The following is a 56,093-nucleotide window of genomic DNA, read 5'->3' as shown; positions in this document are numbered from 1 at the left end:
GATGAGGTGCGGCTGCTGGCCTGGAGTCTGACCCCGGTCAACCACGCCGACGGCCGCAGCGTGGGTGCGCTGATGGTGCTGCGCGATGTCACCGAGCAGCGCGCCTTCGATCGGGTGCGCAACGAATTCGTCCTGCGCGCCTCCCACGAATTGCGCACCCCGGTCACCGGGATGCACATGGCCTTCGGGCTGTTGCGCGAACGCCTCAAGGTGGCACCGGAATCCCGCGAGGCCTTTCTGCTGCAGACGGTGGACGAGGAAACCCATCGCCTGGTGCAGCTGATCAACGACCTGCTGGACTATTCGCGCCACCAGAGCGGTCTGCAGCGTCCGGAAAAGCTGCCGAGCGAGATCGGCGACCTGCTGGAAGAAGCCCGCGCCCGCCATGTCGACGAAGCCCGCGAGCGCGATGTCGAGCTGGCCGTCGAGTTGCTGCACACGCCGCTGCCACGGGTCAGCCTGGATCCCAAGCAGCTGGCCCGGGTGTTCGACAACCTGCTGAGCAATGCCCTGCGCCATACCCCGGCCGGCGGCCGTATCGTCATCCAGGCCATGCGCCAGAACGAGCAGCTGCTGATGGCGGTGCAGGACAATGGCGAGGGCATCGCCTATGCCCAGCAGGGCCGGGTGTTCGAACCCTTCGTGCAGATCGGCAGCCAGAAGGGCGGCGCCGGCCTGGGCCTGGCCCTGTGCAAGGAAATCATCCGCCAGCACGGCGGCCGCATCGGCGTCGTCTCCCGCCCCGGCCAGGGCACCCAGATCTTCATGACCTTGCCGACCTGAGTCATCCCGGGCTGCTCTTACGGGCAGCACCGCGCTAGTCGACCCCGCTCCTGCCGGGATGAATGCAGTCAACCGCCTGCTCGGACAGCCCCCTCTCCCTCGGGGAGAGGGTTGGGGTGAGGGCGCCCTTCGCCACGGTGTCCCATTGGAAAAGGCTACGGGGCTGATCCCGCCAAATCGCGGCCATGCCGGTGCGCCGTAGCGACCGCTCCTACAGGAGCCGGACATCCTGTAGGAGCGGCCCATGGCCGCGATCAGCGGAACACCGGAATCCTACCGCAGCGTCCGCGCCAGCGCCTGGCGCCAGCCGGCATAGAGTTCGGGCACGGCGTTGGCGCGGGGTTCGTAGCGGCGACGTGGCCGTTCGAGATCGGCCAGGGCCGCGGCGTCCTGCCACCAGCCCAGGGCGTGGCCGGCCAGGTGGGCGGCGCCCAGGGCCGAGACCTCCGGCGACAGGCTGCAGATCACCGGGCGCTGCAGGAGATCGGCCTGGAATTGCAGCAGCCATTCGTTGCGCGTGGCGCCGCCGTCCACCCAGAGTTCGTCCAGGGCCGTCGGGCTGTCTTGCTGCATGGCGTCGAAGACATCGCGAATCTGGTAGGCGATGGCCTCCAGCGCCGCACGCATCAGGTGCGCCCGTCCGCAATTCTCGCTGAGACCGCAGAACAGCCCACGCGCCTCGGCCCGCCAGTGCGGCGCACCCAGGCCGCCCAGCGCCGGGACGAAGTAGACGCCGCCGTTGTCCGGCAGCGCCGCGGCTTCGGCGGCCAGGGCCTCCAGCTCTCCGGCGCCGCCCAGCAGGCGCGCCGTCCAGCCCACGGCGGCGCCGGTGTGGACGATGTTGCCTTCCAGGGCAAAGGTCGGCGTATCTCCCAGGCGCCAGGCCAGGGTGGTGGCCAGGCCATGGGCGGAGACCACGGGTTCAGCAATGGGCGTCATCAGTGAGGAACCGGTGCCCAGGGTGGCCTTGACCTTACCCGGGACGAAACCGCCCTGGCCGAACAGCGCCGCATGGGAATCGCCGATCATCGCCAGGATCGGCAGGCCGGCCGGCAGCGGACCCTGGGCGCGGGTCTCGCCGAAACAGCCGGCACTGGGACGGATCTCTGGCAGGGCCGCCCGGGGAATGCCGAACAGACTCAGCAGCTGCGGATCCCAGTCACCGCCGCGCAGATCGAGCAACTGGGTACGGGCGGCGTTGGCCGCGTCGATGAGAAAGCTCGTGCCACCGCTGAGTTGCCAGAGCAGCCAGCTGTCCACGGTGCCCAGGCAGATCTCGCCAGCGGCGGCGCGGGCCGTGCCGTCGGGAATCTGGTCGAGCAGCCAGCGCCATTTGCCGGCGGAAAACATCGGATCCAGCGCCAGGCCGCTGCGCTCGCGGATCAGCTCGCCGTGGCCGGCGGCGTGCAAGGCTTCGCACTGCGGCTGGGATCTCTTGCACTGCCAGCTCACCAGGGGGCCGAGCAACTGGCCGCTGCCGCGCTCCCAGGCCAGGGCGGATTCGCGCTGGTTGCTGATGGCGATGGCCGCCAGGGGGGCGTCCGTCTGTGCCAGGCAGTCGCCGATGGCGCCCTGCAGGGCCTGCCAGATGGCCAGGGGATCCTGCTCGGCATAGCCCGCCTGGGGATGCTGGACGGTGAGCGGCCGGGAACCGCGGGCCACGACCCGACCGGCGCGATCCACCAGGATCGCCTTGGCATTGGTGGTGCCCTCGTCGAGGGCGAGGATCAGCGGTTCGTCGGCCATGGCGGCTCCTTGTTCTTATCGGTTCACTACGCCAGAGCTCAGCGCAGGCGCTGCACCGCGGCGACGATGCCGGCAGCATCGATGCCGTGCTTGGCGCGGGTCGGCCCACGACCACCGGCGGCAGCATACTCGCCGTCGGCGATGCCCAGGCGGATCAGCGGCACGCCCAGCGCGGACTCGGCCATCACCTCGGCGACCAGGCTGCCCACCCCGCCATTGGCGTTGTGCTCTTCCACCGTGACCACCCCACCGCGGGCGGCGCAGAGGGCTTCGAGCAAGACCTCGCGCTGCAGCGGCCGGATCGACGACAGGTTGATCACCTGGGCGCTGATGCCCTGCTCGGCCAACAAGCGTGCGGCGTCCACCGCCTCGTGGACCACCGAACCCAGGGCCACCAGGCTGACGTCGTGCCCCTGGCGCAGCACGTCGACCTGACCGGGGACGAAGCGATAGTCGGGCCCGTGCAGATCGGGCAGCGCCTTGCCGTCCAGGCGGATATAGACCGGACCGTCATGGGCCAGGGCGTGTTCGACGATCTGCCGGCACTCGGCGCCATCGGCCGGGGCATAGATTTCCACGTGGCCGAAGCCGCGCATCACGGCGATGTCGTCGAGGCTGTGGTGGGTGCTGGCCAGGGGACCGTAGCTGGCCCCGGCGTTGAGGCCGAACATCTTGACGTTGGACCTGTTGTAGCAGACGTCCACCTTGACCTGTTCGTTGGCGCGGGAGATCAGGAAGGGCGCGGCGTTGCAGGTCACCGCCACCTTGCCGGCCAGGCCCAGGCCGGCGGCCACCCCGACCAGGGTCTGTTCGGCTATGCCGACGTTGACCAGGCGCTCCGGGAAGCGTTTGACGAAGGGGCCGATCTTGGCCGTGGAGGTGGAATCGCTCACCACCGGCACCAGGTCGACGCCGGCGTCCACCGCGGCGATGAAGGCCTCGACCATGACGCTGGCGAGATGGGCTTCGCCCGGGGTCTGGGTATCAGTGGCCATGGTCGAGCTCCTCCAGTGCAGCGGCGATCTCGTCGCCCTTGGGCACCCGGTGGTGCCATTCGGGTTTACCTTCGATGAAGGAAACCCCCTTGCCTTTGACGGTATTGGCGATCAGCACCTGGGGCTGGCCGCGGTGTTCACGCAGGGCTTCCAGGGTCTCCACCAGCTGGGCCACGTCGTTGCCGTCGCACTCGACCACATGGAAGCCGAAGGCGCGCCACTTCTCGGCCAGGGGCTCCAGCGGCAGGATCTCGGCGGTGGGGCCGGCCAGTTGCAGGCGGTTGTGGTCGACGATCACCGTGAGGTTGTCCAGCCGGTACTTGGCGGCGGTCAGCGCCGACTCCCAGTTGGAGCCCTCGCCCAGTTCGCCGTCACCGGTCAGCACATAGACGCGGCGCGGACTGCCATCGCGTTGCGCGGCCAGGGCGATCCCGGTGGCCACGGGCAGGCCGTGGCCGAGGGCGCCGGTGTTGAGTTCGATGCCGGGGGTCTTCTGCCGTACCGGATGGCCCGGCAGGTGGGAGTCGAAGTGCTGGTAGGTGTCGAGCCATTCCGGCGGAAAGTAGCCGGCTTCGGCCAGGCAGCAGTAGAGGCCGCCGACGCCGTGGCCCTTGCTCTGGATGTAGATGTCGCGCCGGGGATCGGCGAGGCGTTCCGGGGCGACGTCGAGCAGGCGGAAGTAGAGGGTGGCGAGGATGTCGGTCTCCGACAGATCCGCCCCGGTGTGGCCGCCGGCAGGCGAGCCGGCATTGAGCTGGATGACGCGCCGGCGGATCAGCCGGGCCTTTTCGCGAATCTGCGCGACGTCGTACTGGAACGGATTCATCAGGCGACCCCCTCGGGTATCCGAAGCTGCAGTGGAGCAGACGCCTGCCGAGGTTTCAGTGGGCGTCTTATGAATATTTATTCGTCACTGAAAATATATTTATCATTTAGACCTCAATCCGGAAGGCCGTCAATAGCCATGAAGGGCCGTCGGCGACCGGGTGAGCGGATAGAATGCGCGGCAGGATGCGGGATTGCCGAGGCCATCGCGTTCGGCATGCGGCGATGAAAAGGCGCTTGACTTCCATCCGGAACAGGCGGAGTCTGAATTAAAAATCAGGCACGCATAAATATTCAGGCGAGCCGAACACAAGAACAATAACCTCAGGAGAAGTGCGTGGACGCCAAAGCCCCGACCGCCTCGCCACCCGCCAAGCCCCTCGCCCGCCTGGCCCTGCGCCTGCCGCGCAACGTCGGCGGTCCGCTGATCGGCCTGGCGCTGCTGATCGCCGTGTTCTCCTTTGCCTCGGAGTATTTCTTCTCCGTGCGCAACGCCCTCAACATCCTCGACCAGGTGACCGTGCTCGGCATCCTGGCCATCGGCATGACCCTGGTCATCGTCATCGGCGGCATCGACCTGTCGGTGGGCTCGGTACTGGCCTTTTCCATGATGCTGCTAGGCTGGCTCTATCAGGACATCGGCTGGCCGCTGGGCCTGGCGATTCCCGCCGCCATCCTCGGCGGCCTGGTCTGCGGCCTGGTCTCGGGCCTGCTCATCGCCCGCGCCCGCCTGCCCGCCTTCATCGCCACCCTGACCATGATGTCGGTGGCCCGCGGCCTGGCCAACATCCTCACCGACGGTCGCCAGATCGTCGGCTTTCCCGACTGGTTCACCAGCCTGGCCACGGTGCGGCACTTCGGCTTCCTCTCGGTCACCGTCGGGCTGTTTTTGCTGATGCTGCTGGTGGCCTGGGTGTTCCTGCGCTTTCGCGCCGGTGGCCGCAACCTCTATGCCATGGGCGGCAGCGCCGAGGTGGCGCGGTTGTCGGGCATCAAGGTGCGCACCATCACCATCTGGATCTATGCCCTGAGCGGCGCCCTGGCGGGTCTGGCCGCGGTGGCCATGGCGGCGCGGCTGGATTCGTCCCAGCCCAGCGCCGGCCTGTCCATGGAGCTGGATGCCATCGCCGCGGTGGTGATCGGCGGCGCCAGCCTCAGCGGCGGCGTCGGCAGCGTCGGTGGCACCCTGGTGGGGGTGCTGATCATCGGCGTGCTGCGTAACGGCCTGAATCTGCTGGGGGTCTCGCCCTTCGTGCAGCAGGTGATCATCGGCATCGTCATCGCCCTGGCCGTCACCCTGGACACCCTGCGCCGCCGTAACGGGCAGCGCTAGGTCAGATCGGCTTCGTCTCGTCACCGCAGTACAACAATAACAACGGAGTGCCATCCATGCTGACCCCCAAGAAGCTGTTGCTCAGTACCCTGTTCGCCGCCATCACCTGCACCGGCGCCCTCAATGCCCAGGCCAAGGAACTCACCGTGGGCCTGGCCGTGGCCAACCTGCAGGCCGACTTCTTCAACCAGATCAAGCAGGCCGTCGAGGCCGAGGGCAAGGCCAAGGGCATCAAGGTGATCACCGTGGACGCCCAGGGCAATTCGGCGACCCAGGTCAACCAGATCCAGGACCTGATCACCCGCCAGGTCGACGCCCTGATCTACATCCCGGCCGGCGCCACCGCCGCCGGTGTCCCGGTCAAGGCGGCCAAGGCCGCCGGCATCCCGGTGGTGGCGGTGGACCGCAACGCCCCCGACGCCCCGGGTGACACCTTCATCGCCAGCGACAGCGTCGCCGCCGCCCGCACCCTGGCCGAATACGTCGGCAAGGTCACCAACGGCAAGGGCCGCGTCGCCATCCTCCAGGGTCAGATCGGCACCACCCCGGAAAACGATCGCGCCAAGGGCTTCGCCGAAGGCCTGGCCAAGTTTCCCGAGCTGAAGGTGGTCGCCCAGCAGCCCGCCGAGTGGGCCCAGGACAAGGGCTTCGCCGTGGCCCAGGACATGCTCCAGCGCGATCCCAACATCAGCGTCTTCTTCGGCCGTGCCGACGCCATGGCCCTGGGCGCGGCCCAGGCGGTCAAGGTGGCCAACCTCGACCATCCGGTGACCATCGTCGGCTTCGACGGCGACGTGGCCGGCCTCAAGGCCGTGGCCGCCGGCACCCTGTCCGCCACCATGACCCAGCAGACCCGCAAGATGGGGCGCATGGCCCTGGAATCGGCGGTGGCGCTCAAGGAGGGCAAGCAGGTGCCCAAGGAGCAGCTGCAGGAGGCGATCCTGACCACCAAGGATAACGTCGCCCCCTTCATCGAGAACCACCCGTAACGGTGCGTCTGGCCAGCGGCGGGTAACGGCCGTCGCCAGCCCATGCCCCAGGTGCCTCCCACGGGAGGCACCGTTTCAGCTCCCCCCTTTCGGAGGCTCCATGTCCGCCGTCATGCCCCTGGAACAGCCCGCGGCCCTCAGCCTGAGAAACATCGGCAAGAAATACGCCGGCATCGAGGTGCTTAGCGGCGTGGACGTCGACATCCAGCCCGGCGAGGTCCTGGCCCTGCTCGGCGAGAACGGCGCCGGCAAGTCCACCCTGTCGTCGATCATCGCCGGCCTGGTGCCGCCCGAAGCCGGCGGGCGCATGACCTGGCTGGGTCGCGACTATGCCCCGGACTCCCCCGGCGCCGCCCTGGCCGCCGGCATCGGCCTGATCCACCAGGAGATCCGCCTGCTGCCGGAACTGACCATCGCCGAGAACATGTTCGTCGGTCGCCTGCCCATGCGCGGTGGCCGCATCGATCGCGCCTTCATGGAAACCGAGGCCCAGCGCCAGCTGGATCGCCTGGGCCTGAAGGTACCCGCCACGCGCACCGTGGCCGGTCTCAGCGTGGCCGCCCAGCAACTGGTGGAGATCGCCAAGGCGCTGACCCTCAAGGCGCGCCTGCTGATCCTCGACGAACCCACCGCGGCCCTGGGTGGCGAAGAGACCGAGTTGCTGTTCGCCCAGGTCGAGCGACTCAAGGCCGAGGGCGTCTCCTTCATCTACATCAGCCATCGCCTGGAAGAGATCGCCCGCATCGCCGACCGGGTGCTGGTCTTGCGCGACGGCCGCCAGATCGCCCTGCACGCCACCGCCCAGGTGCCGGTGCGGCAACTGGTGGAAGAGATGGTCGGCCGCAGCGTGGAGCGCATCTTCCCGGCCATGGCCGCGCCCGCTGCCCGCGAGGTGCTGCGGGTGAAGGGCCTGAGCTGCCGCGAGATGCCACTCAAACACATCGATTTCAGCGTGCGCGCGGGCGAAGTCTTTGGCGTGGCCGGAGTGGTCGGTGCCGGGCGTACCGAGCTGGTCCGCGCCATCGCCGGCGCGGCCGAGCAGGTCACCGGCGAGCTGGTGCTGGAAGGCCAGGCCTGTCGCTTCGCCAGTCCCTACGACGCCATCCATGCCGGCATCGTGCTGGTGCCCGAGGATCGCAAGCAGCAGGGCGTGGTGGTCGATCACGCCATCGAGGAAAACCTCATCTATGGCAACACCGACCTGCTCGCCGGTGGCGGCTGGGTCTCGCCCGGCGGCCTGCGCGCCTTCGCCCGCAAGGCGGTGGCGCGGCTCGGCGTCAAGGGCCAGCCGGAGCAGGCCATCGCCGCCCTGTCCGGCGGCAACCAGCAGAAGGTGATCATCGCCAAGTGGCTGGCGCGCAATCCCAAGGTCTTCATCCTCGACGAGCCCACCCGCGGCATCGACGTCGGCGCCCGCGCCGCCATCTACCAGGTGATCGCCGAACTGGCGGCCACCGGCATGGCGGTGATCGTGGTCAGCTCGGACCTCGACGAGGTCCTCGGCCTGTCGCATCGGGTCATGGTGATGAGCCGTGGCCAGCAGATGGGCATTCTCGAACGTGAACAGGCCACTCCGGTGGCCGTGATGGAACTGGCGACCGCCTGACTAGGAGTTTTCCCATGCGTCTCTTCGATCTCGGCGGCCAGACCGCCTTCGTTACCGGTGCCGGCAGTGGCATCGGCCAGGCCATCGCCGTCGGACTGGCCGAGGCCGGCGCCCAGGTGGCCTGCTTCGACTTGCCCGGCAGCCGCGACCTCGCCGGTACCGTCGCGCGGATCCAGGCCCACGGCCGCCGCGCCCTGGCCCTGGAAGGCTCGGTGACCAGCGCCGCCGACCTGGAAGCCGCCGTGGCCCGTACCGAGGCCGAACTCGGCCCCCTGAGTCTCGCGGTCAACAGCGCCGGCATCGCCAACGCTCAGCCGGCCGAGGAGCTGGAACTGGAGCGCTGGCAGCGCATGCTCGACATCAACCTCACCGGGGTGATGCTCAGTTGCCAGGCCCAGGCGCGGGTCATGCTGCCGCGCGGCAAGGGCGCCATCGTCAACATCGCCTCCATGTCCGGCAGCATCGTCAACCGCGGCCTCCTGCAGGCCCACTACAACACCTCCAAGGCCGGGGTCATCCACCTGACCAAGAGCCTGGCGATGGAGTGGGCCGAGCGCGGCATCCGCGTCAACTGCATCAGCCCCGGCTACACCGCCACGCCGATGAACACCCGTCCCGAGGTGGCCGACCAGGTCAAGATCTTCGAGCAGACCACCCCGCTGGGCCGCATGGCCGAGGTGGAGGAAATGGTCGGTCCGGCGATCTTCCTCTGCAGCCCGGCCGCATCCTTTTGCACCGGGGTGGATCTCATCGTCGATGGCGGCTTCGTCTGCTGGTAACAACCCGCTGGCGATCACGCACGCCGGGTCGCCAACCGCTCTAGGAGGTTTCACGTGGAACGTCGCTTCGCAGGTCAAACCGTGGTCATCACCGGCGGTTGCCGGGGCATCGGCGAGGGTATCGCCGAGCGCTTCGGGCGTGAGGGCGCCAACCTGGTGCTGGTCTCCAACGCCGAGCGGGTGCACGACACCGCCGCACGGCTGGCCGCCGAGACCGGGGCCGAGGTGCTGCCACTGGTGGTGGACATCACCGACGAGGCGGCGGTGGCCGACCTCTATGCCCGGGCCGAGGCGCGCTTCGGCCGGGTCGACGTCTCGGTGCAGAACGCCGGGATCATCACCATCGATGCGTTCGACCGCATGCCGCGCGAGGACTTCGACCGCATCCTGCAGGTCAACACCACCGGCGTCTGGCTGTGCTGCCGCGAGGCGGCCAGGCGCATGGTCGCCGCCGGGCGTGGCGGACGCCTGATCAACACCAGCTCCGGCCAGGGGCGCCAGGGCTTCATCTACACGCCCCACTATGCGGCGAGCAAGATGGGCGTCATCGGCATCACCCAGAGCCTGGCCCATGAACTGGCGCGCCACGGCATCACGGTCAACGCCTTCTGCCCCGGCATCATCGAAAGCGAGATGTGGGACTACAACGACCGCGTCTGGGGCGAGATCCTTTCCACCCCGGAAAAGCGCTATGGCCAGGGCGAACTGATGCAGGAATGGGTCGGCAACATCCCCATGAAGCGCGCCGGCACCCCGGCCGATGTCGCCGGCCTGGTGGCCTTCCTCGCCTCGGCGGACGCCGTCTACATCACCGGCCAGGCGATCAATGTGGACGGTGGCCTGATCATGTCCTGATCGACCCCCGGGGACGCCAGGCCGCAAAAGCCTTGGCGTCCAGCGGGAGGCTGAGGGAAAATAGCGGGAAAATGCGCCTTTCTAACAGCCAAGTGCCTGCTTTTTGAGGGTTCGTCACGGCCGCCCCGGCCCGGCAGCCCTGGGTGCAACCTAGCCGCCGGTACCGGAAATCTGGATGAGTAATCTCGAAGAACAACGCCTGCTGACCAAGATCGCCTCCCTCTACTACGAAGAAGGGCTCAAGCAGTCGCAGATCTCCGAACAGCTCGACCTGTCGCAATCCTTCGTCAGCCGTGCCCTGAGCCGAGCGCTCAAGGAAGGCATCGTGCGCATCTCGGTGCAGCGCCCGCGCAACTTCCACCTGGAGCTGGAGCGTCAGCTGCAACAGCGCTACGGCATCCGCCAGGCGATCGTGGTGGAGCCCACCGGTGACGACGAAGAGGCTATCAAGCAGGCCATCGGCTCGGCCGCCGCCCACTACCTGGAAACCAGCGTCACCGAAAAGGACCACATCGGCATCTCCTCCTGGAGCTCCACCATCCGCGCCATGGTCGGCCACATGCACCGCGGCAGCAGTCGTCAAGGCGCGACCGAGGTGGTGCAGCTGCTCGGCGGGGTCGGCAACAAGGGTGCCTTCGAAGCCACCCTGCTGACCCAGCAACTGGCCAATCTGCTGGGTTGCCCGGCCTATCTGCTGCCGTCCCAGAGCATCGAGCAGTCGCCGGAAAGTCGCCAGCGCATCCTGCAGCTGGACGAGGTGCGCGAGGTCACCGAACGCTTCGCCCGGCTCACCGTGGCCCTGGTTGGCATCGGCGAGCTGGAGCCGTCGCAGCTCCTGCGCAACAGCGGCAACTATCACGGCGAGGCCATGCTGGAAGTGCTCGCCGCCCGCGGCGCGGTGGGCGACATCTGCCTGAGGTACTTCGACGCCCAAGGCCGACCGGTACTGGACGACAGTGAAGAGACCGTGGTCGCGGTGGACCTGCCGCAACTGCTGAAAATCGACCGCGTGGTGGGTCTGGCCGGGGGCCTGCGCAAGGTCAATGCCATCCGCGGCGCGCTGCAGGGCGGTTATCTGGATGTCCTGGTGGTCGATCTGCGCACTGCCCTGGCGCTGGTCCCCTGATCCACGCAAGCGGCTGCCAGAACCGGGCCGGAAAACGCGATTTGCTGCCAAACGGCCCACCCGGCACGGAAATCTTTGGCAACATTCGGCAAGGACTGATCCGTAAGCTGTAGGACGACTGTTCTCTGGATAGCGTCCCATGCCCTCAGCGTCTTCGGCTTCGGCCACTGCCCTGCCCACCTCCCAGCGGGCCGCCGCCCTCTCGGCGCGTCTCGATCGCCTGCCGGCCACCCGCAGCCTGTGGCGCCTGGTGGCCCTGCTGTCCATCGGCGGTTTCTTCGAACTCTACGACCTGTTCCAGACCGCCTACATCAGCCCCGGGCTCCTGCGCGATGGCGTCTTCCAGACCGGCGCGGCCGGGGTGTTCGGGGTCTCCGATCAGGCCGCCTTCGCCGCGGCCACCTTTCTCGGCCTGTTCGTCGGCGCCAGCCTGCTCAGCCCCATCGCCGACCGCTTCGGCCGCCGGGCGATCTTTACCTGGGCACTGGTCGGCTACACCCTGGCGACCCTGGCCATGGGTCTGCAGACCACCGCCCTGGGGCTGATCGCCCTGCGCTTCGTGGTGGGCATCGGCCTGGGCCTGGAGCTGGTGACCATCGACGCCTATCTGTCGGAGCTGGTGCCCAAGGCCATGCGCACCTCGGCCTTCGCCTTTGCCTTCGCCCTCCAGTTCCTCTCGGTGCCGGCGGTGGCGCTGCTGTCCTGGTGGCTGGTGCCCCAGGCGCCGCTGGGCATTTCCGGCTGGCGCTGGGTGGTGCTGTCCAGTGCCGTCTTCGCCCTGTTCATCTGGTGGCTGCGCCAGCGCCTGCCCGAATCGCCGCGCTGGCTGGCGCAGCAGGGCCGGCTGGACGAAGCCGAACAGGGCGTGGAGCGCCTGGAAGCCGCCTGCCAGGCCGACAGCGGCCAGCCGCTGCCGCCACCCGCGGCGATCGTCGAAGAACGCGCCGTGAGCGCGCGCTTCGCGGCGCTGTGGCAACCGCCCTATCGGCGGCGGGTGATCATGCTGATCGTCTTCAACCTGTTCCAGGCCATCGGCTTCTTCGGCTTCGGCAACTGGCTGCCGGCATTGCTCTCCGGCCAGGGCGTGAGCCTGACCCACAGCCTGGGCTATGCCTTCGTCATCACCCTCGCCTATCCGCTGGGACCGCTGCTGTTCGTGCGCATCGCCAACCGCTTCGAGAACAAGTGGCAGATCGTCGGCTCCGCCCTGGGGACGGTGGGCTTCGGCAGCCTGTTCGCCCTGCAGCAGGGCGCCCTCGGCCTGATCCTCTGTGGCGTCGGCATCACCTTCTGCAACGCCTGGCTGACCTTTGCCTTCCACTCCTACCAGGCGGAGCTGTTCCCCACCGCCATCCGCGCCCGGGCGGTGGGTTTCTGCTATTCCTTCAGCCGGCTGTCGACGGTGTTCAGCAGCCTGCTGATCGGCACCCTGCTGGAGCGCCTGGGTACCCCGGGCGTGCTGGCCTTCATCGTCGCCAGCATGCTGATCGTGGTGCTGACCATCGGCCTGTTCGGCCCGCGCACCCGCAACCGGGCGCTGGAAGACATCGCCCGCTGAGGCAGGCCCGCGGTCAGAGGCGGAATTGCCGGACCGCGCCGTTCAGGTCGCCGGCCAGGCGCGCCAGGTCGGTGCTGGCGGCGGCGGTCTGCTCGGCCCCGGCGGCGTTCTGGGTGGAGAGGTCGCGGATGCTGGTGAGGTTGCGATCCACCTCGCGCGCCACCTGGGCCTGCTCCTCGGTGGCCGCGGAAATGCTCAGGTTGCGCTCGTTGATCTGCACGATGTGGCGAGCGATCTCGGCCAGCGCCTCGCCGGCGGCGGCGGCCACCGTCAGGCAGGCACCAGCCTGCTGATTGCTGGTGGCCATGGCGTCCACCGCCTTGCCGGCGCCGCCCTGGATGGCACCGATCATGTCTTCGATCTCGCCAGTGGACTGCTGGGTACGGGCCGCCAGGGCGCGCACCTCGTCGGCCACCACGGCAAAGCCACGCCCGGCATCCCCGGCGCGCGCCGCTTCGATGGCGGCGTTGAGCGCCAGCAGATTGGTCTGCTCGGCGATGCCGCGGATCACGTCGAGCACCCCGCTGATGCGCTGCACCTGGCCCGCCAGGCCGTCGATCTCGCCGCTGCTGGAGGCCACCGCGCTGTGCAGGGCATGAATGGTGGCGAGGGTTTCCTCGACCCGGCGCTGACCGAGATCGGCCGAGGTGCGCGAGTCCTGGGCGGCAGCGCTGGCGGCCGCGGCATTGCGCGCCACCTCCTCCACCGCGGCGGTCATCTGATTGACGGCGGTGGCCGCCTGGGCCAGCTCGTCGTTTTGCCGCTGGATGCCGCGCAGGCCGGTCTCGGTGACCGTCGACAGCTCTTCGGAGGTGGACGCCAGGGTGGTGGACGACAGGGTCAGCCGCTCCAGGGTAGCGCGCAGGTTGTCCTGCATCCGCGCCATCGCAGCCAGCAACCGGCCGGGTTCGTCGCGCCCGTCGGGCTCGATCGTCCGGCTGAGATCGTTGGCAGCAATGCGCTCGGCCACCGCCAGGGCCTTTTCCAGCGGCCCGGTGAGGCTGCGGGTGAAGCGCCAGGCCAGCAGCAGGGTACCGGCCAGGGCCGCCACCATCACCGCCACGGTGATGGCGATGGCGTTGTGGTAGCTGGCCATGGAGGCGGCGGCCAGGCGCGTGACCTTGCCATCGACCACCCCGGCGAGTTCGTTGACGGTGGCGCTCAGGGCATTGCCGCTGTGGGCCATCTCGCCGTCCTGCCCGGCCAGCTTGAGCAACTCGGCGTCGTTCTGGTCGTCCAGCGCCTTGAGATAGCGATTCTGGTTGTTCAGGTAGGTGGCTAGCTGGCCGGTCATCCGGGTGTAGACCTCCCGCCCGGAGTCGGTGAGCAACAGGCCGTCGAACTGGCGCACATGCTGTTCCAGGCTGGCCTTGGCCGCGTCGATGGCCTTGTGCACCGCCTGGGTCTCGGCGTTGGAACTGGCCAGCATCAACCCCTGGTTCTGCATGCGCAGACTCAGCAGATCGGCGCGGATCTCGCCGATGGTCTGGACGCTGGGGATGACGTTGCCGACGATCTGCTCCTCGCTCTCCTTGATAACCCGATTCTGGCCCAGGGAAAACAACCCCAGGCCGATCACCAGCAGGGCGAAGAAACCAAAGGCGACCAGGGCCCGCGGGGCGATGTTGAGGGAGCGTAGCTTCACCGGGAAGACCTCGAAAAATGATTAGCCCCCTCATGATCGGCCAAACGGCGCCAGGCTTTAGGGTTCGCCAGCGCCGGATGGACGAAATGCCGCCTAAACCTCCTCCGCCTCGTTTAACCGCGTCTGCGCCAGACGTTTCGCCCCGGCCACGTCGGCCTTGCCGGTCCCCAGTTTCGGCAGGCTGTCCACCGCCAGCCAGGCCGAGGGCAGCAGCAGTCCACCCACCCCCTGGGCCAGCAGGGTCTTCTCCACCGCCGCGGCGTCCAGGGTGCCGGTATGCAGCACCACGATGCGCTCGCCCTTTCGGGCATCCGGCAGATTGACCGCCTGCAGCTCGATCTCCGGATCGGCCACCGCCCTGGCCAGGGCCTGCTCCACGGCGCCCAGGCTGACCATCTCGCCGCCGATCTTGGCGAAGCGCGAATAGCGGTCGACGATGGTGAGAAAGCCGTCCTCGTCCAGCCGACCCTGGTCGCCGGTCACATACCAGCGCTCGCCGTCGATCTCGCGGATGGCCTTGGCGGTGCGCTCGGGATCGTTCAGGTAGCCCTGCATCAGCTGCGGCCCGCCGATCAGCACCATGCCGGCCTCGCCGGTGGGCAATTCGGCAAAGGTCTGGGGGTCGACGATCTTGAAGCCGGTCCCCGGCAGCGGCATGCCCACGGTGCCGAGCTTGCCGCCGCGCTGCACCTGCAGGTAGCTGACGTCCAGGGCATCGGGCAGGTTGACCGAGGCCACCGGGGCGGTCTCGGTGGCGCCGTAGCCTTCGTAGATGTCCTGGTTGAACTTGAGCTTGAAGGCCTCGCGCACCGCCGGATCCAGGCGTTCGGCGCCGGCCACCACGATGCGCAGACTCTCCAGCATCAGCGGATGCACCTTGGTGTTGCGCACGAACAGCCGCAGGAAGGTCGAGGTGCCGCAGAGCACCGTGGCGCGATGGGTCGCCACCGCCTTGGCGATGCCGGCCACGTCGGTAGGATCGGCCTGGCAGACCACCGGCACCCCCTCGATCAGCGGCAGGAACTGGGTCACCGTAAGACCGAAGGCGTGGAACAGCGGCAGCGAGGCCATGAAGACGTCGTCGTCCTGGGTATTGAGCACGTCCGAGGTCTGCTTGAGATTGGCCATCAGGTTGCGATGACTGAGCATCACCCCCTTGGGCGTGCCCTCGCTGCCACTGGAGAAGAGGATGGCGGCGGTGGCCTCGGGATCGTGGGCGCGACTCACCAGCACCTGCAGCATGGCGGTCGGCAGCAGCCAGACCGCCAGCCAGTTGGCCAGCAACTCGGCCTTGCCGATCCCGGCGCGCAATGCCTCCAGATCCACCACCTCGCGCCCGGCGAGCAACTCGTCCACCGGCAGGCCGCGCTGGCGCAGGCGGTCGAGAAAGCGCGTCGAGGTGTAGACGGTGCGGATACCGGCCTGGTCCAGGCCCGAGGCCAGGGCCTCGGGCGTGGCCGTGTAGTTGAGATTGACCAGCGTCTTGCCGGCCAGCAGCACCGCCATGTTGGCCAGCATGCCGCCGCTGCTGGTGGGCAGCAGCAGACCCAGATTGGCCTCGGGCCGCTTGCGCATCCGCCGCGCCAGGCAGGCGGCGCCGGTGAGCGCCTGGGCGGCCTTGAGCGGAGCGCCCAGGTCGTCTATCAGCGCCAGGCCATTGGGTCGGCGCTTGACGCTGGCCACCCAGGCATCGGCCAACGACGGCAGGCCCTGCATGTAGCGCTCCCAGGAGCGGATCGACAGCTCGAAGATCCGCCGCTTGAGCACATCGGCCGGGGTGTCCTTGGCCAGCGCCTTGCCAAAGGCCACCACCACCTCGCGGTGCAGCGGACTGTCGCGCAGTTCCTTGAGCTTGCTGGAGGAGCGCGAGAACTGGCTGCCCCAGAGGCCGCGCAGATAGAAGGGCACGATCTGCACCTCGGACCCGACCCGCTCGCAGGCCTTTTCGTAGCCGCGGCGGAATTCGCCGAGTTGCCCGGTGCGGCTGATCGCCCCTTCCGGAAACAGGCAGACCACCTCGCCCGCGCTGAGCAACGCCGCCACCTGCTCCAGCGCCGCCCCGGCACCGTTGCCCTGGGCGATGGGCAGGCAGCCCATGGCCTTGAGGAAGGGTTTCAGGTACCAGCGCTCATAGATGGAGCGCAGCATCACGAAGCGCACCGGGCGCGGACTGGCGATCTGCACCATGGCCCAGTCGACCCAGCTGATGTGATTGCCCAGCAGCAGCACCCCGCCCTGGGCCGGCAGGTTCTGCAACCCCTGCACCTGGATGCGGTAGTGGCGGGTGACCATCAGGCCGAGCAGAAAGCGCACCAGACTCTGCGGCAGCTTCCACACCGTGTAGGCGCCGCCGATCAGCGCCACCGCGGCGATCAGCAGCAGCAGCCAGCGACTGTCCAGGCCGAGCAGGGCGATCACCGCGGTGAGCACCAGAAAGCTCAGCATGGCGACGTTCTGTACCCAGTTGTTGGCCGCCAGCACCGTGCCGAGCTGGTCTTCCCGGGCATGGAACTGGATCAGCGCATTGAGCGGCACGATGAACAGCCCGCCCATCAGCCCGATGAAGACGAAGTTGAGCGCATGCACCAGCGCCGAACTGGGCGCCGGCAGCCACCACAGACCGAGGGCGATGCCCAGCGCGCCCACCGGGATCAGGCCGGTCTCGATACGCCCGCGCGAGGCCCGGCTGGCCAGCGCCGAGCCGAGGGCGATGCCGATCCCGGCGCAGGCCAGGATGCCCTGCAGCAGCAACACGTTGTCGATGCCCAGGTGATCCTTGGCATAGGCCGGAAAACTCGCCAGCAGCACCTGGCCCACCGACCAGAACACCGCGAGGCCGATGATCGACAGGCGGATCACCGGATTCTCGCCGATCACCGCCAGGTTCTGCCGGGCGCTCTGCAGCCGCACATAGGCATGCCAGTCGAAGGGTGCACGCGGCCTGGGCTCTTCCAGCAGCGGCAGGCGATAGAGCAGCGCCACCTCGGCCAGGCTGCAGAGCACCAGCAGCCAGCCCAGCGGGGCGATGTCCTGCAGGATGGCATGGGGCGTGGCCTGGTCCGCGCCCAGGTGCAGCTGGAAGAAGGCGGTGAAGACCACGGTGCCGGCGAGGATGGCGATGATGGAATTGGCCTGCACCAGGCCATTGCCCTCGGCCAGCCGCTGCTTGCCGAACAGCGCCTTGATGTAGCCGTACTTGGCCGGCGAATAGAAGGTCGCCTGGATGGCCAGCAGGAGCGTCATGGCAAAGGCCAGCTCGAACAGCCCGGCGTAGTAGGCCAGGGTGATGCCGAGGGTGATGGCCACCGCCGCCCAGCCGCCGAGGCGCAGCACCCGCACCTTGGCGAAGCGATCGGCGACATGGCCGGAGGGGCTGAACAGCAGGATGAAGGGCAGCAGCATCATGCCGTTGACCAGCGCGGTCAGCACCACCTGGGTGGAACCGTCATAGACCTTGAACACGGTGTTCTGGATGACGATCTTGTGGCCAAGATCGACGAAGGCGTTGAGAAAGACGGCGATCAGGTAGGGCCAGGCCCCCTTGATCCGGTGCAGCTTGTCCATGCGGAGTCTCTTTCGAGCAGGGGAGTCCGTAGCCTGAGTGAGACGCTCAGGCAGCGCAAGCAGCGCCATTGGTCAACAAATATGCGAATCAGGGCTATACAAGCTCGCGAAAGCGCGTATGGTGTAGGCACTGCTACTGCAATAGTTACTCGATACCTGCTTGATGTTGCTTCATTTTCATCTCCTGGCTCGTCTCACTCTCGCATTACAGTCCCGCTAGCGAATGTCTCGCTAACGTGGTTGTTCCCCCTACATCCTGGAGATACTCATGTCCAATCGTGAAAATGGCACCGTCAAGTGGTTCAACGATGAGAAAGGCTACGGCTTCATCACCCCGGAAAGCGGCGCCGACCTGTTCGTGCACTACCGCTCCATCGAAAGCGCCGGCTTCAAGAGCCTGAGCGAAGGCCAGAAGGTCACTTTCGTGGCTGTCAAAGGCCAGAAGGGTATGCAAGCTGACCAGGTTCAAGTCGTCTAACGACTGATCCGGTTGCAGAAAGGCCCCACTTCGGTGGGGCTTTTTCGTTTCTGGGATTCGGGTTTTGCGGGATTGCCCATCTGCGCCACAAAGACGCTGATTGCCCAAACCACCCAAAGCCTCAGGCGCGCCCAATGCCCCTTCCAGCAGGGCGAACGCAATCGTTGCGCAAGGGTCGAGCGGCATGGATGCCGCGAGAGTCGCGAGCGCCATGGAAGGCCCTTCGCGGCGGGCCCCTGGAGCGGCGATGGAGGGAGTGGACCCCGGCGCAGCCGGGGCCGGATGGAGGGGCAAGCGTTTTTGGTTACTTTTGTCCGGGGCGCGCAGCCGCGACTGGCAAAAATGACTCGCCCGATGGGGCGAAACAAGAGGTAGCCGCAAACCTCGATAATCAGCCAAACAGCCCTGGCATTGGCTTACCCCTTGTCGTACGCCCGCTCCAGCGCCTCATTGAGCGTCCGCACCACCTTCACCCGGGCGAACCTCTTGTCGTTGGCCTCCACCAGGGTCCAGGGCGCGATGGCGGTGCTGGTCTGGACCACCATGTCGTTGACCGCCTGGCTGTAGAGATCCCACTTGTCCCGGTTGCGCCAGTCGTCCTCGGTGATCTTGAAACGCTTGAAGGGCGTTTCCTCGCGGGCGCGAAAGCGTTCGAGCTGGGTGTCCTGGTCGATGGCCAGCCAGAACTTGGCCAGCACGATGCCGGCGTCGTGGAGCTGTTCCTCGAAGTCGTTGATCTCGCCATAGGCCCGCTGCCAATCGGCGACGGGCGTCAGCTCCTCGACCCGCTCCACCAGTACCCGGCCGTACCAGGAGCGGTCGAAGATGGTGAAGTTGGCCTGCCGCGGGATGTGCCGCCAGAAGCGCCAGAGATAGGGCTGGGCCAGCTCCTCGTCGCTGGGTGCGGCAACCGGGACGATGCGGTACTGGCGCGGATCCAGGGCGCCGGTGACCCGGCGGATGGCGCTGCCCTTGCCAGCGGCGTCGTTGCCCTCGAAGGCCGCTACCAGGGCATGGCGGCGATACTTCTTGTCGCGCAGCAGCCGCGCCAGGCGCGCCTGTTCGGCGAGCAGCTGGTCTTCGTAGTCGGCCTTGTCCAGGCGCTGGGTCAGATCCATGGCTTCCAGCACGCCACGACCATCCACCGGTGGCGGTACTACGGCGGCTGCCCGGCGCTGCTTGCGCGGCTTGTTGGCCAGGGCCCGCTGCAGCGCCTTGAGCAGCACGGTGCCGACGGTCAGGCTGCGAAAGCGCTCGTCGAAGCCGGGCACCACGTGCCAGGGGGCGTAATCGTGGTGGGTTCGCCGCACCACCCGTTCGCCCTCCTTGACGAAACGGTCGTAGACCTTGGCCTGGCGCCAGTCCAGCGGACTGAGCTTCCAGCCCAGGCGGGGATCGTTCTTGAGGTGCTTCAGGCGCTGCTTGAGCTGCGGCTTGGAGAGGTGGAACCAGAACTTGAGGATCAGCGCGCCTTCGTCGGCCAGCATGCGCTCGAAGCGTTCCGCCTGGCCAATGGCGGCATCCAGCTCGACGCGACTGAGTTCCTTGTTGACCCGGCCGTGCAGCATCTGGCTGTACCAGTTGCCAAAGAAGACGCCGGTCCGGCCCTTGCCCGGCAGGCGCTGCCAGTAGCGCCAGGCTGGGGGATGCTGGCGTTCCTCGGCGGTGGGCTGGAGAAAGGTCTCGACGCGGATCAGGCGTGGATCCATCCACTCGTTGAGCAGCTTGACCGTCTCGCCCTTGCCCGCCCCCTCGATGCCATTGATCAGCACGATCACCGGGAAACGGCCCTGCGCCTTGAGTTCGTACTGGGCGGCCAGCAGTGCCTCGCGCAGCTTGGGCAGCTTGGCGTCGTAGGTGGCCTCATCGAGCAGGTGTTCGTTTTCGGCGGCTTCGAACATCCGGATCTCCTTGCGCAGGTGGTCGGGCAACTATAGCCCTTCTGACCCGGCCTGCGGCAGGCGGTGCCCGGCGCCAGGCGGCATGAAGGAAATATGACGTTTAGATGAAATTTGGCATCTCCCGCTGTCGTGGAGGTCTTTCATACCGTTACGCTCCCGCGCAAGCGGGTGTGGCAGTCCACCCTATTGAGGAGAGTTCGATGGCCTTTCGTTTCGATGCACGGCAACCGGCTGACGAGGAAGTCCGCCGCGTGGTGACGGATCGTCTGGTGCAGGCTGAAGCGTCCCTGGCGAGCGGTACCCCCAAGGGCGTCCACGAGACGCGCAAGCGCCTCAAGGAATTGCGCGCCCTCCTGCGGCTGCTGCACGGCGCCCTGGGCAAGCGCGCCTTCGCCAGTCGCAATCGGCGTCTGCGCGACCTGGGCCGCGAGCTGTCGTCGTTGCGCGACAGCGCCGCCCTGGTGGAAAGCTGGGACAAGCTGGGCGAATCCGATCGCAAGAGATTCGCCTCACCGGCCATGAAGCGCGTGCGGCAGCGGCTGCAGGAGCGCGCCGACCAGCAGATCGCCGCGGCCAGCGGCCATCCCGAACTGCTCGAGGAACTGACCGCCATGCGCGAGGAGGTGGCCGGCTGGAAACTGTCCGGCAAGGGCTTCGCCCTCTTCGCCCGCGGCCTGGAAGACAACTACAAGGCCGGGCGCCAGGCGCTCAAGACCGCGCGCGACAAGCCCACCGACGATACCCTGCACGACTGGCGCAAGCGGGTGAAGGATCACTGGTATCACACCCAGCTGCTCGCCGCGGCCTGGCCGGCGGAATTCAAGACGCGGCAGAAGAGCCTCAAGCGCCTGTCGGAATACCTGGGCGACGATCACGACCTGGCGGTGATGCAGCAGCTGCTGGTGGACGAGCCGACCCTGTTCGGCGCCAGCAACACCCGCCTGGCGATCGGCGAAAGCCTGGCCCAGCAGCGCGAGCGGCTGCAGGCGAAGGCCTTTTCCCTGGGCCTGCGCCTCTATCTGGACAAGCCCACTGCCCTCGCCGAACGCTGGCGGGATCTCTGGCGGCTGGCCAGCCGCCCCTATGCCCCGCGCAAGACCAAGGGCCAGAGCGCCAAGGCCCCTGCCGGACTGCTGCCGCACCTGGTCGAGGAATCGTCAGTCTAACGTCTGGACCAGACGGGATTTGTCGCGCGTGCTGGTGGTCCAAGTCCGGGCACACCACCACGCCGAGGTCTCGCGATGAAATCCAAGCTGCTCGCTTCCCTGTTTGCCTGTTCCGTCCTGGCCAGCACCGCCGCCCTGGCCGATCAGCCCGGCGCCGACTGGATGCCCATGAACGACGTCAAGTCCAAGCTCATGGAGCAGGGCTACACCTCGATCACCAAGATCGAAGCCGATGACGGTCAGTGGGAAGGCGAAGGCATGAAGAAGGATGGTATGAAGTACGACTTCCATGCCGACGCCAAGACCGGCAAGATCACCAAGGAAAAGATGGACATGTGATCTCTCGGGGATCCGGCCACGCGCCCGGATCCCCACCGACACCTGCGCCTCTTCCTGCCCGCTCTCTGCCTGGTCGGCTCGTCCTGAGCCACCTTCTTGTCACCTAGGAACCCCCATGTACAGTACCGCTTTGGTCGAGCTGCTGCGCACCCACGAGCGGTCGCTGCTCGATGCCTGGATCGGCGCCCAGCGCGCGGCCGGCATGCGCATCGACCTGCTCGATGAAACCACCATCCTGGCCAACTCCGCCGAATTGCTGCGCCGCATCACCGTGGCCGCCGCCCAGGGCCTGGGCAATCTGCGCGAGCCGCACTGGCAGCCGGTGCGCGCGCTGCTGGAGCGCTTCTCCTTCGACCAGAGTCGCGCGGGCCTGACGCCCGCGCAGACGGCGACCTTTGTCTTCTCGCTCAAGGAACCGCTGTTCAACCTGATCCAGAACGAGTGCGACGATCCCCTCGCCGAGATCTGGGCCGCCACCCGGCTGATCGACGATCTCGGTCTGTACAGCATGGAAAGCTTCATGAGCGGTCGCGAGACGGTGATCCGCGAGCAGCAGGAAAGCATGCTGGAACTGTCCACCCCGGTGGTGGAGCTGTGGGACGGCATCCTGGCCATCCCGCTGATCGGCGCGCTGGACAGCAACCGCACCCAGGTGGTGATGGAGTCGCTGCTGGAAAAGATCGTCCAGACCGGGTCGGACATCGCCATCATCGACATCACCGGCGTACCCACGGTGGACACCATGGTCGCCCAGCACCTGCTCAAGACGGTGACCGCCGCCCGGCTGATGGGCGCCCAGTGCATCATCAGCGGCATCCGCCCGCAGATCGCCGCCACCATCGTCCACCTGGGCGTGGACCTGGGCGACGTCATCACCAAGGCGTCCCTGGCCGATGCCTTCCGCCTGGCCCTGCGCCAGCAGGGCGTGCGCCTGGCCGCCCCGGCCGCCAAGGGTTAGGGAGCGCCTCATGATCGAGCGGATTCCGATTCTCAAGCTTGGACCCTTCCTGCTGCTGAGCATCCAGGTGGACATGCACGACCAGCTGGCGCTGGACCTGCAGGAAGACCTCACCGAGCAGATCGTGCGGCACAAGGCCAAGGGCGTGCTCATCGACATCTCCGCGCTGGAAATCGTCGACTCCTTCATTGGCCGGATGCTCTCCCACATCGCCCAGGTCTCGCGCATCCTCGATGCCAAGGTGATCGTGGTCGGCATGCAGCCGGCGGTGGCCATCACCCTGGTGGAACTGGGGCTATCGCTGGAAGGCATCGCCACGGCGCTGAACATGGAAAAGGGCATGCGCCGGCTGGAAGCCATGGTCGCCGCGGACGAATCGCTGGAGGAGTCAGAGGGTGGCGAAGACACAGACGCTTCCACTCCGCCAGGAGACTGACATCGTGCTGATCCGTCAGCAGGTGCGCAAGGTCGCCGAAGCCATCCGCCTGGGCCTCATCTCCCAGACCAAGATCGTCACTGCGGCCAGCGAGATCGCGCGCAACGGCCTGGTCTACGGGCTGGGCGGCGAGTGCCTGATCGAGGAGACGCTGCGCGCCGGCAAGCCGGCGATCCGCCTGGTGATCCGCGATCACGGCCCGGGCATCGCCGATCTCGAGCGCGCCATGGTCGACGGCTACACCTCGGGCAAGGGCCTGGGCCTGGGCCTGTCCGGTTCGCGGCGGCTGGTGGACGACTTCCACATCGACAGCCAGCCCGGCCAGGGCACCACCGTCGAACTCTGGAAGTGGCGATGAACGACCAGCCGTGCAGCCTGGTGCTGCCGGTGAGCACCAGCGTCCATGTCGATGCCGCCCGGCGCGCCCTGGTCCGGCTGGCCGGCACCGTCACCGCCGACGAAACCCTGCTCGGGCGCCTGACCATCGTCGCCCAGGAGCTGGGCTACAACCTGGTCCGCCATGCCGGGCACGGCGAACTCCTGGCCACCCTGGGCGGCGAAGGGGTGCTCGATGTCCTGGCGGTGGATCGCGGCCCGGGCATGCACGACGTCGCCCGCTGCCTGAGCGATCACTACAGCACGGCCGCGACGCTGGGCGCCGGCCTGGGGGCGATTCGCCGGCAGGCCGATGTGTTCGACATCCATTCGCGACCGGGTCAGGGCACCGTGGTGCTGGCGCGCTTCCATCTGGCCGGGACGCCCGGCAGCCGGTTGCAGCATGGCGCCCTGTGCACGCCGCACCCCGAGGAGCAGCTCTGCGGCGACACCTGGGCGGTCAGCGGGCGCCGCCTGCTCGTCTGCGACGGCCTGGGCCATGGCCAGCAGGCCGCCACCGCCAGTCGCCGGGCGCGGGAACTGTTCCTGCGCCATGGCGCGCACCTGCCCCTGCAGCGGCTGATGGAGAATCTGCACCAGGCGCTCATGGAAACCCGCGGCGCCGCCCTGGCGCTGGCCGAGCTGGACCCGGATCAGGGCCAGGTGAGCTTTTGCGGCATCGGCAACATCGCCGGGCGCCTGCTGGGCAACACCACACGCAGCCTGGTGTCCAACAACGGCACCCTGGGCTACCGGATCGGGCGGATCCAGACCTATACCTACCCCTGGACGCCCGGCACCCTGCTGGTGCTGAACTCCGATGGCCTGACGTCCAAGGTGGGACTGGGCGAGCACTCCGGGCTCGGGGCGCGCCATCCGGCACTGATCGCCGCCCTCCTGCACCGCGACTTCCGGCGCTCCGCCGACGATGCCACCGTTCTGGTACTCAAGCATGTCTGACGTCTTGCCCCTGCTGACCCTCGCCCTGCACAGCGAGCAGGACATCGTGCACTGCCGCCAGGCCGCCAAGCGCCTGGCCGCGGCCATGGAGTGGCCGGCGCTGGAGCAGATCCGCCTGGCCACCGCGGTCTCCGAACTGGCGCGCAACATCCACCAGTACGCCGGCAGCGGTCACTTCGACTTCGCCCTGCTGCGTGGCGAAGACCTGCGCCTGAGCGGCCTGGAGGTGCGGGCGGTCGACCAGGGTCCGGGCATCGCCGAGATGGAGGCCATCCGCGCGGGCAGCTATCGCTCCAGCACCGGCATGGGCATCGGCCTGCGCGGCGCCCAGCGGCTGTTCGACGACTTCGACATCCAGACCTCCCCTGCCGGCACCTGCATCACCGCCCGCAAGTACCAGGCGCCGCGACCCTTTCCCGAGGCGGAGCAGCTCCAGGCGCTGACGGCCGAGCTGCAGGGCAGTCCGCCACCGGATCCCTACCAGCAGATCCGTCTGCAGAGCGAAGAGCTGCTGCTGACCAACACCGAGCTGCAGGTGCGCCAGTCGGAACTGGAGGTCACCAACAAGGAACTGGAAAACACCAACCAGGGCGTGGTGGCGCTCTATTCCGAACTGGAAAAGGCCACCCAGGAGCTCAAGGAGGCCAGCGAGGCGAAGACCCGTTTCTTCTCCAACATGACCCATGAATTCCGCACCCCGATCAACATCATCGAGAATGTCGCCAAGCTGCTCGCCAGCGGCGTGGACGGGGCGCTCAATGCCGAACAGCAGCGCCAGGTGCGCTTCATCAGCGACGCGGCGCTGGAACTGGCCAATCTGGTCGGCGAGTTGCTGGCGCTGGCCGAGGTGCAGTCCGGCCGCCTGACCATCGTGCCCCAGCCCTTTGCGCTGGGGCCTTTCATCGATCGCCTCGAACAGTTCGCCGCGGCCCTGGCGCCGCGCTATCCGCAGGTCAGCTTCAGCGTCGCCCCGCCGCCGGCCGGGGTGCTGCTGGATACCGACGAGAGTCGGCTGTTCCAGGTGCTGCGCAACCTGATTTCCAACGCCTTCAAGTACACCCCCCGGGGCCAGGTGCGCATCCAGGTGTTCCAGCCCGACGACGCCAGCCTGGAATTCCTGGTGGAAGACAGCGGCATCGGCATCGCCGCGGCGGATCAGCAGAAGATCTTCGAGGAATTCGAGCGCATCCGTTCGCCGCACCTGACCCATATCGAAGGCACCGGCCTGGGCCTGCCCCTGGCGCAGCGCCTGGCCGTGCTGCTGCGCGGCGAGCTGTCCCTCGACAGCGAAGTCGGCCGCGGCAGTCGCTTCACCCTGCGCCTGCCGCGCCACTACGCCAACCACCGGGCCGCCGAGCCGGAGCCCGATCTCAGCGGCCTCACCGTGCTGGTGATCGAGGACAACGAGGGCGATCGCTATCTGGTCCGGCGCACCCTCGAACGCCTCAATCCGGTCCTGCTGGAGGCGGACAGCGCCCGCAGCAGCCTGGACCGGCTCAATGCAGTGCGCCCGGACATCATCATCCTCGACCTCGACCTGCCCGACATCAATGGCGAGGACCTGCTCGCCAGCATGGACTGGAGCATGCACCGGCGGGTGCTGATCAACACCGCCCAGCCCCTCGACGAGGCGGGCCGCCAGCGCCTGCAGGACTACTGCCACGCCATCCTGTTCAAGCACGCCCCCGATCACGCCGAGCGGCTGCTGGCCGAGGTCTGCGCCCTGGCGCGGAGCCTGTCCGATGACTAGTGCCCCGCGCCGCATCGTCATCATCGACGACACCGAGGCCAATCGCTATGTGCTGCGCAAGATCCTCGGCAGCCAGAGCCACTACGAGGTGCTGGAAGCCGCCAGCGGTGCCAGTGGCCTGGCGCTGATCGACGAATCCGTCGAGCTGGTGATCATCGACGTCAATCTGCCGGACACCACCGGCTTCGAGCTGATCCAGGCCATCGAGCGCAAGTGCGGCTGGGGCCGGCTGCCGGCCATCATCAACATCTCGGCCACCTTCGTTTCCGGCAAGGACAAGGCCCAGGGTTTCAATACCGGCGCCCAGGCCTACCTGACCCACCCGATCAATCCGGAAGAGGTGCTGGCCACCGTCGGCGCCCTGCTCAAGGCCAGCTCGCGGGTCGGCCACATGGAGCAGCAGCGCAATTCGGCCATCGCCCGCAGCGAGAATCTGCAGGCGGAAAAGGTCATGCTCGAACGCTTCATGAGATCGCTCAACCACGACCTGCGCTCGCCGCTCACCGCCGCCACCATGGTGGTCAACCTGATGCAGCGCAATCCGGCGCGGCGTACCGACGATCTGCTGCAGACCCTGCACGACAACCTGCAGCGCATGAACCAGATGATCACCGACGTGCTGGACATCAGCCACATGAGCCTGGGCGGCGGCGTCCGCCTCAGCGGCGATCCGCTGGTGCTGGGTCCGTTGCTGAACGACGCCGCGGCCAACCTGCGCCTGCAGTTCGCCAATCATCTCGACCTGAGTCTGGAGACCCCGGCGCAGGAGGTGCTGTGGGACAGATACGCCTTCCTGCGCATCTTCGACAACCTGGTGCTCAACGCCGCCAAGCACGGCGAGGCGGGAACGCCGATCCGGGTCCGCCAGTGGCTGGCCGACGACCAGGTCATGCTGGAGTTGCGCAACCTCGGCCAGTTTCCCGACGAGGTCCTGGCCAACCTGGCCACGCCCTATTTCATCTCCACCCGCAGCGACAAGCGCGGCTGGGGCCTGGGCCTGCCCATCGTCAAGGCGCTCAGCGAAAGCTTCGGCGGCGAGGCGCGCTTCGCCAATGGCGCGGGCGAGGTGGTCATCACCCTGCACCTGCCGCTGCGGCTGGCCTAGCGACTTTCGGGGCAGCGCGCCGCGACTATCCTGGTGCCGGTAGCGTGGAAAACCGCACAGCGTTTTCCACTGGTGCAAGACAAGGACTTGGCGATGTGGACAAGGCTGCGCCATTGTCCACGCTACGGGGCTACGCTACGGCGGTAGGTTGGGGTCGAGCGCAGCGAAGCCCAATGCTGCCGAGGTTCAGGCCGCGCGGTTGGGCTTCGCTCGGGTTCAGCCCAACCGCCCTCCTCCTCAGAACTCGATCTGCACATCCCCTTGCGGGATGCTGCAGCAGGACAGGATGTAGCCTTCGGCTTCGTCTTCCTCGGTGATGCCGCCGTTGTGGTCCATGACCACCTCGCCGCTCTTCTTGAGCACCTTGCAGGTGCCGCAGATGCCCATGCCGCAGGCCTTGGGGATGTGCAGGCCGAGCTTGGCCGCGGCGCCGTGGATGGTTTCGCCGGGGCCGATGTTGACGCTCTTGCCACTCTCGGTGAAGGCGACGTTGCACTGGGCTTCCAGGGGAATCGGCGGCAGTTCGGCCGCGGCTTCGGCCTGCTCGGCCGCCTCCACCTTGGCTTCCGGCGGCGTCGCGCCGAAGGATTCCTCGTGGTAGTGGGTCATGTCGAAGTCCAGCTCGCGGAGCATGGCCTTGACGGCGTTCATGTAGGGCGTGGGGCCGCAGCAGAAGATCTCGCGCTCCCGGAAGTCTGGCGCCATCAGCTCCAGCATGCGGCGGTCGAAGTAGCCGCGATAGCCGGCCCAGGACTCGCCGTGCTCGGTGCGCTCGCACACCAGATTCAGGGCGAAGTTGTCGATCCGCGCCGCCATGTGCTCCAGCTCGCCCTGGTAGATGATGTCGCGCGGGGTGCGGGCGCTGTGCACGAAGACCATGTCGACGCTGGCGTTGGTGTCGTAGAACCAGCGCGCCATGGACATCACCGGGGTGATGCCGACGCCGCCGGAGAGGTAGAGCACCTTGTCGGCGGGATAGTCGATGGCGTTGAACAGGCCGACCGGCCCGTGCACGGCCAGGTTGTCGCCGACCTTCATGTTGTCGTGCAGCCAGTTGGACACCTGGCCGCCCGGCACGCGCTTGACGGTGATGGAGAAGCTGTAGGGCACCGAGGGCGAACTGGAGATGGTGTAGGAGCGCATCACCTGGCGGCCGTCGATCTCCAGCTCCAGGGTCACGAACTGACCCGGCTTGAAGAAGTACATCAGCGGGATTTCGGCCGTGAAGCAGAAGGTGCGCACGTCCCAGGTTTCCTGGATGACCTTGACGCAGCGCACGGGGTGGCGGCCATTGGTCCAGGTCTGGGTGGTTACGGGGTTGAGGAAGGTATTCATGACGCACCTCGACTGCCACTGGGGCTATTGGCGGCGATTCTGGGAGGGCCCCACGACCGCCACTTTCCCAATCGCGACATCCACATGCCGATGGCGACCGGCCCAGCAATGGCAAGGGCTGGGGCGTCGTGAACAGCGTCGGCCATGTCGCCCATGAGCAAGGCCCCCTCCCGGCTCCGGCCCCACACTCCGCCCCAAGCCGAACCTGAACAGCGCGCGACGGGCGACACCCGGGGTCATTCGGCGGCCCTGCCCCGTCGGCCAATAGCCTTGCAATACCGCGACCAACCACTTTTGCCACCCGCCGCGGTGGCCACGAGGATGTACGATGGACGTCAGCACCTTGAGTTTGGGCGACCCTCTCGATCCGGCCCGCAAGGCCACGGCCGAGATGCTGCGCACCCGCGAGCGCACCTACTCCCTGCCCCAGCCGTTCTACAACGACGAGCGCCTGTTCCAGATCGACATGCAGGAGATCTTCGGCAAGGAATGGCTGATCGCCGGCATGACCTGCGAGATCCCCACCAAGGGCAACTTCATCACCCTGCAGCTGGGTGACAACCCCATCCTGGTGGTCCGCGGTGCCGAGGGCAAGGTGCACGCCTTCCACAACGTCTGCCGTCACCGGGGTTCGCGCCTCTGCGTCAGCGACAAGGGCAAGGTCGCCAAGCTGGTCTGCCCCTACCACCAGTGGACCTACGAGCTGGATGGCCGCCTGCTGTTCGCCGGCACCGAGATGGGCGCCGACTTCAACATGGCCGACTTCAACCTCAAGCCGGTTCACGTCAAGACCGCTGGCGGCTACATCTTCATCTCCCTGGCCGACGAACCGCCGGCCATCGACGACTTCCTGCGTACGCTCGAGCACTACATGGAGCCGTACGACATGGAGAACACCAAGGTCGCGGTGCGCACCGATCTGGTCGAGCAGGCCAACTGGAAGCTGGTGCTGGAAAACAACCGCGAGTGCTACCACTGCAACGGCTCCCACCCCGAGTTGCTGAACACCCTGCTGGAGTGGGACGACGTCACCGATCCGCGCGCCTCCCAGGCATTCAAGGATCAGGTCGCCGCCTGCACCAGCCGCTGGGACGCCGACAACATCCCCTACGCCCATGCCAGCTTCGGCCTGCGCAACCGCATCGTGCGCATGCCGCTGCTCGCCGGCACCGTGTCCATGACCATGGACGGCAAGCCCGGCTGCAAGAAGCTCATGGGGCGCATCAAGGACCCGGACCTGGGCTCCATGCGCATCCTGCACCTGCCGCATTCCTGGAACCACTGCATGGGCGATCACATGATCGTCTTCACCGTCTGGCCGCTGGGTCCGACCGAGACCGTGGTGACCACCAAGTGGCTGGTGCACAAGGATGCCGTGGAAGGCGTCGACTACGATCCGGTCAATCTGCGCAAGGTCTGGGATGCCACCAACGACCAGGACCGCCGGCTGGCCGAGGAAAACCAGCGCGGCATCAATTCCAAGGCCTATCAGCCGGGTCCCTATTCCAAGACTTACGAATTCGGCGTGATCAACTTCATCGACTGGTACAGCGAGCGGCTGCTCAACAACCTCGGTGAAGAGGCGCCGGCGGCGCACCTGCGCCAGGTCAGCGGCGACTGACCAGGGTACCGGCACCCTCCTTCCGTGGAGTCGCAAGGACTCCACGGAAGCCTACAAACGTCTGACCTTTCTAACGCTGCGAGCTTTTGCCGCACCCGTCCTAGAGCCTTTTCGCCAAATCATCACCTAAAGTTGTGACCCTGTTCGCACTCCGAACCCTCCTCCTCCTAGCAGGCCGTCATGACTCTTCGCTCCCTGTCCATCGCTACCCGCAACCTGCTGTGTTTCGGCATCCTGGCGGTCCTCGTCGCGGCGCTCGGCCTCTTCGGCTGGTACCAGCTGTCGGAGATCCGCCAACTGGGACACCAGGTGGAGCAGCGCTACATCCCGACTCTGATCGCGGCCGACAATCTCAGCCTGCTGGTGGCCCGCACCCGCATCGAAACCTTGCGCCTGCTGGCCATGCCCGATGCCCAGACCCTGGCCAACACCCGCCAGAAGCTGGACGGTCTGAGCACCGAGGTGCAGGCCATCTTCGCCCGCTATCAGCACGAGCTGCTGTCGACGAAGAGCCGCACTGCGCTGGATGAATTGCGCCAGGTGCACCAGAGCTACATGCAGGGCGTGCAGCAGATCGCCGACCTGGCCGGTGCCGGTCAGCTCGACCAGGCCCGTAAAGTCGTGCAGCAGAGCATGGGCCCGCTGGGTACGCGGATGAACGCCTGCATAGAAACGCTCCGCCAGGCCGTCGAGCAGGACATCCACGCCGCCAGCGCGGATGCGGATGCAGCCTATGCACGCTCCAACAGCGTGACCTGGCTGGCCATCCTGGTGACCCTCACCCTTACCGGCCTGCTGGCCTGGCGCCTGACGCGCAGCGTGGCCAACCCCATCGCCCAGGCGGTAGCGGCGGCCCGTACCATCGCCGCGGGAGACCTGACCCAGGCGCTGGACAGCCGTGGCCACGACGAGGCGGCGCAGTTGCTGCAGGCCATGCAGCAGATGCAGGGTCAGTTGCGCGAGACCCTGGGGCATATCGGCGATTCGGCCAGCCAGCTGGCGTCCGCCGCCGAGGAGATGACCTCGGTCATGCAGGAAAGCGCCACCGGCCTGCAGCAGCAGAACAACGAGATCGAATCGGCGGCGACCGCCGTCACCGAAATGAGCCAGGCGATCGAGGAAGTCGCCGGCAACGCCTCCTCCACCTCCAATGATTCGCGTCAGGCCGCCGATACCGCCGTTCAGGGCCAGCGTCAGCTGGGCGAGACCCTCACGGCCATCGAGACCCTCACCGAGCAGGTCCTGGGTGCCAGTGCCCGGGCTCGCGAGCTGGAAACCCAGACCCGCAACATCAGCCAGGTGCTGGACGTGATCCGCTCGGTCGCGGAACAGACCAACCTGCTGGCCCTGAACGCCGCCATCGAGGCGGCGCGCGCGGGCGAGGCCGGTCGCGGCTTCGCCGTGGTGGCCGACGAGGTGCGCGCCCTGGCCCATCGCACCGGTGAGTCCACCCGCGAGATCGAGAGCATGATCGGCGACATCCAGCAGGGTACCGGCCAGACCGTCGATGCCTTGCTGACCAGCGCGGACCAGGCGCGCCAGACGCGCGAGCAGGCGCAATCGGCCAATGCCGCCCTGGCCGTCATCGCCCAGTCGGTCGCGGGCATCGACGAGCGCAACCTGGTGATCGCCAGCGCCGCCGAAGAACAGGCCCAGGTGGCGCGCGAAGTCGACCGCAATCTGGTACGCATCCGCGACGTGTCGGTGCAGACCGCGGCGGGTGCCGAGCAGACCCGCGCCTCCAGCCAGCAACTGGCGGCGCTGGCAGCGACCCTCAGCGGGCAGGTGCAGCGCTTCCAGTTCTAGCCCTGATCGCGGCTGACGACCGGCCAGTGCTGACCACCGGCCGCCCCTGGTCATACTTCCGTCAGATTTGGGACGAATGACCATCAAGTCACGGCGACCCTAGCCGTTAAAGGGGGCCTCACTCTTCACCGGGGCTGCCGCCGTGACCTTTCGTTCCTTCTCCCTCGCCATTCGCAGTGTGTTGTGTTTCGGCCTGCTGGCCATCCTCGTGGCCAGTCTGGGTCTGTTCGGACTGCTGCAACTGTCGCAGATCCGTACCCAGGGCCAGGTCATCGAGACCAACAACGTGCCCAGCATCGTCGAAGCCGACAACCTCGCTCTGCAACTGGCCCGCACCCGGGTCGAGGTGCTGCGTCTGCTGGCCATTCCGGATGCCGCCACCGTCGCCAACACGCGCAAGAAGATCGACAGCATCAATGCCGACATCGGCGCCGGTTTCGGTCGCTATGAAAAACTCGTCAGCAGCGATCGCGAACGCCAGGCCTTCGATGCCCTGCGCCAGATCCACGGCGACTATGTCCGCTACACCGCGCAACTGGCCGACCTGATCGGCGCCGGCAAGCTCGACGAAGCCCGCAGCCTGATCCAGACCAGCATGGCCCAGCTCGGCGTGCAGATGAACGAGCGCACCGAAGCCCTGCGCAAGATCAACCAGGAAGACATCAAGGCCGCCTCCCAGCACTCCGGCGAGACCTATGCCCAGGCCACCTCCATCACCTGGATCGTGATCGCCCTGGCCCTGGGTCTGACCGTGCTGCTGGCCTGGCGCCTGACCCTGAGCATGACCCGGCCCATCGCCGAGGCCGTCGCCGCCGCCCGGACCATCGCCAATGGCGATCTGACCCAGACCCTGGATACCCGCGGTCACGACGAAGCCGCCCAGCTGCTGCAGGCCATGCAGCAGATGCAGACCAATCTGCGCGACACCCTGGGCCACCTGGGCCACTCCGCTACCCAGCTGGCTTCGGCCGCCGAGGAGATGACCGCGGTCATGCAGGAGAGCGCCCACGGCCTGCAGCAGCAGAACAGCGAGATCGAGATGGCGGCCACCGCCGTCACCGAGATGAGCCAGGCGGTGGACGAGGTGGCTGGCAACGCCACCTCCACCTCGTCCGAATCGCGCCAGGCCGCCGATACCGCGCGTCAGGGCCAGCGGCAGCTGGGCGATACCCTGGGCGCCATCGAGGTGCTTACCGAAAACGTGCTGGGTGCCAGCGAGCAGGCCCGCCAGCTGGCCGAGCAGACCCGCAACATCAGCCAGGTGCTGGACGTGATCCGCTCGGTCGCCGAACAGACCAACCTGCTGGCGCTCAACGCCGCCATCGAAGCGGCGCGTGCCGGTGATGCCGGTCGTGGCTTCGCCGTGGTCGCCGACGAGGTCCGCGCCCTGGCCCATCGCACCGGCGAATCCACCCGCGAGATCGAAGGCATGATCGGCAGCATCCAGCAGGGCACTGGGCAGACCGTCGATGCGCTGCTGACCAGTGCCGACCAGGCCCGCCAGACCCGCGAGCAGGCGCAGTCGGCCAACGCCGCCCTGGCCGCCATCGCCCAGTCGGTGTCGGGCATCGACGAGCGCAACCTGGTGATCGCCAGCGCCGCCGAAGAGCAGGCCCAGGTGGCCCGCGAGGTGGATCGCAACCTGGTGCGCATCCGCGATCTGTCGGTGCAGACCGCCGCCGGTGCCGAGCAGACCCGCGCCGCCAGCCAGCAGCTCTCCGAACTGGCAGTGGAGCTCAACGGCCAGATCCGCCGCTTCCGCGTGTGACCTGACCGGCAGGGACGCCCCTGCCGGATCCCGTCGCGGTGGCAAAACCGGGAGGCGACCGCTACGCTGGCGCCTTCGCCCACCGCGCCTCTCTCGCATGAGCTATCGCTACGTCATCTTCGACTTCGACGGCACCCTGGCGGACAGCCTGCCCTTTCTGCTGAGCTGTCTCGGCGAGCTGGCGCAGACCCATGGCTTTCGCCAGCCAGCCGCCGACGAGTGGCCACGATTGCGCGCCTCCTCCCTGACCGGTCTGCTCGACAGCCTGGGCATCCCGCTCTGGCAGGTGCCCCGCATCGCCCGGCACTATCGCCGCCTGCTGGTCCAGCGTGGCGCTCAGGTCCTGCCCTTCGCCGAGATTCCCGCCACCCTCGACCGCTTGCAGGCCAGTGGTCTGCAGCTGGGCCTGGCGACCTCCAACTCCGCCGCGGCCGTGCACCAGGTGCTGCCCCAGGCCGGACGCCTGTTCACCGCTGGCGAATTCGACATCCCCCTGCTGGGCAAGACGCGGCGTCTGAAGCGCCTGCTCCACCGCCAGGGGATCACGCCGGCCGAGGCCCTCTATGTCGGTGACGAACTGCGCGATCTGCAGGCCGCTCGCCGCGCCGGACTGGGCTGCGCCGCCGTGGCCTGGGGCTATGGCTGCCCCACGACGCTGCGCGCGCAGCAACCCGATCTCTTCTTCGAACAACCGGCCGAGTTGCTGCGGCTGCTGCCCTCCCCCTGCTGAAGGAATGCCCATGAAGTCTCTGTTGCTGGTCGCTGGTCTCGGTCTGAGCGGTCTCTTGCAGGCCGCCGAACTGCAGGTACGGGTGGAGACGGTCGATGCCTCGGGGGGCCAGTTGCTGCTGGCGGTATTCGATAGCGAAGCGGCCTGGAAAGCGCACAAGACGCCCGTGGCCCAGGCCCATCTCACCGCGCAGGCGGGTACCCAGGAGCAGCGCTTCGATCTACCGCCCGGGCGCTATGCCGTGTCGGTCATCCACGACAGCAACGGCAACAGCTCGCTGGACACCAATTTCATCGGCATGCCCACCGAACAATACGGCTACAGCAACAATCCGCCACTGCGCATGCGCATGGCCACCTTCGAGGAATGCGCCTTCACCCTGCCGGCCGCAGGCCTGCGCCAGCAGGTGACGCTGCGCTAGGCCAATGCTGTCGTACACAGGCTTCCAAACAGAAAATCAACAGACTTATCCACAGGGCTTTTAGCGGCGATCGCTGAGTACGGCGCTGAACAGACGTGGATAACTCCTTGGGCTGGCAGCAGAAATCCCTTGACTCGGGAATAACCCGGAAAACTGGTCATTATTTGATCGATTCTCTGGAAGCCGCGCCAGCGCTGGCCTCTGGCACTAGACGAACAACCTATCCACAGCCCTATGCAGCTCTATTGTGGGTTGTGGAAAACACCTAAAAGAGGATTGATCATTTTTTGCACGATCCTCTACAGGCCTTGCCAGCCATGGCGTACAGGCCAGGTCCCACATCTTTTCCACAGGCACGCACACAGCAGATGTGGGAAAACCGGACCGCGGAGTGCGCCTTCGGCAGCCTGAGCGACCTAAACGAAATTGGCTATTTAATGAGCAATTTTGCCCGGACAACCGCCTGATCGGTTGCTGACAACTTGCCCAAGGCTTATCCACAGCCTTTACCTGTCGGGCAATGACGGCAAAGCAGTCCGGCGTTCGCAGCCTGACTCAGCGGATCAGGTCGTAGCGGATTCGATCAACAGGGCCAATACCTGCCCAACCCTTCTGGCACGCGGCCTTGCGCCGGTAGCGAACAGACTGCCCACAAGGTTATGCACAGCTTGCAGGCTGTCCGGGCATAAAAAAAGACCGCCTGATGCGGTCTTTTTCGAGGCTGGCGAGGGCCTAGCGCGCGGTACGCACGCTGTCCGACAGCTGCTTGCAGAGGCCGAGCACGCCGTCGATGGCAGCGCCCGAGGACTCGGCCTTGGCGATCTGATCGACGAAGGCCGAGCCCACCACCACACCATCGGCGATGCGAGCGATCACCCGCGCCTGCTCGGGGGTACGGATGCCGAAGCCGACGGCCAGGGGCAGGTCGGTGAAGCGGCGCAGGCGCGCCACGGCGGCCTCGACGTGTTCGGTGGTGGCCGAGCCGGCACCGGTGACGCCAGCGACGGACACGTAGTAGACGAAGCCGGAGCTGGTGTTGAGCACCCGCGGCAAGCGGGCGTCGTCGGTGGTCGGGGTGGTCAGGCGAATGAAGTCGATGCCGGCGGCCTGGGCTGGCAGCGCCAGCTCGGCGTCGTGCTCGGGTGGCAGATCGACCACGATCAGGCCATCCACGCCCGCTTCGGCGGCTTCCGCCAGGAAGCGCTCCACGCCATAGCGATGGATGGGGTTGTAGTAGCCCATCAGCACCAGCGGCGTCTCGCCTTCCCCACGCCGGAAGTCGCGCACCATCTCCAGGGTCTTGGCCAGATTCTGACCCGCCTGCAGGGCGCGCAGGGCAGCGGCCTGGATGGCCGGGCCGTCGGCCATGGGATCGGTGAAGGGCATGCCCAGCTCGATGACGTCGGCACCGGCCGCCGGCAGGCCCTTGAGGATGGCCAGGGCGGTGTCATAGTCCGGATCGCCGGCGGTGGTGTAGGTGACCAGGGCTGCGCGGCCCTCGGCCTTCAGCGCGGCGAAGCGGGTTTCCAGGCGGCTCATAGCTTGTCTCCCAGGTGACTCATCACGGTCTGCATGTCCTTGTCGCCGCGACCCGAGAGGCAGATGACCATCAGGTGGTCCTTGGGCAGGTGCGGCGCGCGCTTGAAGGCCTCGGCCAGGGCGTGAGCCGTTTCCAGCGCCGGGATGATGCCTTCCAGGCGGCAGGTCTGGTGGAAGGCCTTGAGCGCCTCGTCGTCGTTGATCGGCACGTATTCCACGCGCTTCACGTCGTGCAGGTGGGCGTGCTCCGGACCGATGCCGGGGTAGTCCAGGCCGGCGGAAATCGAGTGGGCGTCGATGATCTGGCCATCGTCGTCCTGCAGCAGGAAGGTGCGGTTGCCGTGCAGTACCCCGGGCATCCCGCCGTTGAGGCTGGAGGCGTGCTTGCTGGTGTCGACGCCGTGGCCGCCGGCTTCGACGCCGATGATGGCGACGTCAGTGTCATCGAGGAATTCGTGGAACAGGCCCATGGCGTTGGAGCCACCACCGACGCAGGCGATCAGGCTGTCGGGCAGGCGTCCTTCCTTCTCCAGGATTTGGGCGCGGGTCTCCCGACCGATCACGGCCTGGAAATCGCGGACCATGGCCGGATAGGGATGCGGACCGGCCACGGTACCGATCAGGTAGAAGGTGTCGGCGACATTGGTCACCCAGTCGCGCAGCGCCTCGTTCATGGCGTCCTTGAGGGTGCCGGTACCGGAGGTGACCGGAATTACCTCGGCGCCCAGCAGCTTCATGCGGAAGACGTTGGCCTGCTGGCGGTCGATGTCGGTGCTGCCCATGTAGATGACGCAGGGCAGGCCGAAACGCGCGGCCACGGTGGCGGTGGCCACGCCGTGCATGCCGGCGCCGGTCTCGGCGATGATGCGGGTCTTGCCCATGCGCTTGGCCAGCAGGATCTGGCCGATGCAGTTGTTGATCTTGTGCGCGCCGGTGTGATTCAGCTCTTCGCGCTTAAGATAGATCTTGGCGCCGCCGAAGTGCTCGGTCAGGCGCTCGGCGAAGTACAGCGGATTGGGCCGACCGACGTAGTCGCGCTGGAAGTAGGCCAGCTGCTCGAGAAACGCCGGATCCTCCATGGCGGTCTCGTATTCGCGCTGCAGATCGAGGATCAGCGGCATCAGGGTTTCGGCGACATAGCGGCCACCGAACTGGCCGAACATGCCTTGAGCGTCGGGGCCCTGGCGATAAGCGGTCTGGGTCATGGGATTCTCCTGCGAAGATGGATCTACCTTACCTGCTTGAGTGCCGCTGATAAATCGATAAGATCGCGATGACCCGTCAGGAAATCTCACAGATGAGCGATCCCCGCGACCTGCCTCCCCTGAATGCCCTGCGCGCCTTCGAAGCCACTGCTCGTCTAGGTGGCATGAGCCGCGCAGGGGACGAGCTGCACGTGACCCATGGCGCCGTAAGTCGCCAGATCCGTGCGCTGGAGGAACAACTGGGGGTGGCGCTGTTTCGCCGCGAAGGCCGTGGTCTGGCGTTGACCGAAGCCGGTCTGCGGCTGCGCGAGGTGAGTGGCGAGGTCTTCGAGCGCTTGCGTGAGGTGTGCGCCGAACTCAAGGCCGGCAGTCGCCAGGGGCCCTTCGTGCTGGGCTGCCCGGGCAGTCTGGTGGCGCGCTGGTTCATTCCGCGGCTGGATCGCCTCAATCGCGATCTGCCGGAGTTGCGCCTGCACCTTTCGACCCGTACCGACGACACCCCGCTGGCCGCCGCCGGCCTGGATGCCAGTCTGCTGTTCACCGAGACGGCGCCGCCACAGGACGTGATGCCCTATCACCTGGCGCCTGAGCGCATCGGTCCGGTGCTGAGCCCCTATTGCCCGGCCTATCTGAGATTGCGGGACGGCGACCTGCAGGCCTTGCTGGCGGAACGCCTGCTGCACACCCTGTCACGGCCCCAGGCCTGGCCACAGTGGTTCGCCACCCAGGGCCTTGAGGCACCGGAGCTGGAGTACGGGCAGGGCTTCGAGCACCTCTATTACCTGCTGGAGGCGGCGCTGTCGGGATTGGGCGTGGCGATCGCGCCGGAGCCACTGGTGGCGGCGGATCTGAAGGCGGGCCGGCTGGTGGCGCCCTGGGGTTTTGCGGCGACCGGTGCGGAGTTGGCGCTATGGGCGCCGGGTCGGCTGGCGGATGAACGGGTGGAGCGATTGGCGGCCTGGCTCAGAACCGAGCTGGCCGAGCGCTAGCGCCCGAGGCACCCCTTGAGGATGCCTCGAACCGCCACGATCAGTGGTCGCCGCGCAGCAGCGCCCAGCCGACCAGGACGGTCACGCCGGCGGCGATGCCGACGGTGGCCCAGGGATGTTCGCGCGCCACGCCGCTGGCGGCGCGACCGTACTGACGGGTCAGGCGACGCACGTCGTCATAGACCTCTTCCAGCGAATCGCCCGAATGGTGCAGGGCTTCGCGAGCGGTGCTTTTGAAGGAATTCAGACTGCTGCGGGATTCGCGTGCAGCGTTCTTCTTCAGCGATGCCAGCGAGTCGAGCAGGCTGTTGATTTCGTTCTCGATGCTGGCGATGGACGCCTGGTAATCGGTGTTACGGGCCATGACAACCTCCTGGGATGGACGGATTCAGGAAATGTGACTACCGAGCCGTTGGAAAGTGCTGCAAAGCCGTGGGCGAGAGCCTGGGCAGTGAACTTATCGGGGCCTTTCGCGGCCTCAAATGGCAGAGGCACCCTTCCCGGCGAGTCGACCGCGACACCGGTCAACGCGTTGCCGGCTAACCGCTGCAGCGCCCGTCATTGCTGACCCAGGAGAGTTTCATGTCCGATCATCACACCTACAAGAAGCTGGAAATCGTTGGCTCTTCCACCACCAGTGTCGAGGACGCCATCAACAACGCCCTCGCCGAGACCGCCAAGTCGGTCAAGAACCTGGAATGGTTCGAGGTGGGTGAAATCCGCGGTCATATCCAGGACGCCAAGGTGGCTCATTATCAGGTCACCCTGAAGATCGGCTTCCGTATCGAAGCCAGCTGAGCAGCATTCCAGACCTCCCTCCCCCCGCAAAAGGACAGGCAAGATGCGTAGAATCGTGATCACCCTCGGTTTGTTGGCCCTGAGCGGCGGCGCCTTTGCCGCCGGCACCTCGTGCGACACGGTCAAGGCCGATATCGATGCCAAGCTGCAGGCCAAGCAGGTGGCGCACTACAGCCTCGAGGTGGTGGACAAGGGCAGTGCCAGCGCCTCCGCCAAGGTGGTGGGCAGCTGCGAAGGCGGTAGCAAGGACATCGTCTACCAGCGTCGCTAGGTCCAGGACCGCAGGGCGCTACCCACAGGTGGCGCCTGGATTCTCGCGAAGAGACGCCCACTGCCCAACGGCAGTGGGCGTCTTTTTTTCAGAGGTCGGTGGCGGGTCCGAAGAACTCGTGGCGGATCTGCTTTTCCGGCACGCCCAGCTCCAGCAGATCACGGCGCACCTGGGCCATGAACGGCTGCGGGCCGAGAAGATAGACGTCCAGGTCGCGATCCTTGGGCAGCCAACGCTGCAGGCGCGCCCGATCAAGGCGCGAGGCATAGGCCTCTTCCGCCACCGGCTCGCTGTAGCAGAAATACAGCTGCAGTTGCGGATGGTGGGCGGCCTGCTCTTCCAGCCAGTGCCCGAAGGCCTGGACCCCGACATGGCGGGTGCAGTGGATCAGCTGGATCGGCCGCCCGCTCGGCAGCGCCGCCGACACCATGGGCAGCAGCGGCGTGATGCCGACGCCACCGGCGATCAGCAGCAGCGGCTTGGTCGATTCCTGCAGGACGAATTCGCCGGCCGGTGCGAAGACCTGCAGCACGGTGCCCTCATGGGCGTCGGTATGCAGGTAGCGCGAGACCACCCCACCCGGCTGATGCTTGACGCTGATGCGATAGCCTCGGCCTTCGCTGGCGGCCGAGATCGAGTAGTTGCGGCGGTATTCGACCCCGTCCAGCGTCAGGCTCAGCCCCAGGTACTGGCCGGGCTGGGCGATGCTGGTCGGCAGCCCGTCCACCGGCTCCAGGTAGAAGGAGCTGATCTCTTCGCTTTCCGGCTCGATCCGCGCGATGCGGAACGCCCGCCCACCACGCCAGCCACCGGGCACCTCGGCCTGGGCGGCGTAGCGCTGCTCCTCGGCACCGATCAGCAGATTGGCCAGCTGGCCATAGGCGGCGGCCCAGGCGTCGATCACCGCATCGGTGGCCACCTCGGCGCCCAGCACCTCGCGGATGCTCTGCAGCAGGGCGATGCCCACCAGCGGATAGTGGTCCGGCTGCACCTGCAGCGAGACGTGCTTGTTGACGATCTGCTCCACCAGCGGCCCCAAGGTATCCAGGCGATCGATGTAGCGGGCGTACATCAGCACCGCGCGCGCCAGCGCCCGGGCCTGGGCACCGCTGGCCTGGTGGGCACCGTTGAACAGCGGGCGGATCTCGGGGTTGTCGCCGAGCAATCTGTCGTAGAAATGCCGGGTCAGGATTTCCCCGCCGGTTTCCAGCAGGGGGACGGTGGCCTTGATGATGGCCTTTTGGTCTGATGACAGCATGGCAGGGGATCTCCAAACAGGACTGCCCTGGCCGTATCACGAGTCGTGCCAACCAAAAAACTGCGCCAGATCAGGCTTTTATCCAGGGAGCTTGTCATAATGACCAGGTCCCTATGACTCGCCGAGGTCAAATTGACCCGTACCACCCTGCTCGAAGCCATGGTGCCCCTGGTGGCGGATCTGGCCCGCGACCTGCCCGATCAGCAGCGCTACGCCAGCCTGCTCGATGCCCTGCGCAAGGTCCTGCCCTTCGATGCGGTGGCCCTGTTGCGCCTGGATGGCGATGTCCTGGTGCCCCTGGCGGTAAGGGGTCTTGCGGCCGACACCCTGGGCCGGCGCTTCAAGGTCGGCGAGCACCCGCGCCTGGCGCTGCTGCTGGCGAGTCGCGCGCCGACCCGCTTCGCCGTCGATTGTGACCTGCCCGATCCCTACGATGGCCTAGTGGAAGGCGTGCAGGGGCATCTGGAGGTCCACGACTGCCTGGGCTGTCCGCTCTATGTGCAGGACCAGCTCTGGGGCCTGCTGACCCTGGATTCGCTGCAGGCGCAGAATGCCCAGCCCGAGGATCTCACCATCCTCGCCGCCTTCGCCGGGCTGGCGGCCGCCACCGTGGCCGCCGCCGAGCGCATCGGTCAGCTCTCCGCGCGCATCGTCAGCGAGCACGAGCTGACCGTGGCCTATCAGCAGTCGGTGGGGCACCAGCGACCCCGTGAACTCATCGGCCAGAGTCCGGCCAGCCTGCGCCTGCGGCAGGAGATCGAGACCGTGGCGGCCAGCGACCTGACGGTGCTCATCACCGGCGAGACCGGCGTCGGCAAGGAGCTGGTGGCCGAAGCCGTGCACGCGCGCTCCCTGCGCCAGCAGCGGCCGCTGATCAGCCTCAACTGCGCGGCCCTGCCCGAGGCCCTGGTGGAAAGCGAACTCTTCGGCCATGTGCGCGGGGCCTTTTCCGGCGCGGTGAGCGACCGCCGCGGGCGCTTCGAGCTGGCCGACGGCGGCACCCTGTTTCTCGACGAGGTCGGCGAATTGCCGCTGACGGTGCAGGCCAAGCTGCTGCGGGTGCTGCAGAGCGGCCAGTTGCAGCGGCTGGGCTCGGATCGCGATCTCAAGGTGGACGTGCGCATCATCGCCGCCACCAATCGCGACCTGGCCGACTGCGTGCGCGCCGGGCGCTTTCGCGCCGACCTCTACCATCGCCTGAGCGTCTATCCGCTGGCCGTGCCGGCCATGCGTGAGCGCGGCCGCGACGTCCTGCTGCTGGCCGGTTTCTACCTGGAGCAGAATCGTGCTCGCCTGGGCCTGCGTGGCCTCCGGCTGACACCCGCGGCGCAGCGCACCTTGCTGGCCTACGACTGGCCGGGCAACGTGCGCGAACTCTCCCACCTCATCAGCCGGGCGGCGCTCAAGGCCCATGCCGGCAGCGAGGAACGCGGCGGCATCCTGACCCTGGACAGCGATCAGCTCGGCCTGCCACTGGGCCCCGCACCCCTGCCCGAGGAGGATACCGCCCTGCCCTCTGCCTCCCTGCGCGAGGCCACGGACGCCTTCCAGCGCCAGACCATCACCCTGGCGCTGGAACAGCACGGCCAGAACTGGACCCTGGCCGCCGCCGCCCTGGGCCTGGACCGCGCCAACCTCGCCCGCCTGGCGCGGCGGCTCGGTCTCAGGTAGCCCTCAGGCCGTAGCGTTCACAGGGCTTTCTGTACCGCCGGCAGGCCCGGCTGGCCATCGCGGGTGGTGACGCCCTGCAGCCAGGGCTCCAGCACCTGGGGATGGGCCTTGAGCCAGGCCTTGGCGGCGGTGTCGTAGCTGCCGCCCTTGTCCCGCGCGGCGCTCATGACGGCGTTTTCCATGTCCAGGGTGAATTTCATGTTGCTCAGCAGGCGGGCCGGATTGGGGCACTGCTCGGCGTAGCCCTTGCGCGTCAGGGTGTTGACCGTGCCGGCGGTGCCGAAGTACTTGTCGCCGCCGGTCAGGTACTTGATGGGGTAGTCGACGTTCATGGGGTGCGGGGTCCAGCCGAGAAAGACCACCCACTTGTCGCGCTTCACCGCGCGCCCGACCTGGGAGAGCATGGCCTGCTCGCTTGACTCCACCAGTTGCCAGCCACCCAGACCGAATTCGTTGTCCTGGATGATCTTCTGCAGCGACTGGTTGGCCGGCGCGCCGGCGCCGATCCCGTAGATCTTCTTGCCGAACTGGTCGGCATGCTTGGCCAGATCGTCGAAGCTCTTCACCCCGCCTTCCCATACATAGGTGGGCACCGCCAGGGTGAATTCGGTCCCGACCAGATTCTGCGCCAGCTCGGTGACCTGCCCGGTCTTCACGAACTGGTCATAGTGCGCCTGCTGCGCCGGCATCCAGTTGCCGAGGAAGGCATCCACCTGCCCGTTGCGCATGCCGCCGTAGATGATTGGCACCGCCAGGGTCTCGACCTTGCCGGTGTAGCCCAGTGCACCCAGGATCGCGCCGGTGAGGGCGTTGGTGGCGGCGATGTCGCTCCAGCCCGGATCGGCCAGGCGAACCGTTGCGCAGGCCTGGTCCTCGGCCTGGGCCGACAGGCTGACCAGGGCCAGCGTGAAGGTAGCGATGATTCCGTGTTTCATGGCCGTGCTCCTGTTAGCGGTTCAGGGTTGAGGGTAGCGGGCGCGACGCTCCAGGTCGTCGAGGTCGATGTGATTGCGCATGTACTGCTGGCTGGCATCGACGAAGGGCTGGTGATCCCAGCTGGTCCGCTTGCCCTGCTCCAGGGCCGCCGCGACGAAGCGCCGCCGCCGCTGGCTGGCCAGCACCTCGGCGTGCAGACGCGGCAGGTCCCAGCGCTGGCGGACCTCGGCCTGGAAGCTGGCGAGCAACTCGGCGTAGTCGGCGCTGGCGGCCAGATTCTCCCGCTCCAGCGGATCGTTCTGCAGATCGAACAGCAGCGGCGGATCCAGTTCGCAGTGGATGTACTTGTAGGCGCCGCGGCGGATCATCAGCAGCGGACTGACGGTGCCCTCGGCGAGGTATTCGCCGATCACCTCGTCGTGCCCTACCCGGCCTTCGAGGTGCGGCAGCAGCGAGCGGCCATCCAGCGGCAGCTCGTCCGGCAGCTGGCCGCCGGCCAGCTCGACGAAGGTCGGCAGCAGGTCCAGGGTCGACACCGAGGCCTGCACCCGCGCCGGGGCGAAGCGACCGGGCGCATGGATCAGCAGCGGGACCCGCGCGGCCATCTCGAACCAGTGCATCTTGTACCAGAGTCCGCGCTCACCGAGCATGTCGCCGTGGTCGCCGGAAAAGACGATCACGGTGTCGTCGGCCAGACCGCATTCCTCCAGCGTCTTGAGCAGATGGCCGACCTGGGCGTCGACGTAGCTGCAGGCACCGTAGTAGGCCTGGCGGGCGTCGCGGATCTTGGCCTCGGGCAGCGGCTTGTCCCAGAGGTCGATCACCTTGAGCAGGCGCTGGCTGTGGGGATCCTGCTCGGCCTGGGGGATGGCGCCTTGCGGCAGCGGGATGTCGACCTCGTTGTACAGGTCCCAGAACTCGCGGGGGATGGTGTAGGGATCGTGCGGATGGGTCAGGGACACGGTCAGGCAGAACGGCTGGTCATCGCCGCGACGCACGTGATCGTAGAGGTACTGGCGCGCCTTGAAGACCACCTCTTCGTCGAAATCCAGCTGGTTGGTGCGCACGCAGGGCCCGGCCTGCAGCACCGAGGACATGTTGTGGTACCAGCTCGGGCGCTCGTCCGCCGCGTCCCAATTCACCGCCCAGCCGTAGTCGGCGGGATAGATGTCGCTGGTCAGGCGCTCTTCGTAGCCGTGCAGCTGATCCGGTCCGCAGAAATGCATCTTGCCCGACAGCGCCGTGCGATAGCCGAGGCGGCGCAGGTGGTGGGCATAGGTGGGAATGTCGGCGGCAAAATCGGCGGCGTTGTCGTAGGCGCCGATCTTCGACGGCAGCTGGCCGCTCACCAGGGTGAAGCGCGAGGGCGCGCACAGCGGGCTGTTGCAGTAGGCGGAGTCGAATACTACGGCGCGCTCAGCCAGGCGCTGCAGATGCGGCAGCTTGATCGGCGAGGCGGCGTCGTACAGCGGCAGGATAGGCGCCGCCATCTGGTCGGCCATGAGGAAGAGGATGTTCATCGGCTTGGACAAGAGCGCCTCCGCTAGGATCAGGGTTGCTTATGGGTGGCTCATCATCCAATGCTGAAAAATCTGCGTGAAGGCCACTGGGGATGATGTTTCGGATAAGCTGGGCTTATGACTCGTCGCCATGGAAACATACTCTTGGACGCCGCCCCTGCCGACCGCCCTGCCCTGGCGCTGGACAGCCTGCGCACCTTCGAGGTGGTGGCGCGCCGCCTGAGCTTTACCGCGGCGGCGGGCGAACTGGGGACCACGCAGCCGGCCATCAGCCAGCAGATCAAGCGCCTGGAAGCCCAGTTGCAGGTGCGGCTGTTCGATCGCGTCCATCGCGGCATCCTGCTCACCGAAGCCGGACGGCTGCTGCAGGAATACGTCGAGGCCGGTCTCGCCACCCTGGACGAGGGGGTGCGGCTGGTTACCGCCCGCCCCGCCCACGAGGTGCTGCAGGTGGCCACCGATTTCGCCTTTGCCGCCTACTGGCTGTTGCCGCGCCTGCCACGTTTCCATGCCCGCCATCCGGAGCTGGACGTCAGCCTGGTGACCAGCGACAGGGTGCCCCTGCCCGGTCCGGAGATCGACATCACCCTGGGCTTTGGCGACGGCCGCTTCAAGCATGGCGAAGCCTGGCCACTGTTTCGCGAAGAGGTTTTTCCGGTGTGCAGTCCGCGGCTGCTCCAGGGTCGGCAGCCGCCGCTACCCGTCCTGGAGCTGGGTCAGTGGCCGTTGCTGCATCTCAAGGCGGCGCCCAACAGCCGCTGGTATGACTGGAAGACGTTGTTGCCGGCGCTGGACCTGGCGCCCCTGCCCGCGGCGCCGTCCGGTGCGGTGCTGAGCTTCGACAACTACACCCTGGTGATCCAGGCGGCCATCGCCGGCCAGGGCCTGGCGATCGGCTGGCGCCACCTGGTGGACGACCTGCTGCAGCAGGAGCTGCTCTGTCGCCCCTTCGCCGGGCTGGCCACCTCGCGCTATGGCTATTACGCCATCCTGCCCGAGCGCAAGCGGCGCCAGCGACTGGTGCAGCGCTTTCTCGACTGGCTGCTGGAAGAACTGGAACTGCCGCGCGAGTCCCTGGCCGGCGCGCGGCTGGCGACCTGAGCGGCGCGCTAGCGCTCGTAGACTTCCAGCGGCAGATCGTCCGGATCGGCGAAGAAGGTGAATCTCTTGCCGGTCAGCTCGTCGGTGCGGATCGGCTCGGTGACCACGCCATGGCCCTGCAGGTGGGCGACGGTGGCGTCCAGGTCGGCCACGGCAAAGGCCAGGTGGCGCAGGCCCTGGGCTTCCGGGCGCGAGGGTCGCGGCGGGGCATCGGGAAAGGAAAACAGCTCCAGCTGGGCATGCGCGCCCACCGCCAGATCCAGCTTCCAGGAGCGCCGGGCCTCGCGATAGGTCTCGGCGATCACCGGCAACCCGAGGATCTCGGTGTAGAAGTGCCGGGAGCGTTGGTAGTCGGCGCAGATCAGCGCCACGTGGTGCAGATGATCGAAGTGGGTCATCAGGGTACCGCGACGAATTTGAGGTCGGCTGGCGCGCCAACGTCCAGGCTCTGGAGTTCGTCGCCGAGCTTGCCGCTGTCGGGATCCCGGGCGAAGACCTTGAGCTGATTGGATTTCTGGTTGGCCACCAGCAGGAAGCGCCCGGACGGATCGATGGCGAATTCCCGTGGCGACAGGCCGTTGACCGGATGGCGCTCGACAAAGGTCAGGGTGCCGTCGGGATTCACCGCGAATACCGCCAGCTGGTTGTCGGTGCCGCGACTGGCGACGTAGAGGAAACGCCCGTCACCGGACAGGTGCAGGGCGCCGGCATCCCGCTCGCCGGTGAATTCCTGGGGCGTCAGGCTGTAGCTCTGCAACTGCCGCAGCATGCCGTCCTGGTGGGCGAAGGCCATCACCTGCCCGGCCAGTTCCAGGGTCAGGTAGGCGTAGCGGCCATCGGCGCTGAACACCAGGTGACGCGGCCCGCTGCCTTCCGGCACCGGCACGAAGGGCGTCTCGGCGGCCACCAGCGGCCGCTCCGGCTGCTGCGGCAGATAGCGATAGACGAAGACCTTGTCGGCGCCCAGATCCGGGGCGAAGACGAAGCGGCCGTCCGGGGTGGTCACCGCCGCGTGCACATGGCTGGACTGCTGGCGCGGGTGCTGTTCGCTGGGCTGGTGGAATTCGATCTGCGCCACCGGACTGAGCACGCCGCCGTCCTGGATCGGCAGCACCGCCAGGGAGCCTTCCGGCAGGCTGGAGTAGTTGGCCACGAAGAGGAATTTGCCGTCGGTGCTGAGGCTGGAATGGGTCGGCTCGTCGCCCAGGCTCTTGACCTGGCTGACCTGCTGCAGGCGGCCATTGCCCGGTTCGAAGCGATAGGAGGTGACCCGGCCAATGCTGTCGCCGCTCGAACCCCGGCCATTCTCGTTGACGGCGAACAGGGTCCGGCCATCGCGAGACAGGGTCAGAAACGAGGGATTGGATGCCTTGACGATGCGCAGCGGGCCATCGATCTGACCATTGCGACTGTTGAAGCGATAGACATACAGCCCCTGGCTGCTACCCGCGGTGTAGCTGCCGACCAACAGATTGAACAGGCCGGGTTCGGCGCGGGCCGGGGCATTGTGCCCCACGAGCAGGGCGAACAGGGCCAGCGGCAGCAGACGGGGCAGAGCTCTCATGGGAAATCCTTGGCGAGCGATGGGCGTTGAGACCGATGCGAAGCGGCCCGGTTTCCCTACCGTCTGGAGGCGGAAGGCGGCCGCGCGCGGCGGCTATTCTACTGAAATCCGGGCTGGCACTGTGCCAGAGGGATTTCGCCATTTATCGCCTGCGCCGGCGCACCGGCGGGCTACGCCCGAGCGGCCGGCCCCGGGAGCCCGTGCCAGAGCCTGCGGTGAACTCGGCGGTGCCCGCGGGCTGCCGACAAAAGAATTGCCCGGACTAGTCCAGCACGCCCTGCAGGATGGCGTAGACGAGCCCGGTGCCCACGGCGACCAGCACCATGTCGGTACCCAGGCGCCGCCATTCGTAGCCGGGATAGTCAGGCAACTGGCGGGCGATGCCCGGGGGCAGGGGGCGGCCGTAGCCGGCAGGCAGAGGACGCCCACGCTCCAGACGCAGACCCGGGGGCAGGTCACCCCCACGGCCGATCTGTCCCCGCAGCGCCTTGATGCGCTCCCGCGCCGGTCCCAGATCGGGCGGCCCGCCGGCGGCCGGTCCGGCAGCCGGACGACCCTGATCATGCGCCTTGGGACCAGGTCCCTGGCCCTTGGGACCACCCTGTTCCTGCCAGCCCGGCCCGTGCGGCCCCTTGGGCCCGCCAGGTTCGTGATCCGGCGGCGCGGCCAGCGCCAGGTTGCCAGTCAGACAGAAGGCTGCAGCAGCGAGGAGGGTACGCATGGAGGGCTTTCCTCATGGGGGACGAGGGTGTCGGTTATCCACTTGGAGTCCGATCACGGAAAAAGACTCCCGGGTCATTCACGGATGCACAGCCTGTGGATAAATCGGGGATAAAATCGGTATAACTTCCTGAGAAATCCCTAATCTCCGCCGGAGACCAAATAAAAAGCCTTTAGTATCAATGGATTAAAAAGATGATCGGCTGGCTATCGAATCCGCTTTTTGTGGATAAAGCTTGAGACCCCCTGCGCTGAAGCCTGTTTTCATCGCTACAGAAGCCCTATACGGATCGATTTCACTCGACCCAAAAACAGCAAGACCGCGCCCGGGTGATCCCGGGCGCGGTCTTGTCGAAGGTCACCGCTGCCTAATCCGGCTTCTTCAGCTTGGGATTGGGAAAGAACTGCACGGCCTGCACCTTGGGATCGGGCTTCTTGGGCTTGAGCGCACTGATATTGACTCGCGTCGGCAATTCCTTGGGGACCGAATTGCCGCGCTCGTCCAGGGTGTCGCTGTAGCCGCAGGAGACGCACTCGCGATGGGGCGTGCCCTCCTGGGTCCACATCTTCAGGGTGTCCTGCGCCTGGCACGCCGGGCAGACCGCCCCGGCGATGAACCTCTTGCGGATCGGCTCGCTCACGCCGCCTCCTCGCTCAGCCCGGAATGGCGGAGCAGGGCGTCGATGCTGGGCTCGCGACCGCGGAAGTCGACGAACAGCACCATGGGCGCCTGGGAGCCGCCGCGGGCCAGGATGGCTTCGCGGAAGGCCCGCCCGGTTTCGGGGTTGAAGACGCCTTCTTCCTCGAACTTGGCGAAGGCATCGGCGGACAGCACCTCGGCCCACTTGTAGCTGTAGTAACCCGCCGCATAACCACCGGCAAAGATGTGCGCGAAGCTGTTGGGGAAGCGGTTGTAGGCCGGCGGACGCACCACCGAGATCTCGTCGCGGATGCCTTCCAGCACCTCGCGTACGCTGCGACCGTCGCCGTGGCTGGCGTGCAGCTCGAAGTCGAACAGCGAGAATTCCAGCTGGCGCAGCATCATCAGGCCGGACTGGAAGTTCTTGGCCGCCAGCATCTTGTCCAGCAGCTCCTGGGGCAGCGGCTCACCGGTCTCATAGTGGCCGGAGATCAGCGCCAGGCCCTCGGGCTCCCAGCACCAGTTCTCCATGAACTGGCTGGGCAGCTCCACCGCGTCCCAGGCCACGCCGTTGATGCCGGAAACGCTGGCATGCTCGACGCGGGTCAGCAGGTGGTGCAGGCCATGGCCGAATTCGTGGAAGAGGGTGGTCACCTCGTCATGGGTCAGCAGCGCCGGCTTGCCGGGGCTGGCCGGAGTGAAGTTGCAGACCAGGTAGGCCACCGGATCGATCAGCCGACCCTGGGCATCGCGGCGCTTGTCGCGGGCACCGTCCATCCAGGCACCGCCACGCTTGTTGGCGCGGGCATAGAGATCGAAATAGAAGCGACCGATGGAGGTGCCGTTTTCCTTGATCTCGAATAGGCGCACGTCCGGATGCCACTTCTCGAAGTCGCGCAACTCGGCGATCTCGATGCCATAGAGCTTCTGCACCGTGGCGAACAGGCCGGACAACACCTTGTCCACCGGGAACCAGGCACGGACCTCTTCCTGGGACAGCGAATAGCGCTGCTGGCGCAGCTTTTCGGCGAAGTAGCCGGTGTCCCAGCTCTGCAGGTCCTGCACGCCCTGTTCGGCGGCGAAGGCGCGCAGTTCTTCCAGGTCGCGCTGGGCGAAGGGCTTGGAGCGCACGGCGAGGTCGCGCAGGAAGCCCAGCACCTGGTCACTGCTCTCGGCCATCTTGGTGGCCAGCGACAGCTCGGCATAGTTGGCGTAGCCCAGCAGGCGGGCCAGTTCCTGGCGCAGGTCGAGCAATTCCTCCATCACCGGGCCGTTGTCGAACTGGCCGGCGTTGGGACCCTGTTCGGAGGCGCGGGTGGCATAGGCGGCATAGACCTCTTCACGCAGGGCGCGGTCGTCGGCGTAGGTCATCACCGCGTAGTAGCTGGGGAATTCCAGGGTCACCAGCCAGCCGTCCAGCTCCTTGGCCTGGGCGGCGGCCTGCAGCTGGGCCTTGGCCGACTCGGGCAGGCCGGCGAGGGCGGCTTCGTCGGTGAGGTGCTTGGTCCAGGCCTGCGTCGCGTCGAGCAGCTGGTTGGAGAACTTGCTGCCCAGCTCGGACTTGCGCGCCTGGATGGCGGCATAGCGCTGCTGCTCGGCCGGCGGCAGGTCGATGCCGGACAGGCGGAAGTCGCGCAGGGCGTGTTCCAGGGTGGTCTTCTGACCGACGTCGAAGCCCTTGGCTTCCTCGCTCTCGGCCAGGCGGCTGTAGGCCTGGAAGAGGTCCTTGTTCTGACCGATCTCGGTGGAATAGGCCGACAGCTTGGGCAGGCAGGCCTCGTAGGCGGCGCGCAGTTCGGCGCTGTTGCACACGGCGTTGAGGTGGCCGATGGGGCTCCAGGCCTGGCCCAGGCGATCGTTCAGCTCGTCCATCGCCAGCACCAGGCCAGCCCAGGTGGGGTGTTCCTTCTGGGTCTCCAGCAGCTTGGCCAGGGCGGCACGGTTCTCAGCGAGGATGGTGTCGATGGCCGGCTCGACGTGCTCGGGCTTGATGGCGGAAAAGGGCGGCAGGTCATGGGACTGAAGCAGCGGATTGCTGGCGCTCACGGCGTTCCCCTCGGGGCGATGGCTTTGACAGTTATATATGGAGCCCATCCTAATAGGTCTCAAGACCCTTCCGACGAGAAAAGGTATCTATCGTGACCATAAGGACCTTCCAGGGTAAGACCCCGCAACTGGGCGAACGCGCCTTCGTCGACGCCACCGCGGTGGTGATCGGCGACGTGACCCTCGGTGCAGACAGCTCGATCTGGCCGCTGACGGTGATCCGTGGCGACATGCATCGCATCCGCATCGGCGCCCGCACCAGTATCCAGGACGGCAGCGTGCTGCACATCACCCACGCCGGCCCCTTCAACCCGGACGGCTATCCCCTGCTGATCGGCAACGACGTCACCGTCGGCCATCAGGTGACCCTGCACGGCTGCACGATCGGCGACCGGGTGCTGGTGGGCATGGGCAGCATCGTCATGGACGGCGCGGTGGTGGAGGATGACGTGGTGATCGGCGCCGGCAGCCTGGTCCCGCCGGGCAAGCGGCTGGAAGGCGGCCATCTCTACGTCGGTCGCCCGGTCAAGCAGGTGCGACCGCTGGAGGAAAAGGAACGCGCCTTCTTCACCTACAGCGCCGGCAACTACGTGAAGCTCAAGGACCAGCACCTGGCCGAGGGGTATGGGGAGGAGGGGGCGTAAGCGTTGCGATAACTGGTCGGGTTGGGTTGAGCGCAGCACCGTAGCGTGGAAAACGGCGCAGCCTTTTCCACAGGTGCCTTCGTGGCATACAGCGCGCCCTCACCCCAACCCTCTCCCAAGGGGAGAGGGGGCTATCAGAGCAGGCGGCCATCTCCAGCATCTCCGCCCCGATTACGATCAGCCGTTATACCCAGCCCGTAGGAACGGCACCTGGCGCAATAGCACCGTAGCGTGGAAAACGGCGCAGCCTTTTCCACGGGTGACTTCGTGGCGTGCAGCGCGCCCTCACCCCAACCCTCTCCCAAGGGGAGAGGGGGCTATCAGAGCAGGCGGCCATCTCCAGCATCTCCGGCCCGATTACGATCAGCCGTTATACCCAGCGCGTAGGAACGGCACCTGGCGCAATAGCACCGTAGCGTGGAAAACGGCGCAGCCTTTTCCACGGGTGACTTCATTGCGCGGGTACGCCCTCACCCAACCCTTTCCCAAGGGGAGAGGGGGCTGTCAGAGCAGGCGGCCATCTCCAGTTGGTAGGTTGGCTTGAGCGCAGCGAAGCCCAACGCTCGGCTACCCCCGCAGCGGACAGGCTTCACCCAAGCGCGAATACAGCACCCCACGCAACGCCTGCAATTCGTCGATGCGCGCCTCTATGACCCTGAGCTTGTCGCGCAGCAGTTCTTGCAGATAGGCATCCGGATCGGCGGCGCGCTCGACGTCCTCAAGGTTGGCAGCGATTTCCTGCAGGCTGAAACCCAGTCGCTGGGCGGTGCGGATATAGCCCAGCCATTCCACGGCTTCGGGCGGATAGTCGCGATAGCCGTTAGCCCGCCGCCGCGCCTGGAGCAGTCCCCGGCGCTCGTAGAATCTCAGGGTGTCGCGACTCAGGCCGGTGGCCTGGGCGAGGGTGCCGATACGCATCCGTTCTCCTTGACCCTGGACTTTGCTCCAGGGTCGACACTGGACTTCCTCTCGTTCAAGGAAGTCCGTCCATGTGGAAGCTTGCGCCCTATCTGCGACTGGTCCGTGCCAGCGCCCTCTATGATCTGCTGGTCACCGCGCCCTTCGCCACCCCCTGGAGTCTCGCCTGGCTGCTACGACAGCTCGACGAGCTCGGCCAGGCACTGGGCCTGGCGCCCCTGGCGGCATTCCCGCCGGAAGCCCTTTTGCTGGGCAATCTGCTCGGCTCCCTGATGTGCGTCTGGGCGGTGCTGCGCCTGGCCAAGCCTTCGCTGCTGCTGGGACGCTACGATGCCGTCGCCAGGGGCCTGTTCGCCCTCTGGCAGGCCTGGGCGCTGTACCAGGGCGCCAGTCCCTTGCTGGCGGTGTTTCTGCTGGTCGAAATCGGCTTCGGTATAGCCCAAGCTTGGCCGGTGTCTCCTGTATCCCGCGGCGTTCAACCTCAGGTGTTGGGCTGACGCCTGTCCGTCGGGCTTCGCCATACCCCACACAGCAAGACTCTCAATCGCGGCCATGGCTGTCCGCCGATACGGCTGCTCCTAACTGCGTGCGCTGCTGTGCTGTCTCATCGCGGCCATGGGCCGCTCCTACAGCGGTTATATATCCCGTAGGAGCGGCCCCTGGCCGCGATTCGAGCCCCTAGCAACGACGGCCTTGGCATGTCCAGTATGGCCCTCGCCCAACAAGCCACGCCTTGCCCCTCACCCCAGCTGCCGCCTTAACTCCGCCAGCACCGGCGCGCTGTCGGGGCGCACGCCGCGCCAGAGTTCGAAGGCCTCGGCGGCCTGTTCTACCAGCATCCCCAGGCCGTCCAGGGTGTGGAAGGCACCCTCGTCCAGGGCCCAGCGGTTGAAGGGGGTGAGGTCCTTGCCGTACATCATGTCGTAGGTCACCGTCTGCGGGCCGATCACCGCTTCCGACAGCGGTGGGCGACCGCCCCCGAGACTGGCCGAGGTGCCGTTGATGATGACGTCGAAGGGCGCTCTCAGGGTGGAGAAGGCCGCCACCTCGATCGTCCCCAGTTCGGCGAATTCGCGCGCCAGTTGCACCGCCTTGAGCTCGGTGCGATTGGCCAGCACCAGTTGCCCGGGATTGCAGGCCAGCAAGGGCTCCAGCACGCCGCGTACGGCGCCGCCGGCGCCCAGCACCAGGACGCGCTGACCGGCCAGCTGCAGACCGGCGTTGACCGTGAGATCCCGCACCAGCCCGGCGCCGTCGGTGTTGTCGCCGAGCAGGCGACCGTTGGCCTGGCGCTTGAGGGTGTTCACCGCCCCGGCGCGGCGCGCACGCGGGGTGAGTTCATCGCACAGCTGGTAGGCCTCTTCCTTGAAGGGCACCGTGACATTGGCGCCCAGGCCGCTCTGAAAGAAGCTGCGGGCGCTTTCGCTGAAGCCGTCCAGCGGCGCCAGCAGCGTCCCGTAGTGCAGGCGCTGGCCGGTCTGGTCGGCGAACAGGCTGTGGATCAGCGGCGACTTGCTGTGGGCGATGGGATTGCCGAAGACGGCGTAGCGATCCATGGGTCTATCCTGCGGGCGTCGAGGCGAGCGCGAGCCAGTCGCGGTCGGTGAGGAAGAAATCGGTCAGGCGCGCTTCCGGCGAGCCGGGCACGGGTTTCCAGTCATAGCCCCAGCGCACCTCGGGCGGCAGCGACATGAGGATGGACTCGGTGCGCCCGCCGGATTGCAGGCCGAATAGGGTACCGCGGTCATAGACCAGGTTGAATTCCACGTAGCGGCCGCGGCGATAGGCCTGGAATTCCCGCTCGGCCTCGCTGTACGGCTGGTGGCGGCGACGCTGGACGATGGGCAGGTAGGCGTCGACGAAGGCATCGCCGATGGCGCGCTGGAAGGCGAAGCAGGTCTCGAAGTCCCACTCGTTCAGGTCATCGAAGAACAGGCCGCCGATGCCGCGCGGCTCGCCACGGTGCTTGAGGTGGAAATAGCGGTCGCACCAGGCCTTGTAGCGCGGATAGACGTCGGCGCCGAAGGGCGCGCAGGCGTCATGGCAGACCTGGTGCCAGTGCACGCAGTCGGCCTCGTTGCCGTAGTAGGGGGTGAGGTCGAGACCGCCGCCGAACCACCAGACCGGCGCCTCGCCGGGCTTTTCGGCCAGGAAGAAGCGCACGTTGGCATGGGCGGTGGGGATATGGGGATTGCGCGGGTGCATCACCAGGGAGACGCCCATGGCCTCGAAGCTGCGCCCGGCCAGTTCCGGGCGATGGGCGCTGGCCGAGGGCGGCAGGCTGTCGCCATGCACATGGGAGAAATTCACGCCGCCCTTTTCCAGCAGGGCGCCCTCGGCGATCACCCGGGTGCGGCCACCACCGCCGGTCGGCCGGGTCCAGGCGTCTTCGACGAAAGCGGCGGCGCCATCCTCGGCTTCCAGTGCGGCGCAGATGCGCTCCTGCAGATCGAGCAGATAGGCCTTGACGGCCTCCAGGGAGGGATTCATCGCAAGGATTTCCACAACAGGCGGGGAGGGCGGAGAGCATAACACCCGTATCCGACCGGTTGACGCGGCCCGCGGTTGCGGCTTGGATGAAGGCTCACCCCAAGAGAGCCCGGCCAAGGGCTCCAACCAGGAGACACGCAAGCATGGCCCAGCGCATCCAGTTCAGTCGCACCGGTGGTCCCGAAGTACTCGAACTTGTGGATTTCGAACCCGCCGCGCCCGGCCCCGATGAGGTGCAGGTGCGCAACCATGCCATCGGCCTCAACTTCATCGAGACCTACTACCGCAGCGGCCTCTATCCGCCGCCGTCGCTGCCCTCCGGCCTGGGCACCGAGGGCGCCGGGGTAGTGGAAGCGGTCGGCAGTGCGGTCACCCGCTTCAAGGCCGGCGACCGCGTGGCCTATGCCACCGGCCCGCTGGGCGCCTATGCCGAGGTCCATGTGCTGCCCGAGCGGCATCTGGTGCACCTGCCGGAAGCGGTGTCCTTCGAGCAGGGCGCCGCGGTCATGCTCAAGGGGCTGACGGTGCAGTACCTGCTGCGCCAGACCTATCCGCTGCAGGCCGGCGACACCGTGCTGTTCCATGCCGCGGCCGGCGGTGTCGGCTCCCTGGCCTGCCAGTGGGCCAAGGCCCTGGGCGTGCGCCTGATCGGTACCGCCGGCTCGCCGGAAAAGCTGGAAAAGGCCAAGGCGCTGGGCGCCTGGGCGGTGATCGACTATCGCCAGGAAGACGTCCCGGCGCGGGTCCGCGAATTGACCGACGGGGCCAAGGTGCCGGTGGTCTACGACGGCGTCGGCAAGGACACCTGGGAGATGTCGCTGGACTGTCTG

The 56,093-nt window shown here is 67.0% G+C and carries 51 protein-coding genes (2 of these 51 only partly in view); 30 read left to right on the top strand and 21 right to left on the bottom strand.

Going from position 1 to position 56,093, the window contains the following annotated elements; genetic code table 11:
- A protein-coding gene (locus OXS31_RS00775; RefSeq protein WP_144954641.1) for an ATP-binding protein crosses the window boundary here: on the top strand, nt 1–783 show its 3' portion. Its footprint begins 1,008 nt before the window's first position; the window shows 783 of its 1,791 coding nt (coding positions 1,009–1,791); its start codon lies off the left edge, out of view; the stop codon is at nt 781–783.
- A 273-nt stretch (nt 784–1,056) separates the two neighbouring features.
- Here OXS31_RS00775 and OXS31_RS00770 read toward each other — a convergent pair whose 3' ends face one another.
- The 3 genes from OXS31_RS00770 to OXS31_RS00760 are packed head-to-tail and all read right to left on the bottom strand — an operon-like array spanning nt 1,057 to nt 4,350.
- The gene (locus OXS31_RS00770; protein WP_267397066.1) at nt 1,057–2,529 is read right to left on the bottom strand and encodes an FGGY-family carbohydrate kinase; all 1,473 of its coding nucleotides are present in this window, start codon (nt 2,527–2,529) and stop codon (nt 1,057–1,059) included.
- Nucleotides 2,530–2,567: 38 nt separating this feature from the next.
- Entirely contained in the window at nt 2,568–3,524 is a 957-nt protein-coding gene (locus OXS31_RS00765) for a transketolase C-terminal domain-containing protein (protein WP_267397064.1), read from the bottom strand.
- The gene (locus OXS31_RS00760) at nt 3,514–4,350 is read right to left on the bottom strand and encodes a transketolase (protein ID WP_027600546.1); all 837 of its coding nucleotides are present in this window, start codon (nt 4,348–4,350) and stop codon (nt 3,514–3,516) included. Before OXS31_RS00760 ends, OXS31_RS00765 begins: the two co-directional genes overlap by 11 nt.
- Before the next feature lie 387 nt (nt 4,351–4,737).
- Between OXS31_RS00760 and OXS31_RS00755 the strand changes: the two genes are divergently transcribed.
- From OXS31_RS00755 to OXS31_RS00725, 7 genes are all read left to right on the top strand, one after another.
- Nucleotides 4,738–5,682 carry an ABC transporter permease gene (locus OXS31_RS00755; RefSeq protein ID WP_186353941.1) on the top strand — a complete coding sequence of 315 codons (945 nt, stop codon included), beginning with the start codon at nt 4,738–4,740 and terminating at the stop codon, nt 5,680–5,682.
- Nucleotides 5,683–5,738: 56 nt separating this feature from the next.
- Complete coding sequence (locus OXS31_RS00750) at nt 5,739–6,671, top strand: sugar ABC transporter substrate-binding protein (RefSeq protein WP_027597270.1); 933 nt, start codon at nt 5,739–5,741, stop codon at nt 6,669–6,671.
- 100 nt (nt 6,672–6,771) lie between these two features.
- Nucleotides 6,772–8,277 (top strand): sugar ABC transporter ATP-binding protein, encoded by a 1,506-nt coding sequence (locus tag OXS31_RS00745; RefSeq protein WP_027597269.1) that lies wholly within the window; start codon nt 6,772–6,774, stop codon nt 8,275–8,277.
- A gap of 14 nt (nt 8,278–8,291) precedes the next feature.
- Nucleotides 8,292–9,056 carry an SDR family oxidoreductase gene (locus OXS31_RS00740; RefSeq protein WP_027600543.1) on the top strand — a complete coding sequence of 255 codons (765 nt, stop codon included), beginning with the start codon at nt 8,292–8,294 and terminating at the stop codon, nt 9,054–9,056.
- A gap of 54 nt (nt 9,057–9,110) precedes the next feature.
- On the top strand, nt 9,111–9,911 hold the full coding sequence (locus OXS31_RS00735) for an SDR family oxidoreductase (RefSeq protein WP_144954650.1): 801 nt from the start codon (nt 9,111–9,113) through the stop codon (nt 9,909–9,911).
- A 175-nt stretch (nt 9,912–10,086) separates the two neighbouring features.
- Complete coding sequence (locus OXS31_RS00730; protein ID WP_027600541.1) at nt 10,087–11,037, top strand: sugar-binding transcriptional regulator; 951 nt, start codon at nt 10,087–10,089, stop codon at nt 11,035–11,037.
- A gap of 139 nt (nt 11,038–11,176) precedes the next feature.
- Entirely contained in the window at nt 11,177–12,595 is a 1,419-nt protein-coding gene (locus OXS31_RS00725) for an MFS transporter (protein ID WP_144954653.1), read from the top strand.
- Between the two features lie 13 nt (nt 12,596–12,608).
- Here the strand turns inward: OXS31_RS00725 and OXS31_RS00720 are convergent, their stop codons facing one another.
- Both OXS31_RS00720 and OXS31_RS00715 read right to left on the bottom strand, forming a co-directional pair.
- Nucleotides 12,609–14,240, bottom strand: a complete 1,632-nt coding sequence (locus tag OXS31_RS00720) for a methyl-accepting chemotaxis protein (RefSeq protein ID WP_169854578.1) — start codon at nt 14,238–14,240, stop codon at nt 12,609–12,611.
- A 93-nt stretch (nt 14,241–14,333) separates the two neighbouring features.
- Nucleotides 14,334–17,804 carry an acyl-[ACP]--phospholipid O-acyltransferase gene (locus OXS31_RS00715; protein WP_267397047.1) on the bottom strand — a complete coding sequence of 1,157 codons (3,471 nt, stop codon included), beginning with the start codon at nt 17,802–17,804 and terminating at the stop codon, nt 14,334–14,336.
- Between the two features lie 268 nt (nt 17,805–18,072).
- On the opposite strand from OXS31_RS00715, the gene OXS31_RS00710 reads away from it, so the two are divergent.
- Nucleotides 18,073–18,282: a cold-shock protein gene (locus OXS31_RS00710; RefSeq protein ID WP_007160189.1), complete on the top strand. Its 210-nt coding sequence runs from the start codon at nt 18,073–18,075 to the stop codon at nt 18,280–18,282.
- A 416-nt stretch (nt 18,283–18,698) separates the two neighbouring features.
- Here the strand turns inward: OXS31_RS00710 and pap are convergent, their stop codons facing one another.
- The gene (gene pap / locus OXS31_RS00705) at nt 18,699–20,183 is read right to left on the bottom strand and encodes a polyphosphate:AMP phosphotransferase (RefSeq protein WP_027600537.1); all 1,485 of its coding nucleotides are present in this window, start codon (nt 20,181–20,183) and stop codon (nt 18,699–18,701) included.
- A 200-nt stretch (nt 20,184–20,383) separates the two neighbouring features.
- Between pap and OXS31_RS00700 the strand changes: the two genes are divergently transcribed.
- From OXS31_RS00700 to OXS31_RS00665, 8 genes are all read left to right on the top strand, one after another.
- Nucleotides 20,384–21,349 (top strand): CHAD domain-containing protein, encoded by a 966-nt coding sequence (locus OXS31_RS00700; RefSeq protein ID WP_074583298.1) that lies wholly within the window; start codon nt 20,384–20,386, stop codon nt 21,347–21,349.
- A 75-nt stretch (nt 21,350–21,424) separates the two neighbouring features.
- On the top strand, nt 21,425–21,688 hold the full coding sequence (locus OXS31_RS00695; RefSeq protein WP_007160186.1) for a PepSY domain-containing protein: 264 nt from the start codon (nt 21,425–21,427) through the stop codon (nt 21,686–21,688).
- Between the two features lie 115 nt (nt 21,689–21,803).
- Nucleotides 21,804–22,646 carry an STAS domain-containing protein gene (locus OXS31_RS00690; protein WP_027597260.1) on the top strand — a complete coding sequence of 281 codons (843 nt, stop codon included), beginning with the start codon at nt 21,804–21,806 and terminating at the stop codon, nt 22,644–22,646.
- A 13-nt stretch (nt 22,647–22,659) separates the two neighbouring features.
- Nucleotides 22,660–23,082, top strand: a complete 423-nt coding sequence (locus OXS31_RS00685) for an STAS domain-containing protein (protein ID WP_223855484.1) — start codon at nt 22,660–22,662, stop codon at nt 23,080–23,082.
- A 4-nt stretch (nt 23,083–23,086) separates the two neighbouring features.
- Nucleotides 23,087–23,440 carry an ATP-binding protein gene (locus OXS31_RS00680; protein ID WP_027597259.1) on the top strand — a complete coding sequence of 118 codons (354 nt, stop codon included), beginning with the start codon at nt 23,087–23,089 and terminating at the stop codon, nt 23,438–23,440.
- Entirely contained in the window at nt 23,437–24,417 is a 981-nt protein-coding gene (locus OXS31_RS00675; protein ID WP_027597258.1) for a SpoIIE family protein phosphatase, read from the top strand. The genes OXS31_RS00680 and OXS31_RS00675 overlap by 4 nt, the downstream gene beginning before the upstream one ends.
- Complete coding sequence (locus tag OXS31_RS00670; RefSeq protein WP_267397020.1) at nt 24,410–26,167, top strand: ATP-binding protein; 1,758 nt, start codon at nt 24,410–24,412, stop codon at nt 26,165–26,167. Before OXS31_RS00675 ends, OXS31_RS00670 begins: the two co-directional genes overlap by 8 nt.
- On the top strand, nt 26,160–27,272 hold the full coding sequence (locus OXS31_RS00665) for a response regulator (protein ID WP_267397018.1): 1,113 nt from the start codon (nt 26,160–26,162) through the stop codon (nt 27,270–27,272). Before OXS31_RS00670 ends, OXS31_RS00665 begins: the two co-directional genes overlap by 8 nt.
- A gap of 237 nt (nt 27,273–27,509) precedes the next feature.
- On the opposite strand, the gene OXS31_RS00660 is transcribed toward OXS31_RS00665, so the two are convergent.
- Complete coding sequence (locus OXS31_RS00660) at nt 27,510–28,607, bottom strand: hybrid-cluster NAD(P)-dependent oxidoreductase (protein WP_027598761.1); 1,098 nt, start codon at nt 28,605–28,607, stop codon at nt 27,510–27,512.
- A 328-nt stretch (nt 28,608–28,935) separates the two neighbouring features.
- On the opposite strand from OXS31_RS00660, the gene gbcA reads away from it, so the two are divergent.
- The 5 genes from gbcA (at nt 28,936) to OXS31_RS00635 (ending at nt 34,953) form a co-directional block, all read left to right on the top strand.
- Nucleotides 28,936–30,228, top strand: coding sequence for a glycine-betaine demethylase subunit GbcA (gene gbcA / locus OXS31_RS00655; RefSeq protein WP_027600530.1), 1,293 nt, complete (start codon nt 28,936–28,938; stop codon nt 30,226–30,228).
- Between the two features lie 180 nt (nt 30,229–30,408).
- Nucleotides 30,409–32,034 carry a methyl-accepting chemotaxis protein gene (locus OXS31_RS00650; protein ID WP_074583306.1) on the top strand — a complete coding sequence of 542 codons (1,626 nt, stop codon included), beginning with the start codon at nt 30,409–30,411 and terminating at the stop codon, nt 32,032–32,034.
- Between the two features lie 142 nt (nt 32,035–32,176).
- A complete protein-coding gene (locus OXS31_RS00645) occupies nt 32,177–33,802 on the top strand; it encodes a methyl-accepting chemotaxis protein (protein ID WP_027598758.1) in 1,626 nt (541 codons plus the stop codon).
- Nucleotides 33,803–33,899: 97 nt separating this feature from the next.
- Nucleotides 33,900–34,532, top strand: a complete 633-nt coding sequence (locus OXS31_RS00640; protein WP_027600528.1) for an HAD hydrolase-like protein — start codon at nt 33,900–33,902, stop codon at nt 34,530–34,532.
- 10 nt (nt 34,533–34,542) lie between these two features.
- On the top strand, nt 34,543–34,953 hold the full coding sequence (locus OXS31_RS00635) for a DUF2141 domain-containing protein (protein WP_144954678.1): 411 nt from the start codon (nt 34,543–34,545) through the stop codon (nt 34,951–34,953).
- Between the two features lie 732 nt (nt 34,954–35,685).
- Here the strand turns inward: OXS31_RS00635 and trpA are convergent.
- Nucleotides 35,686–36,492: a tryptophan synthase subunit alpha gene (gene trpA, locus OXS31_RS00630; RefSeq protein ID WP_007160173.1), complete on the bottom strand. Its 807-nt coding sequence runs from the start codon at nt 36,490–36,492 to the stop codon at nt 35,686–35,688.
- A complete protein-coding gene (trpB, locus tag OXS31_RS00625; RefSeq protein ID WP_027600526.1) occupies nt 36,489–37,697 on the bottom strand; it encodes a tryptophan synthase subunit beta in 1,209 nt (402 codons plus the stop codon). The genes trpA and trpB overlap by 4 nt, the downstream gene beginning before the upstream one ends.
- Nucleotides 37,698–37,789: 92 nt before the next feature.
- Here trpB and OXS31_RS00620 point away from each other — a divergent pair, with 92 nt between their 5' ends.
- A complete protein-coding gene (locus OXS31_RS00620) occupies nt 37,790–38,686 on the top strand; it encodes a LysR family transcriptional regulator (RefSeq protein WP_027598754.1) in 897 nt (298 codons plus the stop codon).
- Nucleotides 38,687–38,726: 40 nt separating this feature from the next.
- On the opposite strand, the gene OXS31_RS00615 is transcribed toward OXS31_RS00620, so the two are convergent.
- Nucleotides 38,727–39,050, bottom strand: coding sequence for a DUF883 family protein (locus tag OXS31_RS00615; RefSeq protein WP_007160170.1), 324 nt, complete (start codon nt 39,048–39,050; stop codon nt 38,727–38,729).
- A gap of 218 nt (nt 39,051–39,268) precedes the next feature.
- Between OXS31_RS00615 and OXS31_RS00610 the strand changes: the two genes are divergently transcribed.
- Together OXS31_RS00610 and OXS31_RS00605 are read left to right on the top strand one after the other, a co-directional pair.
- Entirely contained in the window at nt 39,269–39,484 is a 216-nt protein-coding gene (locus OXS31_RS00610; RefSeq protein WP_007160169.1) for a dodecin, read from the top strand.
- 43 nt (nt 39,485–39,527) lie between these two features.
- On the top strand, nt 39,528–39,755 hold the full coding sequence (locus tag OXS31_RS00605; protein WP_108582735.1) for a DUF1161 domain-containing protein: 228 nt from the start codon (nt 39,528–39,530) through the stop codon (nt 39,753–39,755).
- An 88-nt stretch (nt 39,756–39,843) separates the two neighbouring features.
- Here the strand turns inward: OXS31_RS00605 and hmpA are convergent, their stop codons facing one another.
- Nucleotides 39,844–41,013, bottom strand: a complete 1,170-nt coding sequence (gene hmpA, locus OXS31_RS00600; RefSeq protein ID WP_197851044.1) for an NO-inducible flavohemoprotein — start codon at nt 41,011–41,013, stop codon at nt 39,844–39,846.
- Nucleotides 41,014–41,145: 132 nt separating this feature from the next.
- Between hmpA and norR the strand changes: the two genes are divergently transcribed.
- Nucleotides 41,146–42,684 carry a nitric oxide reductase transcriptional regulator NorR gene (gene norR / locus OXS31_RS00595; protein WP_197851042.1) on the top strand — a complete coding sequence of 513 codons (1,539 nt, stop codon included), beginning with the start codon at nt 41,146–41,148 and terminating at the stop codon, nt 42,682–42,684.
- A 17-nt stretch (nt 42,685–42,701) separates the two neighbouring features.
- Here norR and OXS31_RS00590 read toward each other — a convergent pair whose 3' ends face one another.
- Together OXS31_RS00590 and betC are read right to left on the bottom strand one after the other, a co-directional pair.
- Nucleotides 42,702–43,619, bottom strand: coding sequence for a choline ABC transporter substrate-binding protein (locus OXS31_RS00590; RefSeq protein ID WP_007160165.1), 918 nt, complete (start codon nt 43,617–43,619; stop codon nt 42,702–42,704).
- A gap of 21 nt (nt 43,620–43,640) precedes the next feature.
- Nucleotides 43,641–45,140: a choline-sulfatase gene (gene betC, locus OXS31_RS00585; protein WP_267397845.1), complete on the bottom strand. Its 1,500-nt coding sequence runs from the start codon at nt 45,138–45,140 to the stop codon at nt 43,641–43,643.
- A gap of 117 nt (nt 45,141–45,257) precedes the next feature.
- Between betC and OXS31_RS00580 the strand changes: the two genes are divergently transcribed.
- Entirely contained in the window at nt 45,258–46,241 is a 984-nt protein-coding gene (locus OXS31_RS00580) for a LysR substrate-binding domain-containing protein (RefSeq protein ID WP_074583316.1), read from the top strand.
- Nucleotides 46,242–46,249: 8 nt separating this feature from the next.
- On the opposite strand, the gene OXS31_RS00575 is transcribed toward OXS31_RS00580, so the two are convergent.
- The 5 genes from OXS31_RS00575 to prlC all read right to left on the bottom strand — a co-directional run bounded on the left by OXS31_RS00575 (nt 46,250) and on the right by prlC (nt 51,259).
- On the bottom strand, nt 46,250–46,639 hold the full coding sequence (locus tag OXS31_RS00575; RefSeq protein WP_267396987.1) for a VOC family protein: 390 nt from the start codon (nt 46,637–46,639) through the stop codon (nt 46,250–46,252).
- Entirely contained in the window at nt 46,639–47,805 is a 1,167-nt protein-coding gene (locus OXS31_RS00570; RefSeq protein ID WP_027600520.1) for a lactonase family protein, read from the bottom strand. The genes OXS31_RS00575 and OXS31_RS00570 overlap by 1 nt, the downstream gene beginning before the upstream one ends.
- Before the next feature lie 262 nt (nt 47,806–48,067).
- A complete protein-coding gene (locus OXS31_RS00565; protein ID WP_267396982.1) occupies nt 48,068–48,526 on the bottom strand; it encodes an anti-virulence regulator CigR family protein in 459 nt (152 codons plus the stop codon).
- Between the two features lie 367 nt (nt 48,527–48,893).
- Complete coding sequence (locus OXS31_RS00560; protein WP_027598745.1) at nt 48,894–49,166, bottom strand: YheV family putative zinc ribbon protein; 273 nt, start codon at nt 49,164–49,166, stop codon at nt 48,894–48,896.
- Nucleotides 49,163–51,259: an oligopeptidase A gene (gene prlC / locus OXS31_RS00555; RefSeq protein WP_108582730.1), complete on the bottom strand. Its 2,097-nt coding sequence runs from the start codon at nt 51,257–51,259 to the stop codon at nt 49,163–49,165. Before prlC ends, OXS31_RS00560 begins: the two co-directional genes overlap by 4 nt.
- Before the next feature lie 44 nt (nt 51,260–51,303).
- On the opposite strand from prlC, the gene OXS31_RS00550 reads away from it, so the two are divergent.
- A complete protein-coding gene (locus OXS31_RS00550; protein WP_267396966.1) occupies nt 51,304–51,855 on the top strand; it encodes a gamma carbonic anhydrase family protein in 552 nt (183 codons plus the stop codon).
- 567 nt (nt 51,856–52,422) lie between these two features.
- Here the strand turns inward: OXS31_RS00550 and OXS31_RS00545 are convergent.
- The gene (locus OXS31_RS00545) at nt 52,423–52,773 is read right to left on the bottom strand and encodes a MerR family transcriptional regulator (protein ID WP_027600516.1); all 351 of its coding nucleotides are present in this window, start codon (nt 52,771–52,773) and stop codon (nt 52,423–52,425) included.
- A gap of 71 nt (nt 52,774–52,844) precedes the next feature.
- Between OXS31_RS00545 and OXS31_RS00540 the strand changes: the two genes are divergently transcribed.
- A complete protein-coding gene (locus OXS31_RS00540) occupies nt 52,845–53,270 on the top strand; it encodes a hypothetical protein (RefSeq protein ID WP_267396962.1) in 426 nt (141 codons plus the stop codon).
- Between the two features lie 243 nt (nt 53,271–53,513).
- Here the strand turns inward: OXS31_RS00540 and aroE are convergent, their stop codons facing one another.
- Both aroE and hemF read right to left on the bottom strand, forming a co-directional pair.
- A complete protein-coding gene (aroE, locus tag OXS31_RS00535) occupies nt 53,514–54,329 on the bottom strand; it encodes a shikimate dehydrogenase (RefSeq protein ID WP_027600514.1) in 816 nt (271 codons plus the stop codon).
- A 4-nt stretch (nt 54,330–54,333) separates the two neighbouring features.
- Nucleotides 54,334–55,263, bottom strand: a complete 930-nt coding sequence (gene hemF, locus OXS31_RS00530; protein WP_074583330.1) for an oxygen-dependent coproporphyrinogen oxidase — start codon at nt 55,261–55,263, stop codon at nt 54,334–54,336.
- 143 nt (nt 55,264–55,406) lie between these two features.
- On the opposite strand from hemF, the gene OXS31_RS00525 reads away from it, so the two are divergent.
- Nucleotides 55,407–56,093, top strand: the 5' portion of a protein-coding gene (locus tag OXS31_RS00525; protein WP_027598738.1) for an NADPH:quinone reductase. 291 nt of this gene lie beyond the right edge of the window; only the first 687 of its 978 coding nucleotides appear in the window; the start codon lies at nt 55,407–55,409; its stop codon lies off the right edge, out of view.

It is taken from the genome of Pseudomonas sp. GM_Psu_1 (assembly GCF_026544185.1).
GTDB classification, from domain to species: domain Bacteria; phylum Pseudomonadota; class Gammaproteobacteria; order Pseudomonadales; family Pseudomonadaceae; genus Chryseomonas; species Chryseomonas oryzihabitans.
The sequence above is the reverse complement of the archived record's forward strand: the minus strand, read 5'-3'. Positions and strand labels throughout refer to the sequence as shown.

Excerpts from the sequence above, each read along its gene's own strand:
- OXS31_RS00770 (WP_267397066.1), bottom strand. The coding sequence starts at position 2,529 with ATGGCCGACGAACCGCTGATCCTCGCCCTCGACGAGGGCACCACCAAT.
- OXS31_RS00765 (WP_267397064.1), bottom strand. The coding sequence starts at position 3,524 with ATGGCCACTGATACCCAGACCCCGGGCGAAGCCCATCTCGCCAGCGTC.
- OXS31_RS00760 (WP_027600546.1), bottom strand. The coding sequence starts at position 4,350 with ATGAATCCGTTCCAGTACGACGTCGCGCAGATTCGCGAAAAGGCCCGG.
- OXS31_RS00750 (WP_027597270.1), top strand. The coding sequence starts at position 5,739 with ATGCTGACCCCCAAGAAGCTGTTGCTCAGTACCCTGTTCGCCGCCATC.
- OXS31_RS00745 (WP_027597269.1), top strand. The coding sequence starts at position 6,772 with ATGTCCGCCGTCATGCCCCTGGAACAGCCCGCGGCCCTCAGCCTGAGA.
- OXS31_RS00740 (WP_027600543.1), top strand. The coding sequence starts at position 8,292 with ATGCGTCTCTTCGATCTCGGCGGCCAGACCGCCTTCGTTACCGGTGCC.
- OXS31_RS00730 (WP_027600541.1), top strand. The coding sequence starts at position 10,087 with ATGAGTAATCTCGAAGAACAACGCCTGCTGACCAAGATCGCCTCCCTC.
- OXS31_RS00725 (WP_144954653.1), top strand. The coding sequence starts at position 11,177 with ATGCCCTCAGCGTCTTCGGCTTCGGCCACTGCCCTGCCCACCTCCCAG.
- OXS31_RS00715 (WP_267397047.1), bottom strand. The coding sequence starts at position 17,804 with ATGGACAAGCTGCACCGGATCAAGGGGGCCTGGCCCTACCTGATCGCC.
- OXS31_RS00710 (WP_007160189.1), top strand. The coding sequence starts at position 18,073 with ATGTCCAATCGTGAAAATGGCACCGTCAAGTGGTTCAACGATGAGAAA.
- pap (WP_027600537.1), bottom strand. The coding sequence starts at position 20,183 with ATGTTCGAAGCCGCCGAAAACGAACACCTGCTCGATGAGGCCACCTAC.
- OXS31_RS00700 (WP_074583298.1), top strand. The coding sequence starts at position 20,384 with ATGGCCTTTCGTTTCGATGCACGGCAACCGGCTGACGAGGAAGTCCGC.
- OXS31_RS00695 (WP_007160186.1), top strand. The coding sequence starts at position 21,425 with ATGAAATCCAAGCTGCTCGCTTCCCTGTTTGCCTGTTCCGTCCTGGCC.
- OXS31_RS00690 (WP_027597260.1), top strand. The coding sequence starts at position 21,804 with ATGTACAGTACCGCTTTGGTCGAGCTGCTGCGCACCCACGAGCGGTCG.
- OXS31_RS00675 (WP_027597258.1), top strand. The coding sequence starts at position 23,437 with ATGAACGACCAGCCGTGCAGCCTGGTGCTGCCGGTGAGCACCAGCGTC.
- OXS31_RS00670 (WP_267397020.1), top strand. The coding sequence starts at position 24,410 with ATGTCTGACGTCTTGCCCCTGCTGACCCTCGCCCTGCACAGCGAGCAG.
- OXS31_RS00665 (WP_267397018.1), top strand. The coding sequence starts at position 26,160 with ATGACTAGTGCCCCGCGCCGCATCGTCATCATCGACGACACCGAGGCC.
- OXS31_RS00660 (WP_027598761.1), bottom strand. The coding sequence starts at position 28,607 with ATGAATACCTTCCTCAACCCCGTAACCACCCAGACCTGGACCAATGGC.
- gbcA (WP_027600530.1), top strand. The coding sequence starts at position 28,936 with ATGGACGTCAGCACCTTGAGTTTGGGCGACCCTCTCGATCCGGCCCGC.
- OXS31_RS00650 (WP_074583306.1), top strand. The coding sequence starts at position 30,409 with ATGACTCTTCGCTCCCTGTCCATCGCTACCCGCAACCTGCTGTGTTTC.
- OXS31_RS00640 (WP_027600528.1), top strand. The coding sequence starts at position 33,900 with ATGAGCTATCGCTACGTCATCTTCGACTTCGACGGCACCCTGGCGGAC.
- OXS31_RS00635 (WP_144954678.1), top strand. The coding sequence starts at position 34,543 with ATGAAGTCTCTGTTGCTGGTCGCTGGTCTCGGTCTGAGCGGTCTCTTG.
- trpA (WP_007160173.1), bottom strand. The coding sequence starts at position 36,492 with ATGAGCCGCCTGGAAACCCGCTTCGCCGCGCTGAAGGCCGAGGGCCGC.
- trpB (WP_027600526.1), bottom strand. The coding sequence starts at position 37,697 with ATGACCCAGACCGCTTATCGCCAGGGCCCCGACGCTCAAGGCATGTTC.
- OXS31_RS00620 (WP_027598754.1), top strand. The coding sequence starts at position 37,790 with ATGAGCGATCCCCGCGACCTGCCTCCCCTGAATGCCCTGCGCGCCTTC.
- OXS31_RS00615 (WP_007160170.1), bottom strand. The coding sequence starts at position 39,050 with ATGGCCCGTAACACCGATTACCAGGCGTCCATCGCCAGCATCGAGAAC.
- OXS31_RS00610 (WP_007160169.1), top strand. The coding sequence starts at position 39,269 with ATGTCCGATCATCACACCTACAAGAAGCTGGAAATCGTTGGCTCTTCC.
- OXS31_RS00605 (WP_108582735.1), top strand. The coding sequence starts at position 39,528 with ATGCGTAGAATCGTGATCACCCTCGGTTTGTTGGCCCTGAGCGGCGGC.
- hmpA (WP_197851044.1), bottom strand. The coding sequence starts at position 41,013 with ATGCTGTCATCAGACCAAAAGGCCATCATCAAGGCCACCGTCCCCCTG.
- OXS31_RS00590 (WP_007160165.1), bottom strand. The coding sequence starts at position 43,619 with ATGAAACACGGAATCATCGCTACCTTCACGCTGGCCCTGGTCAGCCTG.
- betC (WP_267397845.1), bottom strand. The coding sequence starts at position 45,140 with ATGAACATCCTCTTCCTCATGGCCGACCAGATGGCGGCGCCTATCCTG.
- OXS31_RS00580 (WP_074583316.1), top strand. The coding sequence starts at position 45,258 with ATGACTCGTCGCCATGGAAACATACTCTTGGACGCCGCCCCTGCCGAC.
- OXS31_RS00575 (WP_267396987.1), bottom strand. The coding sequence starts at position 46,639 with ATGACCCACTTCGATCATCTGCACCACGTGGCGCTGATCTGCGCCGAC.
- OXS31_RS00570 (WP_027600520.1), bottom strand. The coding sequence starts at position 47,805 with ATGAGAGCTCTGCCCCGTCTGCTGCCGCTGGCCCTGTTCGCCCTGCTC.
- OXS31_RS00565 (WP_267396982.1), bottom strand. The coding sequence starts at position 48,526 with ATGCGTACCCTCCTCGCTGCTGCAGCCTTCTGTCTGACTGGCAACCTG.
- prlC (WP_108582730.1), bottom strand. The coding sequence starts at position 51,259 with ATGGGCTCCATATATAACTGTCAAAGCCATCGCCCCGAGGGGAACGCC.
- OXS31_RS00545 (WP_027600516.1), bottom strand. The coding sequence starts at position 52,773 with ATGCGTATCGGCACCCTCGCCCAGGCCACCGGCCTGAGTCGCGACACC.
- OXS31_RS00540 (WP_267396962.1), top strand. The coding sequence starts at position 52,845 with ATGTGGAAGCTTGCGCCCTATCTGCGACTGGTCCGTGCCAGCGCCCTC.
- aroE (WP_027600514.1), bottom strand. The coding sequence starts at position 54,329 with ATGGATCGCTACGCCGTCTTCGGCAATCCCATCGCCCACAGCAAGTCG.
- hemF (WP_074583330.1), bottom strand. The coding sequence starts at position 55,263 with ATGAATCCCTCCCTGGAGGCCGTCAAGGCCTATCTGCTCGATCTGCAG.